Annotated in this window: 54 protein-coding genes (1 of these 54 cut by a window edge); 9 read left to right on the top strand and 45 right to left on the bottom strand. The window is 58.6% G+C overall.

Features of this window, described 5'->3' with window-relative positions; translation table 11 throughout:
- Positions 1 to 232: 232 nt before the first annotated feature.
- From DBR00_RS02315 to DBR00_RS02340, 6 genes are all read left to right on the top strand, one after another.
- Positions 233 to 1,576 carry a sodium:alanine symporter family protein gene (locus tag DBR00_RS02315; protein ID WP_108488983.1) on the top strand — a complete coding sequence of 448 codons (1,344 nt, stop codon included), beginning with the start codon at positions 233 to 235 and terminating at the stop codon, positions 1,574 to 1,576.
- Positions 1,577 to 1,717: 141 nt separating this feature from the next.
- Complete coding sequence (tpx, locus tag DBR00_RS02320; protein ID WP_108488982.1) at positions 1,718 to 2,218, top strand: thiol peroxidase; 501 nt, start codon at positions 1,718 to 1,720, stop codon at positions 2,216 to 2,218.
- Between the two features lie 234 nt (positions 2,219 to 2,452).
- Positions 2,453 to 3,682 carry an MdtA/MuxA family multidrug efflux RND transporter periplasmic adaptor subunit gene (locus tag DBR00_RS02325; RefSeq protein WP_108488981.1) on the top strand — a complete coding sequence of 410 codons (1,230 nt, stop codon included), beginning with the start codon at positions 2,453 to 2,455 and terminating at the stop codon, positions 3,680 to 3,682.
- Positions 3,679 to 6,777 carry an MdtB/MuxB family multidrug efflux RND transporter permease subunit gene (locus DBR00_RS02330; RefSeq protein WP_108488980.1) on the top strand — a complete coding sequence of 1,033 codons (3,099 nt, stop codon included), beginning with the start codon at positions 3,679 to 3,681 and terminating at the stop codon, positions 6,775 to 6,777. Before DBR00_RS02325 ends, DBR00_RS02330 begins: the two co-directional genes overlap by 4 nt.
- Positions 6,774 to 9,881: an efflux RND transporter permease subunit gene (locus tag DBR00_RS02335; RefSeq protein ID WP_108488979.1), complete on the top strand. Its 3,108-nt coding sequence runs from the start codon at positions 6,774 to 6,776 to the stop codon at positions 9,879 to 9,881. The genes DBR00_RS02330 and DBR00_RS02335 overlap by 4 nt, the downstream gene beginning before the upstream one ends.
- Entirely contained in the window at positions 9,878 to 11,320 is a 1,443-nt protein-coding gene (locus DBR00_RS02340; RefSeq protein ID WP_108488978.1) for an efflux transporter outer membrane subunit, read from the top strand. Before DBR00_RS02335 ends, DBR00_RS02340 begins: the two co-directional genes overlap by 4 nt.
- Before the next feature lie 51 nt (positions 11,321 to 11,371).
- Here DBR00_RS02340 and DBR00_RS02345 read toward each other — a convergent pair whose 3' ends face one another.
- The 3 genes from DBR00_RS02345 to DBR00_RS02355 all read right to left on the bottom strand — a co-directional run bounded on the left by DBR00_RS02345 (position 11,372) and on the right by DBR00_RS02355 (position 14,567).
- Positions 11,372 to 12,379, bottom strand: coding sequence for a DctP family TRAP transporter solute-binding subunit (locus DBR00_RS02345; RefSeq protein ID WP_108488977.1), 1,008 nt, complete (start codon positions 12,377 to 12,379; stop codon positions 11,372 to 11,374).
- Positions 12,380 to 12,746: 367 nt separating this feature from the next.
- The gene (locus DBR00_RS02350; protein ID WP_108488976.1) at positions 12,747 to 13,751 is read right to left on the bottom strand and encodes a TRAP transporter substrate-binding protein; all 1,005 of its coding nucleotides are present in this window, start codon (positions 13,749 to 13,751) and stop codon (positions 12,747 to 12,749) included.
- A 315-nt stretch (positions 13,752 to 14,066) separates the two neighbouring features.
- Complete coding sequence (locus DBR00_RS02355; protein ID WP_108488975.1) at positions 14,067 to 14,567, bottom strand: disulfide bond formation protein B; 501 nt, start codon at positions 14,565 to 14,567, stop codon at positions 14,067 to 14,069.
- A 246-nt stretch (positions 14,568 to 14,813) separates the two neighbouring features.
- On the opposite strand from DBR00_RS02355, the gene DBR00_RS02360 reads away from it, so the two are divergent.
- Positions 14,814 to 15,314 carry a DUF1203 domain-containing protein gene (locus DBR00_RS02360; protein ID WP_108488974.1) on the top strand — a complete coding sequence of 167 codons (501 nt, stop codon included), beginning with the start codon at positions 14,814 to 14,816 and terminating at the stop codon, positions 15,312 to 15,314.
- 151 nt (positions 15,315 to 15,465) lie between these two features.
- Here the strand turns inward: DBR00_RS02360 and DBR00_RS02365 are convergent, their stop codons facing one another.
- Positions 15,466 to 15,654, bottom strand: a complete 189-nt coding sequence (locus DBR00_RS02365; protein WP_177479876.1) for a hypothetical protein — start codon at positions 15,652 to 15,654, stop codon at positions 15,466 to 15,468.
- 167 nt (positions 15,655 to 15,821) lie between these two features.
- Between DBR00_RS02365 and DBR00_RS02370 the strand changes: the two genes are divergently transcribed.
- Complete coding sequence (locus tag DBR00_RS02370) at positions 15,822 to 16,367, top strand: ATP-dependent zinc protease (RefSeq protein ID WP_177479878.1); 546 nt, start codon at positions 15,822 to 15,824, stop codon at positions 16,365 to 16,367.
- Between the two features lie 80 nt (positions 16,368 to 16,447).
- Here the strand turns inward: DBR00_RS02370 and DBR00_RS02375 are convergent, their stop codons facing one another.
- The 6 genes from DBR00_RS02375 to DBR00_RS02400 form a co-directional block, all read right to left on the bottom strand.
- Positions 16,448 to 16,876 carry an NUDIX domain-containing protein gene (locus DBR00_RS02375; protein ID WP_108489004.1) on the bottom strand — a complete coding sequence of 143 codons (429 nt, stop codon included), beginning with the start codon at positions 16,874 to 16,876 and terminating at the stop codon, positions 16,448 to 16,450.
- 68 nt (positions 16,877 to 16,944) lie between these two features.
- On the bottom strand, positions 16,945 to 17,406 hold the full coding sequence (locus DBR00_RS02380; protein WP_108488972.1) for an NUDIX hydrolase: 462 nt from the start codon (positions 17,404 to 17,406) through the stop codon (positions 16,945 to 16,947).
- 187 nt (positions 17,407 to 17,593) lie between these two features.
- Entirely contained in the window at positions 17,594 to 18,997 is a 1,404-nt protein-coding gene (locus DBR00_RS02385; RefSeq protein WP_108488971.1) for an efflux transporter outer membrane subunit, read from the bottom strand.
- Positions 18,994 to 22,173 (bottom strand): efflux RND transporter permease subunit, encoded by a 3,180-nt coding sequence (locus DBR00_RS02390; protein WP_108488970.1) that lies wholly within the window; start codon positions 22,171 to 22,173, stop codon positions 18,994 to 18,996. Before DBR00_RS02390 ends, DBR00_RS02385 begins: the two co-directional genes overlap by 4 nt.
- Positions 22,174 to 22,273: 100 nt before the next feature.
- Positions 22,274 to 23,512 carry a multidrug efflux RND transporter periplasmic adaptor subunit MexE gene (mexE, locus tag DBR00_RS02395; RefSeq protein WP_108488969.1) on the bottom strand — a complete coding sequence of 413 codons (1,239 nt, stop codon included), beginning with the start codon at positions 23,510 to 23,512 and terminating at the stop codon, positions 22,274 to 22,276.
- A 174-nt stretch (positions 23,513 to 23,686) separates the two neighbouring features.
- Positions 23,687 to 24,604, bottom strand: coding sequence for a LysR family transcriptional regulator (locus DBR00_RS02400; protein ID WP_108488968.1), 918 nt, complete (start codon positions 24,602 to 24,604; stop codon positions 23,687 to 23,689).
- A 262-nt stretch (positions 24,605 to 24,866) separates the two neighbouring features.
- Between DBR00_RS02400 and DBR00_RS02405 the strand changes: the two genes are divergently transcribed.
- Positions 24,867 to 25,889, top strand: a complete 1,023-nt coding sequence (locus DBR00_RS02405; RefSeq protein WP_108488967.1) for a zinc-dependent alcohol dehydrogenase family protein — start codon at positions 24,867 to 24,869, stop codon at positions 25,887 to 25,889.
- A gap of 1,096 nt (positions 25,890 to 26,985) precedes the next feature.
- On the opposite strand, the gene terL is transcribed toward DBR00_RS02405, so the two are convergent.
- The 35 genes from terL to DBR00_RS02580 form a co-directional block, all read right to left on the bottom strand.
- Positions 26,986 to 28,713, bottom strand: a complete 1,728-nt coding sequence (gene terL, locus DBR00_RS02415) for a phage terminase large subunit (protein ID WP_108488965.1) — start codon at positions 28,711 to 28,713, stop codon at positions 26,986 to 26,988.
- Between the two features lie 63 nt (positions 28,714 to 28,776).
- On the bottom strand, positions 28,777 to 29,013 hold the full coding sequence (locus tag DBR00_RS02420) for a hypothetical protein (RefSeq protein ID WP_108488964.1): 237 nt from the start codon (positions 29,011 to 29,013) through the stop codon (positions 28,777 to 28,779).
- On the bottom strand, positions 28,998 to 29,198 hold the full coding sequence (locus DBR00_RS02425; RefSeq protein WP_108488963.1) for a type II holin: 201 nt from the start codon (positions 29,196 to 29,198) through the stop codon (positions 28,998 to 29,000). Before DBR00_RS02425 ends, DBR00_RS02420 begins: the two co-directional genes overlap by 16 nt.
- Positions 29,185 to 29,592 carry a hypothetical protein gene (locus tag DBR00_RS02430; protein WP_108488962.1) on the bottom strand — a complete coding sequence of 136 codons (408 nt, stop codon included), beginning with the start codon at positions 29,590 to 29,592 and terminating at the stop codon, positions 29,185 to 29,187. The genes DBR00_RS02425 and DBR00_RS02430 overlap by 14 nt, the downstream gene beginning before the upstream one ends.
- Positions 29,593 to 29,982 carry a hypothetical protein gene (locus DBR00_RS20505; protein WP_146180657.1) on the bottom strand — a complete coding sequence of 130 codons (390 nt, stop codon included), beginning with the start codon at positions 29,980 to 29,982 and terminating at the stop codon, positions 29,593 to 29,595.
- 233 nt (positions 29,983 to 30,215) lie between these two features.
- On the bottom strand, positions 30,216 to 31,223 hold the full coding sequence (locus tag DBR00_RS02435; RefSeq protein WP_108488961.1) for a phage tail fiber protein: 1,008 nt from the start codon (positions 31,221 to 31,223) through the stop codon (positions 30,216 to 30,218).
- A gap of 39 nt (positions 31,224 to 31,262) precedes the next feature.
- Complete coding sequence (locus DBR00_RS02440; protein ID WP_108488960.1) at positions 31,263 to 35,042, bottom strand: transglycosylase SLT domain-containing protein; 3,780 nt, start codon at positions 35,040 to 35,042, stop codon at positions 31,263 to 31,265.
- A 25-nt stretch (positions 35,043 to 35,067) separates the two neighbouring features.
- Positions 35,068 to 37,350: a hypothetical protein gene (locus tag DBR00_RS02445; protein WP_146180658.1), complete on the bottom strand. Its 2,283-nt coding sequence runs from the start codon at positions 37,348 to 37,350 to the stop codon at positions 35,068 to 35,070.
- Positions 37,347 to 38,000 carry a glycine zipper domain-containing protein gene (locus tag DBR00_RS02450; protein WP_108488958.1) on the bottom strand — a complete coding sequence of 218 codons (654 nt, stop codon included), beginning with the start codon at positions 37,998 to 38,000 and terminating at the stop codon, positions 37,347 to 37,349. The genes DBR00_RS02445 and DBR00_RS02450 overlap by 4 nt, the downstream gene beginning before the upstream one ends.
- A gap of 66 nt (positions 38,001 to 38,066) precedes the next feature.
- Positions 38,067 to 40,433 carry a hypothetical protein gene (locus DBR00_RS02455; protein WP_108488957.1) on the bottom strand — a complete coding sequence of 789 codons (2,367 nt, stop codon included), beginning with the start codon at positions 40,431 to 40,433 and terminating at the stop codon, positions 38,067 to 38,069.
- Positions 40,434 to 40,442: 9 nt separating this feature from the next.
- Positions 40,443 to 41,003: a phage tail protein gene (locus DBR00_RS02460; protein ID WP_108488956.1), complete on the bottom strand. Its 561-nt coding sequence runs from the start codon at positions 41,001 to 41,003 to the stop codon at positions 40,443 to 40,445.
- 331 nt (positions 41,004 to 41,334) lie between these two features.
- Entirely contained in the window at positions 41,335 to 42,345 is a 1,011-nt protein-coding gene (locus DBR00_RS02465; RefSeq protein WP_108488955.1) for a phage capsid protein, read from the bottom strand.
- A gap of 95 nt (positions 42,346 to 42,440) precedes the next feature.
- Positions 42,441 to 43,247, bottom strand: coding sequence for a hypothetical protein (locus DBR00_RS02470; protein ID WP_108488954.1), 807 nt, complete (start codon positions 43,245 to 43,247; stop codon positions 42,441 to 42,443).
- A gap of 15 nt (positions 43,248 to 43,262) precedes the next feature.
- Positions 43,263 to 44,792 carry a portal protein gene (locus DBR00_RS02475; RefSeq protein WP_108488953.1) on the bottom strand — a complete coding sequence of 510 codons (1,530 nt, stop codon included), beginning with the start codon at positions 44,790 to 44,792 and terminating at the stop codon, positions 43,263 to 43,265.
- 9 nt (positions 44,793 to 44,801) lie between these two features.
- Positions 44,802 to 45,107 carry a hypothetical protein gene (locus DBR00_RS02480; RefSeq protein WP_108488952.1) on the bottom strand — a complete coding sequence of 102 codons (306 nt, stop codon included), beginning with the start codon at positions 45,105 to 45,107 and terminating at the stop codon, positions 44,802 to 44,804.
- Position 45,108: 1 nt separating this feature from the next.
- Positions 45,109 to 45,642: a hypothetical protein gene (locus DBR00_RS02485; RefSeq protein ID WP_108488951.1), complete on the bottom strand. Its 534-nt coding sequence runs from the start codon at positions 45,640 to 45,642 to the stop codon at positions 45,109 to 45,111.
- On the bottom strand, positions 45,599 to 45,874 hold the full coding sequence (locus DBR00_RS02490; protein ID WP_108488950.1) for a hypothetical protein: 276 nt from the start codon (positions 45,872 to 45,874) through the stop codon (positions 45,599 to 45,601). Before DBR00_RS02490 ends, DBR00_RS02485 begins: the two co-directional genes overlap by 44 nt.
- Positions 45,874 to 46,119 carry a hypothetical protein gene (locus DBR00_RS02495; protein ID WP_108488949.1) on the bottom strand — a complete coding sequence of 82 codons (246 nt, stop codon included), beginning with the start codon at positions 46,117 to 46,119 and terminating at the stop codon, positions 45,874 to 45,876. Before DBR00_RS02495 ends, DBR00_RS02490 begins: the two co-directional genes overlap by 1 nt.
- Before the next feature lie 98 nt (positions 46,120 to 46,217).
- Positions 46,218 to 47,081, bottom strand: a complete 864-nt coding sequence (locus DBR00_RS02500) for an exonuclease (RefSeq protein WP_108488948.1) — start codon at positions 47,079 to 47,081, stop codon at positions 46,218 to 46,220.
- A complete protein-coding gene (locus tag DBR00_RS02505) occupies positions 47,062 to 47,400 on the bottom strand; it encodes a hypothetical protein (protein WP_108488947.1) in 339 nt (112 codons plus the stop codon). Before DBR00_RS02505 ends, DBR00_RS02500 begins: the two co-directional genes overlap by 20 nt.
- 9 nt (positions 47,401 to 47,409) lie before the next feature.
- A complete protein-coding gene (locus DBR00_RS02510) occupies positions 47,410 to 47,661 on the bottom strand; it encodes a hypothetical protein (protein ID WP_108488946.1) in 252 nt (83 codons plus the stop codon).
- Positions 47,661 to 47,867, bottom strand: coding sequence for a hypothetical protein (locus tag DBR00_RS02515; RefSeq protein WP_108488945.1), 207 nt, complete (start codon positions 47,865 to 47,867; stop codon positions 47,661 to 47,663). The genes DBR00_RS02510 and DBR00_RS02515 overlap by 1 nt, the downstream gene beginning before the upstream one ends.
- 7 nt (positions 47,868 to 47,874) lie before the next feature.
- Positions 47,875 to 48,348: a hypothetical protein gene (locus DBR00_RS02520; RefSeq protein WP_108488944.1), complete on the bottom strand. Its 474-nt coding sequence runs from the start codon at positions 48,346 to 48,348 to the stop codon at positions 47,875 to 47,877.
- Positions 48,345 to 48,650 carry a hypothetical protein gene (locus tag DBR00_RS02525; RefSeq protein ID WP_146180659.1) on the bottom strand — a complete coding sequence of 102 codons (306 nt, stop codon included), beginning with the start codon at positions 48,648 to 48,650 and terminating at the stop codon, positions 48,345 to 48,347. The genes DBR00_RS02520 and DBR00_RS02525 overlap by 4 nt, the downstream gene beginning before the upstream one ends.
- On the bottom strand, positions 48,632 to 48,922 hold the full coding sequence (locus DBR00_RS02530; RefSeq protein WP_146180660.1) for a hypothetical protein: 291 nt from the start codon (positions 48,920 to 48,922) through the stop codon (positions 48,632 to 48,634). The genes DBR00_RS02525 and DBR00_RS02530 overlap by 19 nt, the downstream gene beginning before the upstream one ends.
- A 14-nt stretch (positions 48,923 to 48,936) precedes the next feature.
- Positions 48,937 to 49,296 (bottom strand): hypothetical protein, encoded by a 360-nt coding sequence (locus DBR00_RS02535; RefSeq protein ID WP_108488941.1) that lies wholly within the window; start codon positions 49,294 to 49,296, stop codon positions 48,937 to 48,939.
- A 169-nt stretch (positions 49,297 to 49,465) separates the two neighbouring features.
- On the bottom strand, positions 49,466 to 50,422 hold the full coding sequence (locus DBR00_RS02540) for a hypothetical protein (RefSeq protein WP_108488940.1): 957 nt from the start codon (positions 50,420 to 50,422) through the stop codon (positions 49,466 to 49,468).
- Between the two features lie 117 nt (positions 50,423 to 50,539).
- Positions 50,540 to 51,157 carry a DNA polymerase gene (locus tag DBR00_RS02545; RefSeq protein WP_108488939.1) on the bottom strand — a complete coding sequence of 206 codons (618 nt, stop codon included), beginning with the start codon at positions 51,155 to 51,157 and terminating at the stop codon, positions 50,540 to 50,542.
- A 162-nt stretch (positions 51,158 to 51,319) separates the two neighbouring features.
- Positions 51,320 to 52,720 carry a DNA polymerase gene (locus DBR00_RS02550; protein WP_108488938.1) on the bottom strand — a complete coding sequence of 467 codons (1,401 nt, stop codon included), beginning with the start codon at positions 52,718 to 52,720 and terminating at the stop codon, positions 51,320 to 51,322.
- Between the two features lie 3 nt (positions 52,721 to 52,723).
- Positions 52,724 to 52,963 carry a hypothetical protein gene (locus DBR00_RS02555; protein WP_108488937.1) on the bottom strand — a complete coding sequence of 80 codons (240 nt, stop codon included), beginning with the start codon at positions 52,961 to 52,963 and terminating at the stop codon, positions 52,724 to 52,726.
- Positions 52,963 to 53,352 (bottom strand): DUF1353 domain-containing protein, encoded by a 390-nt coding sequence (locus DBR00_RS02560; RefSeq protein WP_108488936.1) that lies wholly within the window; start codon positions 53,350 to 53,352, stop codon positions 52,963 to 52,965. The genes DBR00_RS02555 and DBR00_RS02560 overlap by 1 nt, the downstream gene beginning before the upstream one ends.
- Positions 53,353 to 53,631: 279 nt before the next feature.
- Positions 53,632 to 54,207 carry a hypothetical protein gene (locus DBR00_RS02565; RefSeq protein ID WP_108488935.1) on the bottom strand — a complete coding sequence of 192 codons (576 nt, stop codon included), beginning with the start codon at positions 54,205 to 54,207 and terminating at the stop codon, positions 53,632 to 53,634.
- Between the two features lie 20 nt (positions 54,208 to 54,227).
- A complete protein-coding gene (locus DBR00_RS02570; RefSeq protein ID WP_108488934.1) occupies positions 54,228 to 55,874 on the bottom strand; it encodes a toprim domain-containing protein in 1,647 nt (548 codons plus the stop codon).
- A 9-nt stretch (positions 55,875 to 55,883) separates the two neighbouring features.
- Entirely contained in the window at positions 55,884 to 56,360 is a 477-nt protein-coding gene (locus DBR00_RS02575; RefSeq protein WP_108488933.1) for an N-acetylmuramoyl-L-alanine amidase, read from the bottom strand.
- Positions 56,357 to 56,576: the final stretch of an endodeoxyribonuclease gene (locus DBR00_RS02580; protein ID WP_256582907.1), read on the bottom strand. The gene runs 263 nt beyond the window's last position; only the last 220 of its 483 coding nucleotides appear in the window; its start codon lies beyond the right edge, outside the window; the stop codon is at positions 56,357 to 56,359. The genes DBR00_RS02575 and DBR00_RS02580 overlap by 4 nt, the downstream gene beginning before the upstream one ends.

Here is a 56,576-nt window from a genome sequence, read left to right on the forward strand (position 1 = left end):
CTTCGCTCAAAAAATCTGAGCGTTCAAATCTAAACAGTGAAAACCACTGTCCCGGCCTCCCTATACTGACCGCCGCTGATGCCCTGGCCGTCATTGGACTTGCAGGGACAGCCCGATGTGCTGTCTGCCGGCGCGCCAATCCGGTTTGCGCCCTTTAACAGCCCAGCCTACCCGGCAATCGGACAAGCGAGGCTACCCACTTCGCGTTCACTACAAGAATAAGGAAATGAACATGGAGTTTATCAATACCCTGGTCAATCAACTCAACGGCGTGGTCTGGGGACCGCCCATGCTGGTGATGATTCTTGGCACCGGCCTGTTCCTCATGTTGCGCCTGAAATTCATGCCGTTGAGCAAGATCGGTGCAGGCTTCAAGCTGATGTGGCAAGGCCGGCAGAAAGGCGATGCGGAAAGTGGCGAGATCAGCCCATTCCAGGCCTTGATGACTTGCCTGGCCGCCACGGTGGGGACGGGCAACATCGCTGGCGTGGCTACCGCCATTTTCCTCGGTGGCCCAGGTGCACTGTTCTGGATGTGGTGTACCGCACTGGTAGGCATGGCCACCAAATACAGTGAAGTGGTGCTGGCGGTGCACTACCGCGAGAAGGATGAGCGCGGCGAACACGTCGGTGGTCCGATGTATGCGATCAAGAATGGCCTGGGCAAGAAGTGGCTGTGGCTGGGCACAGCGTTTGCCATCTTCGGCGGCTTTGCCGGTTTCGGTATCGGCAACATGGTGCAGGTCAACAGCATGGCAGCCGCCTTGCACACCACCTTCAACATCCCGCTGTGGGTGACCGGTGTGGTGACCATGGTGATCACCGGGCTGGTGATTCTTGGCGGGATCAAGCGCATCGGTAAGGTTGCCGCGTCGCTGGTGCCCTTTATGTGTGTGGCCTACATCATGGCCTCGATTGTGGTGCTGGTGGTGCATGCCGACGCGATTCCGGGTGCATTCGAACTGATCTTCACCCATGCTTTCAGCCCTGTTGCGGCCACGGGCGGTTTTGCTGGTGCAGCGGTCATGGCGGCGATTCGCTTTGGTGTGGCACGCGGCATCTTCTCCAACGAAGCCGGTCTGGGTACTGCGGGTATCGCACAGGCGGCCGGTACCACCAACAGCCCGGTGCGCTCGGGGATGATCGGCATGATCGGCACCTTTATCGACACCATCATCATCTGCTCGATGACCGGTCTGGCAATCATCTGCTCCGGCGTGTGGACCAGCGGTGCCAGCGGGGCGGCCTTGTCGGCCGCGGCTTTTGAGTCGGCCATGCCTGGCGTCGGCGGTTATATCCTGACCATCGCACTGGTGATCTTTGCCTATACCACCATCCTGGGCTGGAGTTACTACGGTGAGCGTTGCTGGGAATACCTGGTAGGCACCAAGGCCATTCTGCCGTTCCGTATACTCTGGGTCCTGGCCGTGCCGTTCGGGGCGATTGCCCAGTTGGACTTTGCCTGGCTGGTGGCCGATACCCTCAATGGCCTGATGGCAATCCCTAACCTGCTGTCGCTGCTGCTGCTCAGCCCGATCGTGGTCAAACTGACCAAGGATCATTTCGCAAAAAATTGATGTGCCGCATGGGCGAGCAGGGTAGTCTGACTTTTTGGTCAGCTATGCTCGCCGTGTTGCAGGGGCGCCGGCTTGCCATTTGGCGGGTTCGCGCCCTTACTTGTTTTCCGCCCCTCAATTGCACAGATAAGGATCAATCCCATGGCACAAGTCACGCTCAAAGGTTCCCCGGTTGAAGTTGCCGGTCAGTTGCCGCAGGTAGGCCAACAGGCCCCGGCGTTCAGCCTGGTCGCCGGCGACCTGAGTGATGTCAGCCTGGCCAGCCTGGCCGGCAAGCGTAAAGTCCTGAACATTTTCCCAAGTGTTGATACCCCAACCTGCGCCACCTCGGTGCGCACCTTCAACACCCGTGCCAGCCAACTGGCCAACACCGTGGTGCTGTGCATTTCCACCGACCTGCCGTTCGCCCAGGCCCGTTTCTGCGGTGCCGAAGGCCTGCAGAACGTGATCAACCTGTCGACCATGCGCGGTGCCGAGTTCCTCAACAACTACGGTGTGGCCATCGCCAGCGGCCCGCTGGTGGGTGTTGCTGCCCGCGCGGTGGTGGTGCTGGATGAGCACGACAAAGTGCTGCACAGCGAATTGGTGAGCGAGATCGCTGACGAGCCGAACTACGACGCGGCCTTGGCTGTTCTCAAGTAACAGCAGGTTAGCGTTGTACCTACGGCCTGCTCTGCAGGCCGTTTTTTTGGGCTGGCCATCTAGGTTGGCCACCTTTGGCGCATTGTGGCGCGCCGGTAGGCAGCGCTCCGGACATTTTTATTTGCGGATCAGGGCTTTAGTTACGTAAGGAAAAGGTAAAAAGGCGGTAAAGAGGCTTTGCAGGCTGGCTGATAGTGAATATCGTTCACACTCCCAAAGGAAGTGATCGTTGCCATGCCTGATACACAGTTCACCCGCCGTCCCCGCAACCTGTCGCGCCAATGGCTGATCGGCCTTGTGCTGCTCGCCGCGCTGCTCCTCCTGCTCTGGTGGTTTTGGCCCAGCAAAGCGCAGCGTCCGCCCATGGGCCGCGGGCCTTTTGGTGACATGGGACCAGTCCCGGTAAGAGTGGCCGAGGCTACAGCAGGAAACTTTCAGGTTGAACTCAAGGCCCTCGGCACCGTCACGGCCTATAACACTGTTAATGTGCGTGGCCGGGTCGATGGTCAGCTGGTCAAACTGCTGTTCAAGGATGGCCAGCAGGTTAAAGCAGGCGATCTGCTCGCGGTGATCGACCCACGTCCCTATGAAATTGCCCTGCAGCAAGCCCAGGGCGCGCTGCAAGAAAGTCAGGCGCAGCTGCGCAATGCCGAACTGGACCTGGCGCGTTACCGTGGGCTGTATGCAGAAGAGTCGATCGCCAAGCAGACGCTTGATACGCAGGAAGCGCTGGTCAACCAGTACCGTGGCGGAATCAAGAGTCTGCAGGCGAATGTTGCAACTGCACGGCTCAACCTCGATTTCACTCAGGTACGTGCACCGATCAGCGGTCGTCTGGGCATTCGCCAGGCGGATGTCGGTAACCTGGTCGGCTCCGGCGATACCTTGCCGCTGGTGGTGATTACCCAGACCTTGCCCATCGCCGTAACCTTCACCTTGCCAGAAGCCGAGCTACCTGCCGTGGTACAGCAGCTGCGCGCGGGGGAAACCCTGGCCGTTGAGGCCTGGGACCGCAGCGAGAGACTCAAACTGGCCGAAGGCGAACTGGAGAGCGTCGATAACCTGATCGACACCGCGACCGGCACGGTCAAGCTCAAGGCGCGTTTTGCCAACGCCGAGGAAATGCTCTTCCCCAACCAGTTCGTCAATGTACGCCTGCGCGTAAAGACCCTGCAGGACGTCACGTTGATGCCGTCGGCGGCGCTGCAATTCGGTGCCAACGGGACGTTCGTCTACATAGTCGATGCAGAAGACAAGGTGCAGATGACTCCCGTGACCATAGGTGCCAGCAATGGTCAGCTGAATGTGGTCGAGCAAGGCCTCAAGCCCGGCCAACGTTTGGTGCTGGAAGGCACGGATCGACTGCGCTCGGGCAACAAGGTCGAGGTCATCGGCGATCTGCCGGTTGCAGCCCAGGCCCAACCGTCAAGCCCTGAGCGCAAGGGAGCGCCGCGCGCCCAATGAACGCCTCCCGCCTGTTTATCCTGCGCCCGGTCGCCACCACGTTGATCATGCTGGCGATCTTCTTGAGCGGTGTGATCGCTTATCGCCTGCTGCCGGTCTCGGCGCTGCCAGAAGTGGATTACCCGACCATCCGGGTGATGACCCTGTATCCAGGCGCCAGCCCGGACGTGATGACCAGTGCAGTCACCGCGCCGCTGGAACGCCAGTTTGGTCAGATGGCCGGGTTGAAACAGATGTCGTCGACCAGCTCGGGCGGTGCTTCGGTGATCACCCTGCGTTTCAATCTGGACGAGCCGCTGGATGTTGCCGAGCAGGAAGTACAGGCCGCGATCAACGGTGCGAGCAATCTGCTGCCCAATGATCTGCCCGCGCCGCCGGTGTACAACAAGGTCAACCCGGCCGATACCCCGGTGCTGACCCTGGCCATCCGCTCGAAAACCATGCCGCTGCCGCAGGTGTTCGATCTGGTCGATACCCGCCTGGCGCAGAAACTCGCACAAACCAGTGGCGTTGGTCTGGTGACCCTGGCGGGTGGCCAACGTCCTGCTGTGCGCCTGCGGGTCAATCCGGAGGCGCTGGCGTCCTATGGTTTGAACCTCAGCGATGTGCGCACGCTGATCACCGCCAGTAACGTTAACCAGCCCAAGGGCAACTTCGACGGCCCGACCCGCGTGTCGCAGCTGGATGCCAACGACCAGTTGAAGTCCGTCGACGAATACCGCGAACTGATCCTCGGCTACAAGGACGGCGCGGCACTGCGCCTCAAGGATGTCGCCGAGATCGTCGATGGCGCGGAAAACCAGCGCCTGGCGGCCTGGGCCAACCGCAGCGAAGCGGTGCTGGTCAATGTGCAGCGCCAACCCGGTGCCAACGTCATCGATGTGGTCGACAGCATCCAGACGCTGCTGCCCCATCTGACCCAGGGCCTGCCGGCCAGCGTGGAAGTTAGCGTACTGACCGACCGCACCGAAACCATCCGTGCCGCAGTCAAGGGTGTGCAGTATGAATTGTTGCTGGCCATTGCCTTGGTGGTGCTGGTGACCTTCCTGTTTTTGCGCAAGGTGTCGGCGACCATCATCCCCTCCATCGTCGTGCCGCTGTCGCTGATCGGCACCTTCGGCGTGATGTACCTGGCCGGTTTCACCATCAACAACCTGACGCTGATGGCCCTGACCATTGCCACCGGTTTTGTGGTGGACGATGCCATCGTCATGCTGGAGAACATTGCCCGCCATCTGGAGGAGGGCGAAACCCCGCTGAATGCCGCGCTCAAAGGTGCCAAACAGATCGGCTTTACCCTGGTGTCGCTGACCATTTCGCTGATCGCGGTGCTGATTCCGCTGCTCTTTATGGCCGACGTAGTGGGGCGGCTGTTCCGTGAATTCGCCATCACCCTGGCGGTGGCCATCCTGATTTCCCTGGTGGTGTCGCTGACCCTGACACCGATGATGTGCGCACGCCTGCTCAAGGCGGAAAAGCCCGAAGAAGAAGGGCGCTTCTACCGCGCTGCCGGGGCGGTGATCGACAGCATGATTGCGCGTTATGGCGTGTGGCTGACCTGGGTACTCAAGCATCAGCCGCTGACCCTGCTGGTGGCCATCGTCACTCTGGCGCTGACCGTAGTGCTTTACCTCGCCGTGCCCAAGGGCTTTTTCCCGGTGCAGGACACTGGGGTGATCCAGGGGATTTCCGAGGCGCCGCAGTCGATTTCCTTTCGCGCCATGAGCGAGCGCCAACAGCGCCTGGCCGAGGTGATTCTGCAGGACCCGGCCGTGGCCAGCCTGTCGTCCTATATCGGCGTGGACGGTGACAACCCGACGCTCAACAGCGGCCGCCTGCTGATCAACCTGACGCCACGGGCCGAGCGTGATGTCAGCGCCAGCCAGATCATCGAACGGCTGCGCCCGGAACTGGCGCGGATTCCCGGCATTGAGCTGTACCTGCAGCCGGTGCAGGACCTGTCCATCGAGGATCGGGTCAGCCGCACGCAGTTCCAGTTCAGCCTGGAGTCGCCGGATATCCGCCTGCTGGAAGAGTGGGTGCCCAAGCTGGTCAGCGCGCTGCGCGAGCAGCCGGAGCTGACGGACGTGGCCAGCGACCTGCAGAACCGTGGCCTGCAGGTGTTTCTGCAGATTGATCGCGACATGGCCGGGCGTCTCGGCGTCAGCATTGCCGATATCGACAACGCGCTGTACGACGCCTTCGGCCAGCGGCAGATTTCTACCATCTACACCCAGGCCAGCCAGTACCGCGTGGTACTGGAAAGCGAGAACGCCGGCAGCATCGGCCCGGCTGCGCTGCGGCAGATTCACGTCAAGGCCGCCGATGGTCAGCAGGTCGCGCTGTCGACCCTGGCCCAGGTCGAGGAACGCGCCGCCAGCCTGTTGATCAACCATATCGGTCAATTCCCGGCCGCCACGCTGTCATTCAACCTGGCCAGCGGTGTATCGCTGGGCGAGGCGGTGGCGGTGATCGAGCGGATTGAGCAAGAGATCGGTATTCCGCCAGCGGTGCAGACGCGCTTCCAGGGCGCAGCAGAAGCCTTCCGGGCTTCCTTGTCGAGCACCTTGCTGCTGATTCTGGCGGCCATCGTGACCATGTACATCGTGCTCGGCGTGCTCTATGAGAGCTATATCCACCCGATCACCATTCTCTCCACCTTGCCGTCGGCCGGCGTCGGCGCGCTGCTGGCGTTGCTGATCAGCGGCAGCGAGCTGGGGCTGATTGCGATCATCGGCATCATTTTGCTGATCGGCATCGTCAAGAAGAACGCGATCATGATGATCGACTTCGCTCTCGACGCCGAACGCAACCAGGGCATGCAGCCGGAAGCGGCGATCTACCAGGCGGCGCTGCTGCGTTTCCGGCCGATTCTGATGACCACCCTGGCGGCACTGTTTGGCGCCATCCCCTTGATGCTGGCCAGCGGCTCCGGCGCTGAACTGCGCCAGCCCTTGGGCCTGGTGATGGTCGGCGGGTTGCTGCTGAGTCAGATCCTCACGCTGTTCACCACGCCGGTGATCTACCTGTACTTCGATCGCCTGTCGCGGCGGGTCACTGGCCGTAGCGCGGCCGGGCTTGTGGTCAACCCATGAACCTCTCCGGCCCCTTTATCCGTCGTCCGGTGGCCACGCTGCTGCTGAGTCTGGCGATCATGTTGCTCGGCGGCGTCAGCTTTGGTCTGCTGCCAGTGGCGCCGCTACCGCAGATGGACTTTCCCACCATCACTGTGCAGGCCAGCCTGCCGGGAGCCAGCCCGCAGATCATGGCCTCCAGCGTGGCCACGCCCCTGGAGCGCTCGCTCGGGACCATTGCTGGCATCAGTCAGATGAACAGTCGCAGCAGCCAGGGCAGTACGCGGATCATGATCCAGTTCGACCTGGACCGTGATATCAACGCCGCCGCCCGTGAGGTGCAGGCAGCGATCAATGCCTCGCGCGAGTTGCTGCCCAGCGGCATGCGCAGCATGCCTACTTACGCCAAGATCAACCCGTCGCAGGCGCCGATCATGGTGCTGTCGCTGACCAGTGACGTACTGAACAAAGGCCAGCTGTACGACGTGGCCTCGACCATCCTGGCGCAGAAGCTCGCCCAGGTCACCGGCGTCGGTGAAGTGCAGATCGGCGGCAGCTCCTTGCCAGCGGTGCGCGTGGCCCTGGAGCCGCGCCTGCTCGATCACTACGGCATCGCCCTCGATGAAGTGCGCCAGAGCATCAGTGCAGCCAACGCCAAACGGCCCAAAGGCGCGGTGGAGGATGACCAGCGGCACTGGCAGGTGCAGGCCAGCGATCAGCTGGAAAAAGCCGCCGATTACCTGCCGCTGATCATTCGCTACCAGGACGGCGCGGCGGTGCGGCTGGGCGATGTGGCGACCGTCAGCGATGGTGTCGAGGATCGCTACAACAGCGGCTTCTTCAACGATGAGCAGGCGGTGTTGCTGGTGATCAACCGCCAGACCGGGGCCAATATCATCGAAACCATTGCCGGCATTCGCGAGCAGTTGCCGGCTCTGCGTGCGGTGATTCCCGCCAGTATCGACCTGCAAGTGGCCATGGATCGTTCGCCGGTGATCCGCGCCACCTTGCAGGAAGCCGAGCAGACCCTGCTGATTGCCGTGATGCTGGTGATTCTGGTGGTGTTTGCCTTCCTCGGCCGCTGGCGCGCGGCGCTGATCCCGGCGCTGGCGGTGCCGGTGTCGCTGGTCGGCACCTTTGCGGTGATGTACCTGCTGGATTTCTCCCTGAACAACTTGTCACTGATGGCGCTGATCATCGCCACCGGCCTGGTAGTGGATGATGCCATCGTCGTGCTGGAAAACATTTCTCGGCATATCGAAGCCGGCGAAACGCCCATGGCGGCGGCCTTCAAGGGCGCGCGGGAGGTGGGCTTCACCCTGCTGGCGATGAACCTGTCATTGGTCGCGGTGTTTATCTCGATTCTGTTTATGGGCGGTATTGTTGAGCGCCTGTTCCGCGAGTTCTCCCTCACCCTGGCCGTGGCCATCGTCATCTCTCTGCTGGTGTCGCTGACCCTGACGCCCATGCTTTGTGCGCGCTGGCTCAAGGCCGAAGCCATCAAGCATCAACCCACGGCCATACAACGCTGGGGCGGGGGCGTGCAGACGCGTGTATTGGCGTTTTACCAGCGCAGCCTGGACTGGGCGCTGCGGCATTCTCTGCTGATGTTGTTCAGCCTGCTGGCGACCATTGCGCTGAACATCTTCCTGTTTGTCAGCGTGCCAAAAACCTTTATGCCGCAGCAGGACACCGGCCAGTTGATCGGTTTTATCCGGGGCGATGACGGTCTGTCGTTCCAGGTCATGCAACCCAAGCTGGAAATCTACCGCCGCGCGGTGCTCGCCGATCCGGCGGTGGACAGCGTGGCCGGGTTTATCGGCGGCGGGGCCGGTATCAGTAACGCCTTTATGATCGTGCGTCTTAAACCGATCAGCGAGCGCAATGCCAGCTCCCAGGAGGTGATCAACCGCCTGCGTCAATCGGTGCCCAAGATTCCCGGCGGGCGCATGTTCCTGATGCCGGACCAGGATCTACAGATTGGCGGGCGGGAAGGGCGCAGCTCGGAAAACGAATACATGCTGCTGTCGGGCGATCTCGACGAGCTGCGCAAGTGGCTGCCGCCAGTGCGCGAAGCCCTGCGCGCCTTGCCGGAGCTGACCGATATTGACGCCAAGGAGGCTGACGGCACCCAGCAGATCCGCCTAGTGGTCGAGCGCGATCTGGCCAAGCGCCTCGGCGTGGACATGAACATGATCACCGCGGTGCTGAACAACGCCTTCAGCCAGCGCCAGGTGTCGACCATCTATGACAGCCTGAACCAGTACAGCGTGGTCATGGAGATCAATCCGCAGTTTGCCCAATACCCGGAAACTCTTGATCAGATACAGCTGATCACTGCCGATGGCGGGCGCGTGGCACTGTCCAGCTTTGCCCGCTGGGAGCGTAGCCTGGAAGAGGATCGGGTCAACCACCAAGGCCAGTTCGCCGTGGAAAACATCGGCTTTGCCCTGGCCGAAGGGGTCAGCCTCGATCAAGCCAGTCAGGCGATCAACACCGCCATTGCTCGAGTCGGCCTGCCGACTGAGGTACAGGGCGTGCTCGGTGGTACCGGCGGGGCCTTCCAGCAAACCCAGCAGAACCAGCCGTGGATGATCCTGATGGCGCTGGTGGTGGTGTACATCGTTCTTGGCGTGCTCTACGAGAGCTATGTGCACCCGCTGACCATCCTCTCCACCTTGCCCTCGGCCGGAGTGGGCGCATTGCTGGCGTTGCAGCTGATGAGCATCGAGTTCAGCCTGATCTCGCTGTTGGGACTGTTCTTACTGATTGGTATTGTCAAGAAGAACGCCATTCTGATGATCGACCTGGCGCTGCAGTTAGAACGCCAGCAGCACATGAGCCCAGAGGAATCGATCCGCCAGGCCTGCCTGCTGCGCTTCCGTCCAATCATGATGACCACTCTGGCGGCGATTCTCGGCGCGCTGCCGCTGATGCTCGGCAGCGCCGAAGGCTCGGAAATGCGCCAACCGCTGGGCATCACCATTGTTGGCGGGCTGGTGCTGAGCCAGCTGTTGACCTTGTACACCACACCGGTGATCTACCTGTACTTCGACCGCCTGCGCCACCGGGTCAACCGCTGGCGTGGGGTGCGCACTGACGCTGCATTGGAAACCCCATTATGAAAATCCTCGTTGCCTATCGTTTACCCACCTTGCTGGCGTTGAGTCTGGCCCTGAATGCCTGTGCCATCGGCCCGGATTATCAGCGCCCGCAGCTGCAAACCCCGGCGCAGTTCAAACAGATTGATGGCTGGACTCAGGCCCAACCCGGTGATGCGCTGGCGCGTGGCAACTGGTGGCAGTTGTATGGTGATGCCGAGCTGAATGCGTTGGTTGGACGGCTGAATGTCGCCAACCAGAACCTGGCCGCCAGCGAGGCGCAGTATCGCCAGGCCCGCGCCTTGGTCAGTGGTGCACGGGCCGCGTTTTACCCGAGCCTGTCGAGCAGTGCCGGCGTCACCCGCAGCAGCCAGGGCAGCAGCAACAGCGCCAGCAGCAGTATCCGCGGCGTCAGCAAGAACTATGACCTGAGCCTGAATGCCGCCTGGGAGCTGGATGTCTGGGGCAAACTGCGTCGCTCGCTGGAATCCAGCCGCGCCGGTTTCGAGGCCAGTGCCGCCGATCTGGCCGCACTCAAACTCAGCCTGCAGGCAGAACTGGTGCAGAACTATCTGCAACTGCGTGTGCTGGATGATCAGCAGCGCCTACTGGATGCCACCGTCGCCGCCTATGCCCGGTCGCTGAAACTCACGGAAAACCAGTACGACGCCGGCATCGTGCCGAAATCCGACGTCACTCAGGCGCTGACCCAGCTGAAAAGTACTCAAGCTCAGGCCATTGACCTGAAATGGCAACGCGCGCAGCTGGAACATGCGATTGCGGTACTGATCGGCGTACCGCCAACCGAACTGAGTATCGCCGTGCGTGAGCAACTGCCGACGTTGCCGGACATTCCCGTGGCTCTGCCGTCGCGCCTGTTGGAGCGTCGTCCGGATGTCGCCGCTGCCGAGCGTCGGGTGATAGCCGCCAACGCCGAAATCGGCGTAGCTGAAGCCGCCTGGTACCCGGATCTGAGCATTTCCGCCAGCGGTGGCTACCGTGGCAGCAGCTTTGCCGACTGGATCGATCTGCCCAATCGTTTCTGGTCCCTTGGCCCGCAATTGGCGTTGACCCTGTTCGACGGCGGCGCCCGCAGCGCCAAGCTGGAGCGCAGCGAGGCCGTCTACGACCAGACCGTGGCGCAATACCGCCAGTCGGTGCTCGACAGCTTCCGTGAGGTGGAGGACTACCTGGTGCAACTGCGCGTGCTGCAGGACGAGGCCGTTGTGCAGCAGGAGGCCCTGGCTGCCGCGCGCGAGTCCCTGAGTCTGATCGAAAACCAGTACCGTGCCGGCACGGTGGACTTCAACAGTGTGGTCAATGTTCAAGCCACGGCGCTGAGCAACGAGCGCACCACCCTCAGCCTGCTGGGCAATCGCCTGACCACCAGCGTGCAACTGATCGCCGCGCTGGGTGGTGGTTGGCAGGGTGAGTTAGAGGTGCCGGCGCAAGAAGCGCCCTGAGCGTCAGCCACAGGTAACCACCGCATTGACGCTTAAGACCTAGGGGGATGGTTATTGGCGGGATTTGCGGTTAACCGTCTGTGCAGCTTTGAGTATGTCTGCGCCGATATCGGCCTCAAACTGCTGCCAAACCGGTTGCATGGCGGCACGCCAGGCAGCACGTTGTCCGTCACTGAGGGTGATGATCTGGCTGCTGCCGGACGCCTCGATACGCTGACGGTCTGCACGGTTGGCTTCTTCAGACTGGCGATTCACTGCGAAGCTCACCTCATCGATGATCGCTTCCAGCTCGCTGCGAATCTGGTGAGGAATGGAAAACCAGAAACGCTGGTTACTGACCAGCATATAGTCGAGCGCGCCGTGGTTGGTCTCGGTGATAAACGCTTGCTGGGTGTGCAACTGCTGGGTGTAGATATTCGACCAGGCATTCTCGGTACCCTGTACCTTGCCGCTTTTCAGCGCATCGAAGACCTCGGCAAAGGGCATGGCCAGCGGTACCGCTCCGATTTGTTGGAACTGCGCTTCCAACACGCTGGAAGACTGAATGCGGAACTTCATACCCGCCGCATCACTGGGCGCCTGCAGCGCTTTAGTCGCCGAGAGCTGCTTCATACCGTTATGCCAATAGGCCAAACCGATAATGTTGTGCGCCTCCATGGAGCGCAGCAGTTGGCGGCCTTTGGCGCGCTTCTGGAAACGCGTGACCGCATCGAGGTCATCAAATAGAAACGGCAGGTCGAATACCTGGAGTTGTTTGGTGTATTTCTCGAATTTGGCGAGTGAGGGTGCCAGCAGTTGCACCTCGTTATTCGCCAGTGCGTCAAGTTCGTTGGCATCACCAAAAAGGCTGGAGGCTGGGTAAACCTCGACGCTGACCTTTCCTGCCAGGCGCTGATCGACCAGCTGCTTGAACAGTAAAGCGCCCTGGCCCTTGGGCGTGCGCTCATCAGCGACATGGGCAAACTTGATCAGAATGGGTTCCTGTTCTTGAGCGTTGCAGAGGTTGAATGCACTGAATAGCAGGGTGCCAACGGCTATAAGAGCAATCGACTTGAACATAGGGAGTCCTTGGTTGAGGCTGGCGAGTTGTTTTGAATCAGGCGCTATACACAGGTTAAAAGCGTGACGGCTTTTTGCCGGTGCCCCAGGTGATTAGCCTGGGGCGCGCAGAAGGGGCTGGTTAGAGCGGCACGCAGATTACTGCACCAGGCGAGACAGTGGAGTGCGATGGCGCACGTCTTAGACGCTGCCTACGATCTGTTTCGCGTTGGCGCTGCTGCGTTGAAAATAGGCTTGGCAAGCCGCTTGCGGCTAACGCGCTTTAGCGTGAAGTGCGGGGCGTAACGCTCATTTACACCAGTAAATTCCGCTTCCTCACCTGTTTCCGCCTTGTATGGCTCAGGCTTGCGAGATCGTGAACAGGTTCTTAACGCTTGTTGCGGTTAACCGTTTGCGCGGCCTTCATTATGTCGGCACCGATCACGCCTTCGAACTGTTGCCACACCGGCTGCATGGCTTTGCGCCAGGCGTTGCGTTGCTCCTCGTTAAGGGTGATGACCTGAGTGCCGGTGGCTGCGGCGATACGGTCGCGGTCGGCCTGGTTGGCAGCTTCGGCCTGGCGATTCACCTCGTAGGTCACCTCGTCGATGATGCCTTCCAACTGCATGCGGATCTGGTGCGGTATGGCATACCAGAAGCGTGGGTTGCTCACCAGCATGTAATCGAGCACGCCGTGATTGGTCTCGGTGATAAACGGCTGCACGCTATGGAGCTGCTTGCTGTAGATGTTCGACCAGGGGTTTTCTGCGCCCTGCACCTTGCCGTTTTTCAATGCCTCGAAAACCTCGGCAAATGGCATGGCCAAAGGCGTGGCACCGAGCTGGTTGAACTGCGCTTCAAGCACCGAAGAGGGTTGGATGCGGAATTTCAACCCGGCAGCGTCTCCAGGCACCTGCAGTGCCTTGGTTGCCGAAAGTTGTTTCATGCCGTTGTGCCAATAGGCCAGACCGACGATGTTGTGGTCTTCCATGGAGCGCAGCAGCTGGCGGCCCTTGGCGCGTTTCTGGAAGCGATTGACGGCGTCCAGGTCGTCGAAGAGAAAGGGCAGGTCGAACACCTGTAATTGTTTGGTGTATTTCTCAAATTTAGCGAGCGAAGGAGCCAGCAGCTGCACCTCGTTTTTAGCCAGTGCGTCGAGTTCGTTGGCATCACCGTACAGGGTGGAGTTGGGGTAGACCTCAACCTTTACCTTGTCGCCCAGGCGCTCCTCGGCCAGCTTCTTGAACAGGAGTGCGCCTTGGCCTTTGGGGGTGTTGTCTGCCACCACATGGGCGAACTTGATCACGATTAGCCCCTTGTCGGTTGCTGCGTGAACTGTGGTTGCTGCTAGCAGCAGGCTGCTGGCAACGAGGGTGCAGATCGACTTGAACATAGCGGTGTTCCTGATTGTTCTTATGTTGTTTTGTTGACAGCGCTCCAGGAAATTCAAGCAAACTGGCTGGTTTAGGCTGTCAGATTGGCACAGTCGCACGCTGATTACAGTGCGCAGTGCATCGCCTGTATCGCAATGCCTATGCCAGAGTGGCAACTCGCCTGCAGGGCTGTATTGGTGGCAAAACAGCCGTGATGTAGCGCACATCACTTGGCGAAAAATCGCCATTGGCGAATAAAAATCGGCAAATAACTGCTTATTTTGAGTGGCGGTGGCGTTTTATCGCCACCGCCAGGAGGCGGCTTAGCGGAGGGATCAGCGGCGCACGGCGCGCCAGGCAGCCAAGAGGCATAGGGCCAAGAGCACGGCGAGGCTGAGCAGGGTCCAGTGGGTGAATGACAGGCCGAGAATGTTGTAGTCGGTCTGCCCACAAACGCCGGCACTCATAAAGACGCTGGGCAGCCAGTCATGCAGGGGCAGATAAAAAGCGTAGAACGGGAAGGGGGAGCAACTGGAGCTTTCCAGCATACCGGTTTCGATCAACACCAGATGCGTGTTGTCGTACACCGCCATACCTGCCGTGGCCAATAGCAAAGGCCAAAGTGGCAAGGCCAGCCAACGCAGCCCCAGGGCTTCTACCGTCAGAATCAGCAGGCTGACAACGCCACCACACAGCAGCCATAAACGAATTTGAATGCACAGGGTGCAGGGCTCCCAACCGGCCAGATGCTGCAACAACAAGGCACCGCCGAGCATCGCAAAGCAGGCAAGGCTAATCAGGACGAGTAGGGGCTTGAGTGAGGTGAAACGGGGCATCTGAATCTCCGAAAGAGCCTGCGTAGTGGTAAAGGCGGATAGCGTGCCAGGGCATCAGATTGTCGGCACAGGATTAAGTTGCAGCGCAAGGATGATCGCCAGTGAATGGGTAGACAAGTGCAGATTCCAGTGCCGCATGATCATTGCGTGTGCCAGATCGACGCAGTTTGAAAGTCAGAACCGCATCGCGAAGGTCAACGCGTCTGGCTAATGTCTGCCACATCCCTCATGCACAGGTATTCGGCGATGACCTCAACCCATGCTTCAACTGATCTGGCACTCCGTGTTTGCGGCATCAGCAGCGATGCAGCTGAACGTATCTGGCAGGGCGGGCTGGACGCCCATGGTCAGCTACCGGTGCGCCAGGTGGCGCAGGGCATGGCCAATCCCTGCAGACACTGCTTGAATCTGATCACGCCCGGCACCCCCAAACTGATCTTGGCCTACCGTCCCTTTACCCAATTACAGCCCTATGCAGAGGTCGGGCCGATTTTCCTGCATGCCGAGCCCTGTCAACACTATGACCAGGCACAGTTGCCGGCTTGGTTTGCGTTTCTTGAGCCTGCACTGATTAGGGGCTACGACAGTGATGACTGGATTCGTTATGACACCGGCCAGGTGGTGCCAGGTTCCGCGCTGAGTAAGACCTGCCAGCAGATACTCAGTGACCTCAGCGTGGCTTACGTACACATTCGCTCCAAGTTCAACTGTTTCCAGTGCCGAGTTGAGCGCGCCCACGCAGATTAGCTTCGCTGGGGCGTTGTCCCGTGTCTGCAAAGCGATTGCTTGTCACCGCCCGGCAGACGGTATCAACCCGCATAGTCGACGATACAGGCGACTACGAGGGCGTGAACCTCTAGCAACACTCAGTCGTGTCTGCAGATGCTGAACCCAACACTCAACGCTTGAGCAGGGCTGAGTCCAACTGGTTAAAGCACTGCACGATGCGCTCATGGCTGACATCGACAAAGGTCTTCTGTGTCAGGCTGACCAGCACGTTTGGTTTGACACGGCCTGAATGCAATTGACGCTGCATGTAGGCCAATACTTCGGCGTCACTGGCGGGCAGGGGGCTGGTGTGATCCACGGTCTGCATGCTCGTAGGAACGGAATACGGTGGTAGGCAGAATAAGCAGGCAGACATGTCTCAGGCAATATTGATAGCTGCAGTGGCGCGCGAAGGCACGTATTCAGTTTCAATTCAGTCAGCACCGTTATCGTGGGGGGACTTTCTTCCTCGACTGGAACCACGGCATGCCCAACTTCACATTCAAACAAAAGATCGCTGCGGCTATAGCGCTATGCAGCCCACTGTTAACCTCCGGCGCAATGGCCAATCAGCCGCAGATCTTTGGCCTGCACGAACAGGTTTCCTTGCATGATCTGGCTCTGGAGCTGCCTGCCAAACTCGATACCGGGGCCGAAACAGCTTCACTCAGCGCCAAGAATATTCAGGTGTTCAAGCGCGATGGTGGTGAGTGGGTACGCTTTCAGCTGGGCATAAAAGACGCCGAACAGGCGCAGATCGTTGAAAAACCGCTGGCGCGCATGAGCTATATCAAACGCCGCGCCGATGACCGTAAACCTGGCGACAAGCAGCTCTACACCGCCCGTCCGGTGATTGAAATGGGTATCTGCGTAGGCGATGAACTGAAGAATATCGAAGTCAATCTGACCGACCGCAGCGCCTTCGAATACCCGCTATTAATCGGCTCGACAGCTCTGAAGGAATTCAACGCGGCAGTCAGCCCGGGTTTGCGTTACTCGGCCGGGCAGCCGAGTTGTGCTCAGGCCAGTTGAGTGGCGGAGAAGTGGATCGAGTGAAATGTTGCGCGGGGTAAGATCCGCATATGCCGCTGGCGATAGACAGGTAGCGCGCGTCAGCGTCGCTCATCTATCGGTGCGTTCAGCTTTGTGCGCAAAAATGCCAGTGCCCGCTGAAACACCGGGTGGCACTCGTCATGTGGGGGATTCTCGAGTGATGCCCAGTAGAATTCGAACAAATGACCATAGTCATCAACTGTCTGGTGGGACCATCGCTCGGGCAATGCTCTTTCTACCTGGCACAATTGGAACGACCAAACCTGGCCTAGATGCTCGGAATCCCAAACCCCAAGGTCGTTTTCAATCACAGCGTCACTGATGCCTGACTCTTCCGTCAATTCACGCAATGCAGCGACGCCAGGCGTTTCTCCCTTTTTTATGCTGCCCTTTACCAGTTGAACGCCTGCTAGAGGGTGGCGGAACAAAAGGATTTTGTAGGGCCGCGCAGATGAAAGTATCACTGGGCAAGCTTTGTCGGGGGACATGGCAATCCTGACGTCAGAAAATAAGAAAATCATACGCCGTGGCCCACAGCCAGCTGCTCATAGAGCGGTCAGGCAGGCAATGTGAATACCCCAGCATCCACAAGCAGTTGCACCAAATTCTCTGGCCACACCGTTTCTTGTGTGGCTATCAGTGCTTGGGCTGACCACCAGTGATGATCTGCCATGACCTTTCTCTCGTGCGTTGTCCAATGAGCACTGCAAAGAGCTATGGTTGGGGCATGCACAATAAAATACTGCTCCACGGCGATCACTGCTTCGCCGCTGGGCAGCATCAATGAAACCCTTCGGTCGGCCACAGGAGCCGCCACTGTGCTGACTTGAATGCCTGTCTCCTCGTACAGCTCACGTACTGCCGCTGCTTGGAATGTTTCTCCTTGCTCCAAACCACCACCGGGCGTGGCCCAATGGCTTGTACCGGCCAAAGCGTCGTCTGTATGGTGAAATCTGAAAAGAAGGACTTCCCTGGAAGGACTAATGACCAGTAATCGTGCTGCCTTGCGCTCACGCATGTGCCGTTCCCTTGAAAATGCGCGCAGATTAGTGGTGGTTGAGTTGAGCGACAAGCGGGGCGAGAGTCCTTCTACTCGCCTGGCCTGACGCAGCCCACCCAATAAAAAAGCCCCACAGCAAGGAGCAACTGCCGCGGGGCGGGAAAGGGTTGGCCAGGCCAACCTGGGGGGAGAGTCGTTGAGCGAGTCAGGCGTTAGGCTGCCACCCGCCGCCGAGGGCCTTGTAGATGGCGACGATGCCGCGATACAGCTCAACTTCCGCTTGGGCCTGGGCGTCTTCGGCGCTCAGGCGTTCACGTTCGGCGTCGAGCAGCACGAGGAAGTCCACTTCACCTTCGCGGTAGCGCACGCGGGCTTGCTCGGCAGCGGCGCGGCTGGCGTCGGATTGGCGCAGCAGGGCGAGCAGCCGTTGTTGGCGTTTGCCGTAGTCGCTAAAGGCGTTGGCGGATTCCTCCAGGGCCAGTAGCACCTGTTGTTCATAGTTGGCCAGCGCGCCATCGGCTTCGGCTTCAGCACCGCGCAGGCGTGCACGTACGCTGCCCAGATCAAACGCCGCCCAGCTGATAGTCGGTGCCAGGCCCCAGGCTTGCGCTGCTGATGAGCCCAGCTGCGAGCCTCGCCCGGCGGTAAAGCCGAGGAAGCCGGACAGGCTCACCCGAGGAAACAGGTCCGCCGTCGCCACACCGATATTGGCAGTGGCAGCGGCCAGTTGCCGTTCGGCCGCGCGGATATCCGGGCGGCGGCGCAACAACTCGCCGGGGTCGCCCACCGGTAGCGCCTTGGCGATGGCGGGCAGGTCCTGGGCTGAGAGGTCCACGCTTAATTGATCAGGACGTTGACCGAGCAGGGTGGCGATGCGGTGCTTGGCGCGCTGCTGTTCGGCCTGCAATTGCGGCAGGCTGGCTTCGGTGCCAGCCAGGCGCGCGTCGCTGCGCAGTACATCGAGCTGGCTACCGACGCCGGCTTCACGTAGCTGCTCGGTGATGGCGCGGGATTCCTGCTGGTTGCTCAGGTTGTCGCGGGCAATCCGTTCACGCAGTTGCGCGCCGCGCAGGCTGCCGTAAGCATCCACCAGCTCGGCGATCAGGCTGACCTGCAGCTGCTGATAATCCGCTTCGGCCACGTCCAGCTCGGCATCGCTGGCTTCCAGTTGACGCTGGATGCGGCCAAACAGGTCCAGTTCCCAGAGCATGTCCAGACCCAGGTCATAACGCTCGCCGCGCACGCGCTGCTCGGTGACGCCGGGTTGCTGGGCTTTGCCGAATTCACCGCTGGCGCGGCTGGTGACGGTCGGCAACTGATCGTTGCCGAGGTCATCACGAATGGCCTGGGCCGCCCGCAGGCGGGCAAAGGCCACGCGCAGCTGACGGTTTTCCTCGAGTGATTGTTGCACCAGTTGGTTGAGTGCCGGGTCGTCGAACTGCTGCCACCAGCTGGTTTCAAAGCGCGAGCGGTCGTAGCTACTGCTTTGCGCGCTTTTCAGCTTGGCATCTGCGGTTTGCGGGGCCTGGTAGTCCGGGCCGACGGCGCAGGCAGTCAGCGCCAGGGTCAACAGGCTGAGGGCCAGCGGCTTGGCATTAAGGGACTTCATGCCTGCACCTCCTGCAAACGCGCGGCTTTCTGTGCTTCGCGTTTCTCCACGAACCCGCGAATCAACACATAGAACACCGGGGTCAGCAGCAGGCCGAAGAAGGTCACGCCGAGCATGCCGCTGAATACTGCGACGCCCATGGCATGGCGCATTTCCGCGCCGGCGCCGGAAGACAGCACCAACGGCACCACACCCATGATGAAGGCGAAGCTGGTCATCAGAATCGGTCGCAGACGCAAGCGGCAGGCTTCCAGCACCGCGCTGACGCGGTCCATGCCTTCTTCCTGTTTTTCCTTGGCGAATTCGACGATCAGGATGGCGTTCTTACAGGCCAATCCCACCAGTACGATCAAGCCAATCTGGGTGAAAATGTTGTTGTCGCCACCGGCCAGGATCACCCCAGTGATAGCCGACAGCAGGGTCATCGGCACGATCAGGATCACCGCCAGCGGCAGGCTCCAGCTTTCGTACTGAGCGGCCAGCACCAGGAAGGCCAGCAGCACGCAGAGCGGGAAGACGAAGATCGCGCTGTTACCAGCCAGAATTTGCTGGTAGGTCAGGTCGGTCCATTCGAAGCTCATGCCGTTGGGCAGTCCTTCCTTGAGCAGCTTGGCCATCGCCGCTTCGGCCTGGCCGGAGCTGTAACCGGGGGCTGCCGCGCCGTTGATTTCGGCGGTGAGGAAGCCGTTGTAGTGCATCACCCGATCCGGACCCGAGCTGGCGCTGACTTTAAGGAATGCCGACAGCGGCACCATTTCGCCCCGGTTGTTGCGCACCTTGAGCTGGCCAATCTGCTCCGGCTCCAGGCGGAACTGTTGCTCGGCCTGCACGTTGACCTGGTAGGTCCGGCCAAAACGGTTGAAGTCGTTGGCGTACAACGAGCCCAGGTAGATCTGCATGGTGTCGAAGATGTCGCTGATCGCCACGCCGTGGGTCTTGGCTTTTTCGCGGTCGATGGCGGCATCGATCTGCGGCACATTCACCTGGTAGCTGGTGAACACCGACATCGGGTCCAGCTCCGGCAGCGCACGGGCCTTGGCGATAACGTTCTGGGTTTGCACGTACAGTTCGTCATAGCCCAGGTTGCCACGATCCTGCACCTGCAGGCGGAAGCCGCCGATAGTACCCAGGCCCTGCACCGGTGGTGGCGGGAAGATGGCGATATAGGCGTCCTGAATCTCGCTGAACTGGGCGTTCAGCTCGGCCGCAATCGCCGTGGCGCTCATCGACGGATCGCTGCGCTCATCAAAGGGCTTCAGCGGGGTGAAGACGATGCCGCTGTTCGGGCTGTTGGTGAAGCCGTTGATCGACAGGCCGGGGAAGGCCACGGTGTTTTCCACACCGGGGTGTTTACCGGCGATTTCCGACATTTTCTTGATCACATCTTCGGTGCGGTCCAGGGTCGCGGCATCCGGCAGTTGGGCGAAGGCCACCAGGTACTGTTTGTCCTGCGCCGGGACGAAACCGCTCGGTGTGGTGGCAAAGCCCAGGTAGGTCAGCCCCATCAAACCGGCGTAGACGAACAGGGCGATGCCGCTGCCGCGCAAGACGCGTTTCACCGTACCGACATAACCGTGGCTGGCGCGGTCAAACAGGCGGTTGAATGGGTTGAACAACCAGCCGCCAAACAGTTTGTCGAGCACCTTGGAGAAGCGGTCCTTCGGCGCGTCGTGGCTTTTCAGCAGCACGGCCGCCAGGGCAGGGGACAGGGTCAGTGAGTTGAAGGCCGAGATCACCGTGGAGATGGCGATGGTCAGCGCGAACTGCTGGTAGAACTGACCGGTAAGCCCGGAAATAAACGCCGTGGGGATAAACACCGCGCACAGCACCAAGGCCGTGGCCACGATCGGCCCTGTGACTTCCTTCATTGCCTGCTTGGTGGCCTCTACCGGGGTTTTGCCCAAGCCGATATTCCGTTCAACGTTTTCCACCACCACGATGGCGTCGTCCACCACGATACCGATGGCCAGCACCAGACCGAACAGCGACAACGCGTTGAGCGAGAAGCCGAACATGTGCATCACGGCGAAGGTGCCGATCAACGACACCGGCACGGCGGCCAGCGGGATGATCGACGCGCGCCAGGTTTGCAGGAACAGGATCACCACCAGCACCACCAGGATGATGGCCTCGAGCAGGGTATGCACCACCGCTTCAATGGAGCCACGCACGAAGATGGTCGGGTCATAGACGATTTCGTAGTCCACGCCCTGCGGGAAGTTCTGTTTCAACTCAGCCATGCGGGCGCGCACCGCATCGGAAATCTCGATGGCGTTGGAGCCGGGACGCTGGAACACCGGGATGGCAACCGCCGGCTTGTTGTTGAGCAAGGAGCGCAGGGCGTACTGGCTGGAACCCAGTTCAATGCGTGCGATGTCTTTCAAACGGGTGATTTCACCGTTTTCACCGGCGCGAATGATGATGTTCTCAAACTCTTCCTCGCTGACCAGACGGCCTTGGGTGTTGATCGACAGCTGGAAGCTGTTGCCAGCGTCAGAGGGCGGGGCACCGAGCGAGCCGGCCGCGACCTGGCGGTTCTGCTCACGAATGGCATTGACCACGTCACTGGCGGCCAGGCCCCGTGACGCGACCTTGTTCGGATCGAGCCACACGCGCAGCGAGTAGTTGCCCAGGCCGAACAGCTGCACATCACCCACGCCATCCAGGCGCGCCAGCTCGTCCTTGACGTTGAGCGCAGCATAGTTGGACAGATACAGCATGTCGTAGCGGTCGTCCGGCGAGGTCAGGTGCACGACCATGGTCAGGTCGGGCGAAGCCTTGTCGACGGTCACGCCAAGGCGCTGCACTTCGGTGGGCAGGGTCGGCATGGTCCGCGTCACGCGGTTCTGCACCTGCACCTGGGCTTTGTCCAGATCGGTGCCGAGGGCGAAGGTCAGGGTCAGGGTCATCTTGCCGTCGGCCGTGCCCTGGGACGACATATAGAGCATGCCTTCCACCCCGGTGATCGCCTGTTCCAGCGGTGAGGCAACGGTTTCACCAATCACCTTGGGGTTGGCACCGGGGAAGGTGGCGCGCACCACCACGGTGGGCGGCACCACTTCCGGGTATTCGCTGATCGGCAACTGGAACAGCGAGATGGCCCCGCCAATCAGGATCAACAGTGATAGCACAGCGGCGAAAATCGGCCGCTGAATAAAGAATTGCGAGAAGTTCATCAGAAAGTCCTCGGACGCCGGTGCGCCAGGCCCTAACGGCCACGCGCGCCCTACGAATCAGGTTGTCGGGTAGGGGGCGCAGTGCGCCCCAGGCGTCATGTCAGCCGCGAGGCTTGCCGTTGTGGGTGTCCTGTTTGGCGACCCGTGGCGCATCGCGCTCATCGACTGACTGACGCAAGCGCAGCAGTTGGACGAGGGTGGCCTCGTCGGCCATCGGCACGCTCTGCGGATCAACCGTGGAACCGGGGAAGGCACGTTGCAGGCCGTTGACCACGATTTTCTCGCCCTTGGCCAAGCCCTGACGCACGATACGCAGGCCTTCCAGTTTCGGTCCCAGTTCAATGGCGCGGTATTGCACGGCGTTGTCCTTGTCGAGCACCAAAACGAACTTCTTGCCCAGGTCAGTGCCGACCGCTTCATCCTTGATCAGCGCGGCCGCGTACTGACCGCTGCCAACCAGCTTCAGGCGTGCGTACAGGCCCGGCGTGAAGCGGCCATCACGGTTATCGAACACCGCACGGCCACGGATGGTGCCGGTCTGCGGGTTAACCTGGTTGTCGAGAAAATCCAGTTCACCCAGGTGCGGGTGGCCGTCTTCGCTGGACAGGCCCAGGTACACCGGGCTGGCATCACGCGCCTGACCGCCGACCAGACGCGCCAGTTCGACGTATTTGAGGAATACGCGCTCATCGGCATCAAAGTAGGCGTACACCTTGTCGGTGCTGACCAGCGTGGTCAGCAGGCTCTGACCGGCATTCACCAGGTTGCCTTCGGTGATTTCCGCGCGGCTGACGCGGCCATCAATTGGCGCGGTAACGCGGGTGAAGCTCAGGTTAAGACGGGCGTTATCCAGTTCCGCCTGGATGCCAGCCACCGCCGCTTTGGCTTCTGCCGCGGCGCTGGCGCGGGCATCAGCCAGTTCGGCAGAGATGGCGTTGCTCTGGCGCAGGCGCTCGCCGCGATTGGCTTCACTTTGCGTGCGCGCCTGGCTGGCACGGGCCTGTTGCAGCTGAGCTTCGAAACGCTTGACTTCGGCCTGGAACGGCCGCGGATCGATCTGGAACAGCAGGTCACCTTTCTTCACCAGGCTGCCTTCGGCAAAGGCAACGCGATCAACGAAACCGGATACACGTGGACGGATCTCGACCGATTCAGGCGCTTCCAGGCGCCCGGTGAATTCATCCCATTCGTTGATCGGTTGTTCGATGACTTCTGCCACGCTGACTTTTGCGGCCGGCATCTGCTGTGCGGTTTCCGGTGATTTTCCGCATGCACTCAAGACCAGCACTGCGGCAAGGGCCAAGGGGAAATGCCAGCGATTGTTATTGGACTGTTCCATGTGTGTATCCGCCCAAGGGTGTTGTGATGGGGCGGAGTCTGCTGCGCGCTCTGGCGTGGAACGAATCGAATGCCGCGAAGGTGACTATCATCGTGAATGATGATGAAGGGGCTTTTATCGATTTCAACTATGTGAACAAAGTGCCCTGAACGCACCGTTGCTCCGGTGCTAGGTTTACTCCAGGCTGTCCGGATCACCGCAGAACATCTGGATGCGCGAACGCAGCCAACGTTCCGCTGGGTCGTTGTCCTGGGCGCCACGCCAGGCCATGTGCAGCTCGAAAGTCTGCGTCGGCAGGGGCAGTTCTTCGGCGCGGACTCCGCCCGCAGAGGTCAGGGCGGTTGCGGTGTAATCCGGCACGGTGGCCAGAATATCGGTGCCGGCCAGCAGGGTACCCAGGCCGTTGAACTGGGGCAGGGCGAGTACCACGCGACGCTTACGCCCCTGTTTTTCCAGTTCGGTATCGATAAAACCACCCAGATCGCCGGCAAAGGACACCAGCGCGTGCGGCCTGGCACAGAAATCATCCAGGCTCAGTGCACCAGGCGCGGTATCGGCACGTAGCAGTTTCGGTTTACTACGGCGCAACACCTTGCGCTTGGCGTTGGCCGGTAACTCTTCGGTGTAGGCAACGCCCACGGAAATCTCCCCGGAGGCCAGCAAGGCCGGCATCAGCAGGTAGTTGGTGCGGCGAACCACCAGCACCACGCCCGGGGCTTCGGCGCGTAAGCGCTTGATCAGCGGCGGTAAGAGACCGAATTCGACGTCATCCGACAGGCCGATGCGAAAGACCGCAGTGCTGGTGGCTGGGTGAAAATCAGCCGCACGACTGACCGCCGTAGAAATCGAATCCAGCGCCGGCGAGAGCAGGGCGGCAATCTCCATGGCGCGGGCGGTAGGCTCCATGCTGCGACCGGTGCGCACGAACAGCGGGTCATCGAACAGGCTGCGCAAACGGGCGAGGGCCGCACTGATGGCCGGCTGGCCCAGAAACAGTTTTTCCGCCGCACGGGTCACGCTACGTTCATGCATCAGCGTTTCAAAGACGATCAGCAGATTGAGATCGACGCGGCGAAGATCGTTACGGTTCATCCGGTGTCCATTCTGGAGTGGCTGCGGTTTTGCGCGCGAATCAGGCTAATGCCGAATGCTGTTGCCAGGCAATATGCACGGCGAAATGATGTGTGCGTGACTCATCATCATCGACAAGCATGGTGAATATCAGCCCTGAGCGGTGGAATTGCTGGCAAAGCCCGGATAAAGTCCGTGGCCATAAAGAGGTCGCCATCGCTGTATCGCGCAGAGATGCTGAACAGTTGCCGCGACCTGAATGGGTCAACCGAAGAGGTTTGCGATGTCCCGCATAGTGCGTTTCCACGAGTTTGGTGAGGCCGATGTCCTCAAGATCGAAGAGCGTCAAGCCCCGGCGCCCGCCGCTGGTGAAGTGCTGGTCGGTGTTGAAGCTGTAGGTGTCAGCTGGTACGACGTGCTCTGGCGGCAGAATCTGGGCAATACCCCAACGCAATTGCCGGCAGGCCTGGGCCACGAACTGGCCGGCGTGGTGCTGGCCCTCGGCGATGGCGTGACTGATTTGACTGTGGGTGATCGAGTAGCGAGCTTCCCGGGGCACAGCGCCAACCGTTATCCCAGTTACGCCGAGCATGTGGTATTGCCACGCAGTTCCTTGGCGCGTTACCCGGAGAACCTGACCGCTCAACAGGCCGCCGTGCACTATCTACCATCGATGGTCGGCTGGTTCGGTTTCAGCGAACTGGCGCGTTTGCAGCCCGGTGAAACCGTGCTGGTAACGGCCGCAAGCCGCTGTTGGGGCCCGTACATCGTGCAGATGGGCAAAGCCTTGGGCGCAACTGTCATTGCGGCGACAGCCTTTGCCGAGGACCGTGACTTTCTCAAGCAGCTGGGCGCGGATCACATCATCCTCACTGAGGAACAGGATCTGGTTAGCCGCGTCAGCAAGCTGACCGATGGCCGTGGTGTGAATGTGGTGATGGATGCGCTTGGCGGCCCGCAGATGTGCCTGCTGGGCGACGCCATCGCGCCGCGCGGTCGGCTGATCTTGTTCGATCTGCAAGGCGGCAATGAAACGCCATTCCCAGCTTGTGCGGCGTTCCAGAAGAACATTCAATTCTTCGTGCATTGCATCGGTAATTTCACTGGCAAGGAAGAGCTGAATATTCCGCAGGATTCAGTTGCCGTTGCCAAGGCTGTGCAAGGCATCAATCAGCTGACAGCAGATGGTTTACTCAAACCGCTGATCGACAAGGTTTACAGTTTCGACGATGTAGTCGAAGCGCATCGTTACATGGAAACCTGCCCAAGCCGTGGCCGCGTGTTGCTGGATCTTGGCCTGCATTAAACATAATCCCTGTTATGCGAAGGGATGGCCCTTGGGCAAGCGGGAAAGGCACAGCAGGTAGGCCCCGGCAGGCAGGGCAGAGGAGGCCAGGCGGGAGGCCCCCAGGGGGGAAGTGCTGAAAGCGTACAACTTAAAGTACCCTCTTGCAAATTTCCGCCAAAATCAAGCCCCTTTGGGAACTCCGGTAGAAACACCAGAGGGTACAGGGCAGCTCCAGAGGAGTCCCTAGGGGAGGTAGATCAATGGTAATAGGCACTGTCAAGCTCTATAGAGAACCCTATTGAAGAGTTACCCATAGAGATTGACTGAGGGCCCTAACGAAGGGAGGCTGTAAAGCCTACTGAGTTAGGGCGGCTGCGCCGTTGCACACCGCTCCAGAGAGCTCAGGAGAAAGAGTGAAACCAGCAGCAGCCGCAACAGAGGCCACGAGAGCCCAGAAGCGTTTGTCTTTAAGGACGTTCGCCAGGGCTGCTTGGACTTGAGCAGCTCGGGTTGGATTGGTTGCTTGGTCATTGGTCGATGCTACAGACACGGGAGTCTCCTATAGGTGGGATAGTCCTGAGTGGATATAATCAATATTGATCAACCACCCAAGATGACTGATTAGGTCACTGGCTCAGGACAATGCTGAGACAGGACCCTCAGGACCCTCCTGAGGTAACCCTAATGGGGATGCCCAGTGACAACCCTATATGGGTATATCCTCGGGGGGATTCTAAAGTGTCATGTAACTCAATCCCTATAGTGTCATGTAACTCCACTGGTCTCAGTTGTGACTGGATTGGTCGAGTGAGTCACGGTTTCTAAGGACCTGTTATGCCCATCATTTTGAGGTACATCATCGCTGGCCTTACGGGCCTCGTGGCGGTGCCTTTCGTGCAACTCTGTATGTCAGCCATCGGAGCTGGTGGAACCCTCTCAGAGCCCCGCCTAGGGGACCCCATAGACCTCTTACTGGCCTCCCAACTGGGTGCCGGCTTGGGTAACCCGTGGACTCTCTTCATCACCTTTGGGTTCGTTATCGTCCCGGTGTACAGGGCCCTTGAGCCGACAAAAAAGGCACCACCCGCCAATTAAGGTAGGTAGTGCCAGGTTGTTAGTTATCCATCCAGTTGAGGCCCTCTAGGGAGCCTTCAACGCCTTCATTGGTGTTCATCTGTACCGTTAGGCCACAGACGTGGAGAACACTGGAGGTGATGTTCATAAGGCCCTCCAGGGCATCCTCAAAGAAGTCCTCACGGGCTGTCTTCACGCCTTCGTCCGGGGACACATCCATTACGTCACAGAGGTGGGCCACACCGATGGCCACGGCGTCTAGCCGGTCATCAGACTTGAGGGACCCACGGTCAGCCGTAAGGCGGGTGTACTGGTAGAAGAAGGAGTAGAAGGGCTCTGTGGAGGCCGCCGAGTCGTAGTCCTGTTGGACTGCATCCAGGTTCACCACAAACCTATGGTTGGTCACCAGGGGCTCTAGGGTGTCGATGATGCGGACTTCCTTCTGACCCTTGGACTTGACCTCGGTTATGGCGCACTTGTGGATGCCAGCGAGTACAGGCGTGAAGAGCTTGGTGTACATGCCGTCACCGAAGTTACCCTCAATGACTGCCTCGTTCACTTGCCACTTCTTGGCGATCTTAGCTAGCGCCTCCAGGGTCTCATCGGAGTAGCCCCCAAGGAGGCCCCCAACTTCCATCAGGAAGATGAAACCGTTCAGGAAGAACAGGACGGCGTAACCGGTCTCATCCTTGCCCCGGCCCGAGGGGTCCACCACGAGAATCTTATAGGTGTATCGCCCGACATCCTGCGTCATCGAGTGGGGGCCGTAGTAACGGTCACCCTTCAGACCCACCAGCGGGAGGTTCGGCAGGAGGCCCTGAGGTGAGGGCATCCAAGTGAACTTCAGTGGTGCCTCTTCCTTACCCAGGTGCGTGACAATGAGGTCCCGTAGTTTGAGCGGGTATTTGTCTGCGTCACTAAGGCTGGTGTCCAGCATGAATTGAAGCATGAAGCCGGCACGGCGATAGGAGAGCTCCCGCTCGCGGAGGTCGTCATCATCGAATCGCTTAGGGTCTGTAGGACTCCCCGCAATTTTCGGATTAGCGTCGAAGAGGCGTGCAATGTAGGGAGCGAGCCGGCTCCCATAACTAGCACGGTGCTTTTCGTCATAAGGGAATCTCGCTGGCCAGATGTAGGTGGTGTAGCCCCGTTCCTGGAGCTCGTTGTACAGGCTCATCTCGTTCTGAGGCGTGCCCAGATAGATGACCGAACCCTGCGGCTTCAGAATTGCATCGAACTCTTTAACGAGCTCAAACAGCTTGTCCCGCATGGCTTGGGTAAAGGAGTTACCAGGGACCTCTACGTCATCCGCAATGATGATGTCCGCTCGGGAGCCCGTGAGCTGGCCCGTGATACCAACAGACTTCACAGAGGGGGAGTGGTCAGGCTTCGCTGGCCCCACGTCGAAGATGTTCTGGGTGTCCCGTTGATCCCGTCCAGCCTTCAGGTGGGTCAGGAAAGGGAGCTCAGCGATGATCTTCTTAATGAATTGGGCGTTAGCGTCAGCCCGTTCCTTCGAGGCCGAGACGATCATTATCTTGAGGTTTGGGTTCCTCCAGAGCATCCACACCACATAGGCACAAGTGATGAAGGACTTAGCGACACCTCGGAAACCCTGAATGATGAAGCGCCGACTCGGAGGGGTCTGAAGCGTGTTGGCCATATCCGTTTGAATGGGTGTAGGCGGGGGGAGGCCGATGGACTTCCAAACTACCCAGACGAATAAGGCGAAGTTGGTAATGAGTTTCTTCTGTTCTTCTTGGGTCATTGCGACTCCAATAAAAAGGCCCCTCTGAATTGCTCAGAGAGGCCGTGGTGTAACCAGGTGGGATTAGTGCGGCTTAGAGAGCTGCTCTATTTCGTTAGCGTACTTATCCAGACCATCCAAGAGGGATTGAGTTGGCCGACCTGCTTTAGGTAGAGCATCAATGCCATTATCTTTGAGGAACTTAATGATCTGTGCATACAACTGAGGGGAGCGCTTTTCGGGGTTCTCTAAGTCCAGTAGGAGTTGGTTGGCAAGTTCGGAGTGCAACTCGCCGAGCAACTCAATCAGTCTTTCGGACACTGCTTGGACTCTCGTTTGTTACGCATTAGAAGAACAACGGTTTGGGCCACGGTGTAGATAATCACCGAGACATAAAACCATTCGTTAAGGGAAAGACCGAACACGATCCGGTATCCAACATCAACACCAGCGGCAGTCTGAGGGGCCCACTGAATGGTCCCCGAGGTGAAGTCAAGTTTGAACATCAATTGTCTCTGGCGGAATCCACAGTTTGGTCTGCTCGATCCCGGCAAGTTTCAACACTTCGCGGAACTCTTCGAGACCCACTTGTGCTGGAGTGTTATCTGAGAGGACCCAGAGGGCCGTAGCACCTTCACGCTCATTCTTGAGGACTTCAATAGGCTTGAGCATGCGGGTGGTAGACACCTCGTCACCGTCAAAGGTTCGGCCAAGGGAGCTTGTCACCTTGATGCGACTAACTAGCTCTTTACGCATTTCCCTGAAAGCAGTTATGGGATCAATACCCTGCCCATTTACTGCCTTAATATCTTCATCAGTAGCCAGCCGCCAGCCCTCCCCTGAAGGTACTGGCGCGGACTGGAGGAAGTTGAACCGAATGTTATAGTAAACTTTCTCCATCTAAATTTTCGCCTTTGAAGCACATATCTGGTTAATACCATAGCCCGCTGTGAAATTGACTGTAGTTAATTGTGATGGCGTGTTTAGAGTAACTGAAGTTGCGCCACTAACACCGAAATTCCAACTCCAAAGTCTTCCAGTAGAGAGCATCTCCTGAGTAATGATAATCGGGTTACTGTATGTCCAATTATTATCATTATGACGTAACCACACCATATCACCAGGCACCAATGGCCTCGTAAGAGCGATGCGCGCGCCTGCCATGCCTACCCCCCCACTCCATACAACCTCAGGTTTTTGAGGGATGCCATTTTCCAAAGTAGCTAACCGACTGGCGAGATTGGCGTAATCACTTGCTAACTGCGCCGCGTTTGCAGAGCCAACATTCACTACTGCGCCATATAACTTGACAACCCAACAGCCTGCCACATTCAGCGGGCGCGTTTCAGGACCGCCAGTGGCGTTAAGCCCGTAGTTGGCGTTGTCCAGGGGGGAGCCATCTAGGTGGAGGCCGCCGCGTAAGCGTCCAGTATATGTACCCCCGCTGCCTTGATCGGCACTTACGTTAACGGTATGGGAGTGGCTGCGGAATGCGTCCTGCTGGATAGTACCTGCTGCCGCGCTCATCGCCCCGTCGCCCCGTCGCCCCGTCTAAATACGGCACCCATAGAGCCTGGATATTTACCGTTGTAGTCCGCCAGGCGGAACTTACCAGGGGATGAGTTGAGAACGAACTTACCACGCTGCGTAGGGTCGCTCTGCCAGAGCGTTTCAGAAGTTGTTGGGAGGTTCCCCGCGCTAAGCGCCGCCACAAAATCAGGATACGTCGCATGTGGAAGTTCCTGACCGTCTAGAGCCGCGAAGCCCGCCCAAATGGCTCCCCGCATAGGGCACCAATCCGGCTTACCTACAGGTAGCATGCCGCCTGCCGGACCAGCGCTGAGCTCGTTCCTAATGGCCCGATATTCATTTAGGTTACTAGAAACCTCACCTGCTGCGGTATTGGCTGTCAGCGCCGCTTCAGTGGCTTCAGTGGCTTTCGTAACGGCTACTCCAGACGCTGCTGAAGCTTGAGCCGCTGCATTGACAGCCTGATCCTTAGCCCCGACCGCAACGCCAGCCGCTTGGACCGCCTCTTGAGCTTTCGCTGAAGCAGTCCCGAGGATACTTGCCCCCAGCGTGTTAGCGCTCCGGAGATTCATTGCGTCCTGAGGGCCTACAGGGTCCCCCACATTCACAATGCGCTTCAGGCGGGCATCATAGACCCCATCCTGATTGATACTGACCGCATCCAGGGCCGCATCCTGCGCCTCTTCTGCCATGTGCAGAGTTTGGAGAGCCGAAATATCCAGGTCACTGGCTGTCAATACTGAGGCGTCCTTAAAGGTCACCAGTCGGATGCTTGAGTCAGTACGGCGGCGAAGCTCCACCACAGCACCCACTGGCACGTTACCTGTGAGCATCTGGATACGGGTTGCGGTGATGAAGTCGAAGTCCACGAGGGGCTCTTGAGGAACCGCATCAATGAAGAGCTTCACGAACTGCTTGGAGAGGTAGTCGAAGGGGATGTCAAACTTGTCCGTAGGTGTCTCGACAATGATCACCTGAACGGTTCTAGCGTTATCCGCCATTGAGTGTGTTCCTGGAGGAGGCCGTCCGTGGCCTGTGGGTTAGTCCTGATCCTCACCCTCGACACTGTTCTCAATCAGCCAGGACAGCGCTGTTTGCGTAGCAGGATCGTTAGGGAGGATTCCCTTGAGGTTGAAGAGGAGGGCTCTTTTCTGACGCTCTACCTGTTCCTCATCGAGGTCCGGGCGGAACATATTGATAGGGGCAACGAGAGCGCCCCCGAGGTTTGTTGCGTACTTCACCGCTGGGAGGTTCCCCACGGCCTGGCCGAAGTCAGGTTTACCGAAGGGTTCCCCACGGGACTTCCCTTGTTCTTCTGCCGTTTCCACTGAGGTCCGCGCCAGTCCCGCATAAGGAGCCCCCAGAGGAGTCCCGATGGTGTCATAGGCCAGGCTTGGAGCCGCCAGGTAGGAGGAGCGCTTGAGAGCACCCACAGCTAACGTGGTGAAGTCCCACTCGCCTTCCTCGGTGTCATAGCCCAAGGCGTTCTTATAGAACTCCTCACGCTTGGTTTCATCCCGGATGGTTTGGCCCCGGACAACAGCGAAGGCGGTAACACCCAGACCAGATAGACCAAGGGATAAGGTCATTTGCATGGCCTCATCAACATCCCCGTTGCGGACCCGATTGACGCCCTTGAGGAGCTTCTTTTCGAGGGACCGCATAGAGAACGTCTGGAACTGAGTGAGAAACCGAATCAACGGGTTCTTCGAGTCAGCCCAGATGAAGGTATCCCCGATGGATGGCCGCTGGATCACGTCCGATGCTGCAAGGTCACCCATGCGGCGAATCTCGGCGATCACCTTACGGGCCTCCATTGGAGTCTGACCGGAGCCACTGAGGAACTTGGAAGAGTCCAGGGAGAACTTGTTGCCTTTACCCAGTTTGGAGGAGCTCTTAACGTGCTTGAGGATTGCCGTGAACGCCTCAGGGTCTACAGCCATATGCTTCAGCTTGGCGTCTGCGAAGACCTTTGAGGTGCGCCCGTGGGCATGCCGTACAAGCTCAGCTAGGAACTCTTCCTGTGCAGCCTTGACGATACGGTTAGTGGTGGCGTTCAGGAGCTTGGCCGAAGGGGCCACCTCTGTTAGCCGTTGGGTAATCGCATAGACAGCAGCGATGGGCGCAGGGGCATTCTCACGGGCCAGGCTGTAGGTGGATTGGAGATGGGAGGGATATACAACCTCGTGCATCTCTTCGCCCCACAGGCGGTTCTGGAGGAGCTCCAAGTCCTCAGCCGTGGCCTTGCCTTTGGAGACCCGTTGAACCAGCTTCCCGGCACCGGGGAGGGCCTTGAAGAAGAACCCCATCCCGTAGTTCGCCAGCCCTGTGGAGATTTCCGTGTAGTTCATCGGGCCCATGTAGGCCGACTTCGCCACAAAGGACAGGTTGGTGAGGCTACCGGCGATCATATCAGCGGCACCACGGCCATCCTGATTGAGGGACATCCCGTACAGCTTCTTGGCACCAATGCGCAGGGCGCTGAGGTCACCCTCAAGTTCCCGCTTCAGCTTGGGATTGTCCTCACGGGTGGCCTTAGCTATCTGCTGCTCGATACGCGCCAGGCGCTCAGCGAACCCAGTAAAGCCCTTGTCACCCAGCCCTACAGCCATGGCCAGGTCACCAGCCGTCCGCTTGTGGTAGGAGTGCATGATCGATCGTACATCACCGCTCCGTAGGTCCTTGTCCACGGAGAACTTGGAACCATCGGGGAGGGTGATTGCCGCATTGGTCTTGAAGATTCCCCGCTTCCTCATAAAGTCGGGAAGCTCGGAGGGGTCAGTGGTCTTGTACAGGTGAGCTTTGATGCGGCTCATATCCTGATCGACATAACCCATCGCCTGCTTCTCAGCCTGAATCTGGGCCCACTTGAGGAACTCCTGAGTGGCCTTACCGCTGGCTTCCAGTGCCTCAATCTTCTGGGCACCCTCAGCGAGCGACTTGTTCACCTCTTCCTCAAACTCCTTGACGGCCCTTTGGAGGACATCAGGGTCTCGCAGGGAGGCGAACAGGGCCCGACCACCAATCTTCACCAGGGCTTCATCACCACCCACACGCTGGGCAGCTCGGGCGATCTTGGCGGTATCCATGATGACCGGCGCGTAGTTACGCACCCCAGCCCAGTCCTTAGGGTTGTCCAGGATGTCCGCACCTTCGCCAAACTTCTGACCAGGGAACAGGACATCTTCAATCCGGGCGTCATAGAACTTACCCATCAGCTCAGCAGCCTGACGGACTGACTCCGGGGGATTCTGGAGGGAGCCCTCACGGGCCATGGTCACCATGTAGCCGAACTCTTCCTCAAGCTCAGCCTTGGACAGACCGGAGCCCCTACGGGAGCCGATAAACTCTTCCACATGGCGGGAGTAGGTGGAGTCCACGTCGAAGAACTCATTGTCTAAGTTCCGCTTCACTTCCTCACCAGTCATCCGGCCAAGGCCACTGGTCCCGTCTGCGTATCCCTTGTCATTCCTGAACATGCCCAAGGCAGCGGTTTGAATCTCAGGGTTCTGACTGGAGCGCATCCGTTCGGCAATGGTGGAGATACGGGCAACCGGGTTGTAGGTGTCTACCTTCAGGTGCTCCTTGGTGAGGGGGCCTGGCTCATAGGGAGTCTCCGGGATGATCCCAGCACGCTCCATGACCCCAGCCGTTTCCATATCCTCTACATAGGAGAAGCTGTTGCGGGTTCGGTCATTGAGTTTCCCCAAGCCAAACTCCACACCCTTAAAGGCTCCATGGATGGCTACGCCGCCCACAGCACCCGCAAGAATGGCCGACTGGTAGTCAGCATCAACACCTGTGGAGACTTCCCGTGTGGCCTCTGTGAGGGCCCCGTAGGCTGCGCCTTCAACGGCAATACCAGCAGAGGACCCGAGGACCCGAGCGGTTCCAGGGTTGAAGAGCTTCCCCAAGAGGGCCCCGCTGGGGGCAATCAGGGTTCCATAGGTGATGGGGTCACCCAGCATCTCCCCGACACCGCCTGCAAGCGAGGTCAGGACACCTTGGCGGCCATCTGCTGCTGCACTAGCGCGGTTCTCACGGGCAATCTCTATGAGCCCGTCGATGTCCTCTGAAGCAAACGAGTGCTCGAAAACAAACCGGGCTCCGGCTTCACCCACACCAGCAGCCGACACCCGCTCAACATCAGCAGGGGAAGGCGTCCAGTCAGGGCTGATGGCCTCTAAGGGGGTTGTTACATCCTGAGCACGGAGGGCTGAGCCAATGGTGGAGCGACTGAGGCCCTCGGTGAAGGCATCCCAGCGGGAGCGTTCGGAGTCAGTGCCCAGCTCATCCAGTGAAGTCCCGGCGATACGATCCACCGCGCTCTCTGGCTTGGGCCTTTTGGGAGTCCCGAAGTCAATCCCGCTCGGTTCGGGCGCTCCAGTTGGTCCCGAGCTTACGGCCTTTCCCAAGGCGAACTTCTGGAGGTAGCCACGGGTTTCCTCAGGAATCTGAGCGTTCTCCAGTACACCACCAGCTTTATCCAACCGGCGCTGGAGGGCTGTTGGGCCCATGTTGTAGGCCGCAAGGGCCAGCTCATCAGAGCCAAAGCGCTTCTTCAGGTCGCTCATGTAGCGCGCCTGAGCATCAATGGACTTAGCCGGGTCTTCGTAGTCTTCAGGGTTTACCAGGCCATAGGCAGGGCCAGTGCCCGGCATAAACTGAGCGATACCACGGGCCCCCGCATCGGAGACCGCTTTGGGGTTCCAGCTCGACTCATGGAAGCCTTGCTCTTCGAGTACCGAAGGACTCACGCCGTAGCGTTCACCCGCTGCCGCATACAAAGCACGGTAGGGGCTTTCTTGTGGGATAGCCACGAGGGCCTCCTAATGTGAGTGAGGGTTAACGGGGACGCCAGGACTCGCGCTCTTGGAGGTCAGTCTCTAACTGATCAAACTTGGTGCGGGTTTCAGTCCTGCGGGTTTTGACGGTAGAAGCAGCCGCTTCAGCCGCTTCAGCGTTGGCCTTCAGGGCTTCCTGCCGGCGTTTATCTGTAAGGGCTTCAGCACCTTCCTGGAGGAGGTCAGAGCGGATTGTTACTGGAGGCTTGCCAGGTGCCCGGAGGTAGACCGTCTGGGTTTGGCTATCGAACTCAGGGATAACGTCTTGCTCCCTAACGCCCTGACTGCTGGCGTAGTTCACAAGGGTTTCCCCGAGGAGGTCCAATCCGGTATTCACTTGGTCCTCAGCCTTGATAGCCGAGAAGAACCCCGTGGGGATTGGGAAGCCGTTCAGGCCCACATGACTCTGAGCGAACGCACTGTCAGCACGCTTGTAGGCTTCCTCATCTGGAATACCCACGGCCAGCAAGCCGTTCACCATGGTCTTCATGTAGGTCTGGGCGTAGGGGCTCCCAGCCAGGTTCTTCAGGTTGGCGGCCTTACCGAGGTGCTTAGGAGCTACAGCCTCATCCATCAAGGTCCGCTTGATCTTGTTGAGCTGGCCATCACGGGTTTTCTTATCCATCCCGACCATCCGGGACTCAGCCAAGACCATATCCTTGTAGCCCATACCCATCACCTTGAGGGTGTCCAGGGTGTCCATCTTGGCCAGAGCGTCTACGTCCCCACCGATCACCTTACGGAAAGCAAGTGGGTCAGCATCTTTGAGGAGCTGAACAGACTGGAGGGTCTCTGGTTCCTTGATGTCATCCGGTCGGAGGGTCCCTTGGGCAATCCGTGAGGCGTCAATCGCCATGGTTGCTGAGGTGTCCTTCCAGTAGTCCTTGATGGTGTTGGCGATGTAGCCATTCGGCATGTAATCAGCCAGCTTCAGGAGCTTGTCTGGTTTGCTCTGGTAGCGCTCCAGGAGGGCCCGTTCCATCACCAGGGCGTCTTCCTTGGTGTACTTACCTAGCTCCGGGTCAGCAGGCATAACCCCGTAGGACTGTGCTGCTCGATCCCCGCCGATAAACTTCATCGCTTCACCCGTGAGGACAGCCACTCGGGCTGACTGGGTGTAGAGCTTGGCGTTCTCCTTAGCCGTCCGCTCAGCTTCACGCGCCAGGGCGGCCTTCTTGGAGGTAATCTCCCGGACCAGTTGGGAGGCCCGAGGGGTATCCGTGCCACCTGACCGCTTCAGCTCTTCACTGTGCGACTGGTAAAGCCAGGTGAGGCCGTTAGGGTCATCCTGTGCCTCTTGGACTTTAACCTGCCAGTCCAGCTCAGCACCGGCCCGCTGGGTTGTCTCCGAGGTCAGCGCCTTTTGCCGGAAAGTCTCCAGCTCATCTTGGTCATAGAAGTCCCGGACAGTGTTCTCTGTACCAGGGACCTTGCTGTCCAGCAGCTTATCAATGACCTCCAGGCCGCCCGGTCGGGACCCAACGGTGGAGAGGGTATCCCCAACATCCTTCAGGGTGTCCCCGAGGTCCTTATAGACCCCAGTTTCATAACCGACTTGCCATGAATCCACAGCCTGAGCTACAGCAACGTCAGAGCCTTCCTGCATGGCCTGAGGGATCAGCGCGTTACGGGTTGCCCTGTGGAGAACCTGAGCCTGCATCCTGTTGCGTTTATCAGAAGCTCGGGTCTGGTAGGCCGTGATGGTGGACAGGGCCTTGTCGGAATCCCGGAACATGCCGTTGGAGAACGCCTCATCTTCAGGGTCAAACCCGAGGGTCCCTGTGAGCTCTTCGCGCATTCCCTTGAGCCGGGTGTGATAGTCCTCCACGGCAATCTGAGAGGCGCTCCGAATCACGTTACCCTTGGCGTCCATCTCATCGCGGTAAGCGCCCCCATCGACGTTCGCTGCTACCTGATTCTGTACTGCAATCGAGGAGTGGTAACCGTGCAGGTAGCGCAACCGGGCCATGGCCACGGGGTCTTCCTGGAAGGGGACTTGACCATCTTGGAGAGCCTTTCGGTACTCCTCAGGGGACTTGCCCTTCATCCAGTTCTCAGCGGCCCGTTCGGACATCTGGCCATCTACTGCCTTGTGCCGATTGAAGTCCTGAGCCGCATTACTGGCTACCTTCAGGAGACCCTCAAAGGCTTGGCTGGTTTGGTTGTCCTGCCGGATACCGGGGACACTTAGTCCCAGACCCTTGGACGTGAAGGGCGCAGGGGTTTTCTCTTGAGGCGCAAATTGCCGCCACATCTGGAATGCGGAGTTTAATTGTGAGCTCATTTAAGTCCCTGTGACGTTACCGGCTTGGCCAGTGTTCGCCCTGTTTGGTTAGCAGCAGCCTGAGCATCAACGTATCCGCCATATGCCTTCCCAGCGGCTGAGCCGAGCTGGAGAAGCTGTGACCATTGATTAGGCTTACCGGCCTCGATGTTGCGTTTAACCCCGTCCAAGTCGAATTGGGTTCGCATCTGGTTTGTCTGTTTGATCATCAGAGCGGAGGAGCGTAGACGCCCGTAGTTCTCCTTAATGCTGTCCTCGGCCCGTAGGTCTGACCCTTTGGTGATCCGCATGACACGATCAATGGAGTTCCCTTCGAGGCCCGATTCCATAGCCGCTAGGCGGATGGTCGCTTGGTTCTGAATGGAGTTAACTTGGGTGTTCTGGAGGGCCTGAACCGACTGATCGAAGCCTGACATCAGCTCAAGATCAACGCCTTGGTTGGCGTAGTTGTAGTTCTGAACCAGCGCCTTTACCTGGAGCTTGTAGTCTTCCTCAAGCTGCTTACGCTTCTCCTTGTCTGCCTGGCCACCCATGAAGAGGCCGATGACAGCGCCGATGACAGCGCCCCACGGGCCACCCACAGAAGCCCCCGTAGCGGCCCCAGAGATAGCACCATTGAGCGCACCACCTGACATCTCAGTGTCAGCCATAGTGAGTTCCTTTAAGTGAGTGTAAAAAGGGCCCCATGGGAAAATCCCATAGAGCCCGGAGGTGGGCTAAATGCCCCTGTTGCGTCTGTTGTAGAAGCCTTCCCACCCAGCGCCCACGAGAGCGATAGGGGAGACCCCTTCAGAGATGATGGAGACTGTGGCCCGGTTGGTTTCCGACTGAACGGGGAACCTCTTCTGGCCTGTCTCTAGGGGGAGAACCCCGAGGCGGTTACTGCTGCTCCCGAGGATTCGAGAGGTTTGGGAGTACACAAAGGGTTTCCGGGAGTCCAGTTGGACCTCCACGGTGAACGGCCCAGAGTCCTGGAAGTTGACCCAGGCGTAGCGAATCTGAAGGCGTCCTTCGTCCTCCGAGGTTTGTCCCTGCTCGGTTTGCTTCTTGATCAGGAACTTGGAGAACTTGTACTCGAACCGGAAACGCTTACCGATGATGAGGGTCTTCCCACGGACATCCTCAGGGATCGTAATGACTCCACTGGGGTACTCCGGGAACTCCCAGACACGGCCTTCGCTGTTCACTGCGTAGTACACGTCACCAGGTACGGGGGTTGCACCATAGAGCGCGCCGAGGTCCACCTGAGTGGTTACCAGGTAGGGATCAAACCCAGCGTTCACAGGGACTTCGAGGCGCACCTTACGGTCCATATAGAGCCGGTAGGGTTCCTCGTGGAAGTCCAGGGTGTTCTTGGTGAACGCCATACGTTCCAGAAAGGTCCCAGCGGCATTCGAGAGGACCAGGTAGAGCTCAGGCCCGAAGAACTCAGCGGAGAGTACACGGCAACCTTTGAAGCGCCAGTGGGACCAGGACTGCTGGACAAGCTGATCCTCCAGGAAGAGGAACTTGTAAACCCACAGCTTTTCCTCATCACCCGTGGAGAGAATCGTTAGGAAGTTCTCCGAGGTGGAGGCCCCCATACGGAACACACCGTTGGGGATGAAGCTAGGCACATGGGCCGTAACGTCAGCAGCGTCCTTAACATCGGAGACATCTTGAACGGCATAGAACCGCTTGATGCTCGTGAAGGTTGCCCGAGGAGTTGGGAAGAAGATCGACCGGCCAGCACCACAGGGGCGCACAGCGGGGAAGCTCTCAAACTCAGTGGTCAGGTCAGCCTTAGCTGTCTTCGAGGAGAGGACACCATCAGCCTTGAGAACAAACTGGGCCTGCTCAGCGAACAGAACCAGGTCCTCCTTGAAGGGCACTGCGTTATGCAGGTTGGCCACACTGCTGTAGCTGATGGCTGAGTCAATCGGGTCAGTATCTTCCATAACCACAACGGACGGTGGGAAGAACTTGAAGAACTCACCGGCAACCGAGAGGACGAAGTTTTCACCAGCGATAGTCCCTAAACGGTTCCTGAAGAAGTAGATGTCATTGATTGGCTGACCAACGAAGGACGGGAAGGGGTTGGAGTCATCATCACCAGCCCTGCGGTGGCCCCAGTCATTCGACCTGAAGGTGAACGTACCGTTAGCCTCCCGTACCAGGACGTGGGGCATAGTGGTTTTCTTCAGGGACCTGATGGAGCCTGGCTGGGCGCATTCACGCCACAGGCGCTCACCTTCGATGTACTGAAGGTAGTAGTCGTCTTCACCTTGACCGGGATCACCGGCCACCTTGACCACATAGTCCGGGTAGCATTGGGGAGGCAGTTGGTTGAACCGCTGGACGCTTCCCATGAAGCCCACCATGGAGTTGCCATTGAAGCCGTCTTGGATAGCGATTTTGCTGATCGTGAAGCCAGCCTTTGGGGTCAGGTAAACCCCACCGTTCTCTGTAGCAATCGCTGTCAGGCGCGGGCTGTTGGCCGCTGCCACTAGCTGATTACGGATAGCGCCAGAGTCCACTGAGAGGGCGTGGGCAGCTTGAGAACCGTCAGGTGTGGTGTAGGTGATGACTTGGCTAGCACCATCGGAGAAGCTGACGGTTACCGTGTAGGTCTTCCCGTACTGACCCTGCTTGACCCAGATGAATGCCTCATTGGGACGGGATGGCCACTTGTCCAGAGGGTCATCCGTAACGATCACCTTGCGGTTCACGATGAAGGTGTAATCCGCAATGGTCACACACCGGATGTCATCCCGTGGATTGGCCGAGCTCAGGTAACCGTAGCCCTCAGGGGCGGTGACCACCTTGGGGTTCCCGTGGAGGTCCCAGACCTTCAGGGCCCCTTGTTGAACAGCCACGAGGTAGCGTTCAGCAGCATCTCGGTTAATCGGGTGGATAAGGGGGTTGTCCGTAAAGGGTGCCCCAAGGCGGGCCCTGTGGACCGTTGGTGGACGCTTCTGGAGACCTTCCACCTCAGAGCTGAAACCATTCTCTTGATAGTCCCCTTGATCAGGGAAACGGAGGGTATCTGGCTGCTGACTGACACCCCCTTTGAGGGACTTGATGGACTGGCTAATGAGCGGCATAAGGGCTCCTTAGCGTGCCATGACATCGACCACATGCGGGTCAGAGTCGATCTGGTTGTACTGGCCGAAGTCGAGTTCAAACTCATTCAGGGCCGCCCATGCTTCGGTCTCATCACCAGCAGCCTCATAGGCAAGTTCCTGCGCTCCGAGATACCGGGCCTGGAACTTTCGTTTGGCTTTGTGGGTGACGTAGAGACGGGCTGCTTCGGGGAGGTCCTCAAAGCTGATCAAGCGGACAATCTCCACTTGCACCGGGGAGGTGAAGCGGTTGGTCTGGTTCACTAGGCTGTAGAGGTAGCCATCACGGCGTACCAGACTGGCCCCTAAGAGCTTCAGCCAGTCATCCCGGTAGGTGATCTTGCGGGAGATGCTGTCAGGGGTCAGGGAGGTGTTCTCAGTGTTCCAGGACCAACCTTTCTGTTGGACCTCTCGGGACACGCCCTGGAGGAGACGCTGAGCATTCAACGCATCTACGTTGGCTTCGTCCTCCAGGGAATTAAGCGGGGACTCACCGACAATGGAAATTATCTCGTTGATAGCTTCCAGTTCGGTGGAGGGGGTAATAACCATTTGTGGAATCCTTTGGGTGTAGCAGGCGGGACGTGCAGGACTCGGGAGGGAGGAGCCGCTGGAGCGCACATGGCGGGAGCCCAAGGGGAAAGTCCGAAGGACTCCCAGATGGTTACTCGATAGGTGAAGCGAGAAAGAACCCTCTCTGGAGGGTCCACCCGTATAGCTCCGAGTGGGAACTACCAGCGCGCATGGCTAGCAGTGGTCAGGAGCAAATACAGCGCTGTCTAGAATCGCTGGTGGAGTCTCTCGTCAGAGAAACCACTGGACTCTCCAGAGAGGGTTCTTTCGGGTACAACAAAGGAGCTCCCGAAGGAGCCCCTAGGGAGGCTTAGGCTACGGCACCGTTAGCGGTCATCTCTGCGTCATACAGAGAAGCCACAGCGGCCAACATATCCGGGCTTGGGGGAGTGGTGTTCAACAACAGGGCACCCTCAGGGCGCAAGCCGCCGTGACCCATGGCGTACTTACCAACCACCATGTCAGCCTGGAACTCGATACGACGAGCTTTCTCCATGGCCAGGTCCTTCAGCTTCACGGTGCCTACAGCCGAACGGTGCATGCACAGGCCAACCGCTGCTACGTCAGCGGCGTGCTTGTCTTCAGCACCACCTTCCAGGAAGTGGGGAGCTTCGATGATTTCAAAGCCAGCCCAACGGATGATCAGGCCCCCAGTCAGCTCAGCACTGCCGGCAACCACGAAGTTGGAGGCGAAAGGGCCAAAGGCCAACAGGATGGCGCTGATCACGTCCGGGTCTGCGTAGAAGGTACGCTCGCTTTTCGGAACACGCAGCTTGGCGAACTTGCCACGGGCAGCAATCAGAGCACCCAGGATCAGACGGCCATACTCGGCAGTCACAGCCGGGGCACCAACGCCAATCACGCCACCCGAACCCAGACCAGCCAGGTTCTCAGCAGCTTTGGCAATGGCCATGCCTTCAGCCAGGACAGCGCCGTCAGCAGCCAGGGCCAGGGCTTCACCCAGTTGGGTTGCATAAGGGGCGCGGACATCAAAGTGGTTCATTGCATCTTCGATGTCGGTAATCAACACGTCAGCAGTCAGCAGGCCATCAATGGTGATGGTCTTTTCAGTGTGCAGAATCTTTTGACGCTGATCATCCAGGTTGTTACCCGGAGCCAGATATTTGGCCTTACCGCGACCGACCACAGGGAAGCTGGCCGATTTGCCGCTGGGGATGGTGCGGACTTGGTGGCGATTCATGGTGACGGTAGCTTGCTCAAAAGCAGTCAGCACTTCACCGGCGAAGACTTTCATAAACAGGGCGTTGCGGTCGCCAGTACCGTTGATCTGACCAGGTGCAGCTACAGTGGTGGATGCCATTGTTTGATTTTCCTTGAGACGAATTGAGGCCGGGGCAAGCAGAGGAGGGCCCCTTGGGAGTTACTTCTGGAGTTTCTTGAGGAGGTGTAGCGGGCTTAGAAGCTGGCCGAAGCGACCTTCTGAATCACCGACTCGGTGTACGCAGCATCACGGCCATAGCGCTTGTCTTTCATAGCCGTGGTCATCTCTGCCTGAGTCTTGTAGCCCTGGACAGCAGCGGTAGTCGTCAAGGTGCCCGGAAGGGTCTTGTTCGCCGTGCCGTGTTTGGCCTGTTGCTTTGCCTTGATGGCAGTCAGGGAGAGGCCAATCAAGCCCAGGTCACCGGACTCCACAGCCTTATCGAAAGCGTCAGCTTCCTTCTGGCTCAGGTTACTCTTGGCAAAGGTCAACAGCTTGTTGAACTCAGCCTCACCGCCGACAATCGAGTGGACTTCGGAGATGAAACGGTTCTCCATTGCCACCTGGCCGGCGATGTACGAGTTAACAAAGTTCTCGCTGTAACCAGCAGCAGCCAGCTTCTCGCGGGACTCCTTGGAGAGGTCACCGTTTTCCTGGAACTCATTGGCCAGGTCATCAAAGGCAATGCCAGCGGTTTTCAGGCGCTCAGCGATTTCCTCGTCAGACTTCTGACGGGAGGCCAGTTGTTCTTCGAGGGTCCCCTCAGGGGTTTCTTGAGGGGTTTCCTCTTGATTACCTTCGGGGTTTTCCTCGGAGGTGCTCTCCAGGTTTCCCTGCTGGGACTGCTGCTCGGCTTCCTGAAGGGCCAGGGCGACCTCTTCAATGGAGCCAGTGCCGCCAGTTGTGAGCTGGAACGTCTCAGAGCCACCCGATTGGGTTAGCTGAGTCGTCGCCTCGGTGGTTTGTGCTGGGGCTACGGTTGAGCCATTCGGTTCTGTGGACATCTGAGTTTCTCACTCTTACTGGGGGATTTGGGGAGGTACAGCAGTTGCAGCGGATGTAGCGCCGGCCTGTACAACTTCTTGGGCTCGTAGCTCTTGTTGCTCAGTAGCAACCTCTTCGTCCGTCTTGATGAGCTCGGTGGTATCTACCCCCAAGGACATCCCGATACGGGCCATCAGGTTGTTAATCTTCAAACGTGCCCATGCCTGCTCACCGAGACCTTCTACGGTCTGGATGAATTGCACTAAGCGGTTCAGGTCGTAACCACGGCCAAGGGCATCAACCCCGGTAATCACCGTGGGTTCCACAAGACCATCCGGGAGGTCCGGGATAGCTTGCTGTGCCATGAGCTGGGTAGTGAGGCGGCGGATGAGGGGGAGCTGTAGCTCTTGGGTGAGGATTGAGTAGATTCCACCTAAAGTGTCCTCTAACTCCCGAGCCACATAGCGAATCTCTTCTGCTGTGACCCGTTCACCACCCCTCTGGACAGCAGAGTTGAGCATGAAGGCGTAGCTCAAACGGGCTTCAATCCCGTCAGCAGTCGTCTTCGCAACCTGCATATCTGAATACTTTTGGAGCTGGAGAGGCTTGATGTCCTCTTCACGGCCCGCCACATAGGAACCTGTGGTGGCTTTGTTCAGGCGGCGAACTTGGGTGATCCCGTTGGGGTTCACCAGCCAGAGGACCTTGGAGGCAATCATCGCCATCTGGACGATAGCCTTGGAGAGGTTCTCAAGGGACTGGAGGTCGCCCTTGTACTCTTCAACGAAGCCTCGGCCGTAGTGTTCCCCGTCGATCTTGGAGAGCCTCACTGGAATCCATGGGGATTTACCCGCTGGGTAGGAGTTCTCCGTACCCGCAACCTTTACTTCGTCAATCTCTTGGTAGCTTTGCCACTCGGTCCCATCCCAGTAAACGTGGGTGTAGACCACAACTGGCGTATTGGGATTGTCGTCACCACTTGCGGAGCTGGCCTTGCGGAGCTCCTCGGGGAGTGAGGCCCGAGATAGGGTGTCCATAGCTACGGTCTGGAGGACGTTACCCAGTCCATCACGTTCAACAACGTAACGGCTCAAACGGTACAGCTTTATCCCACCCTCGTTAGGGGGAAGGAAGAGGAGGCAGTTACCAGCCCCTACCAATTGCTTCAGGGCCTCGAAGAGCGTTACACGCATCCCCGAGCCTTCAAAGTATTTCAAGACCACCTTTTCCATGGCGGCCAGCTCTGCATCAATCTTGGTCTTTTCACCACCACCCGCTGAGAGCTTTTGGGCTTCTTCCAGACCCATTTGGAATCTGAAGAAAGCCTCATTCGGCGGGAACATCGCCAGCATCAACTTGGATGCCAGGTTGTTTAACCCACGAGCACCAACGGACTGGAACGGAGTTGGATAATCCGTACCGCCATCATCGGAGCTCTTAGGGAACAGGGAGGGGATTGTTAGGACTGCGCACTCTTCGGCGCGAGTGACGTAAGGCTGGCGATCATTTTCTAGGCGTCCGTAGGTGGACTTCGCTGACTCCTGAGGCTCGAATTTATCGGCCATTCAGGACTCCTAGACGTTAGCGCCTGTACCACCGCTAGAGACGTTACCGCCGCTACGATTGATCTTCAGAGCGCTCTTGCCTCGTTTGCTTTTGACAGTGGCTGAGGCTTGATCCTCTGTCTCTTTTGACTTGTCGGCGTCCACCGGGGCTTCAAGGATTTGAGCGGAAGCGTCAGCGGTGTTTTGCACCGTTGCGGCCTCATCAATCTCCTTTTCCTTCTCCTTGTGAACACCGACCTTCAGCAGTCGATCACCAATAGAAAATTTGGAACCGTGGTCCGTAATCTTCTTGATGATCTTGGAAGCGCCGCCCATATCAGGAGGTCTCCATAACGAAGGTTTTGTAGGGGACGAAGCCCGCCTTCTTGTAGGCGTTCTCCAGTTGTTGCTGATCAGCGGCCATTGCCCCAGCGGCCTCCACAACACTGACCCAACCGGAATCCACCAGGCCCTTGAGGACCCATGCAGCGGCCCTTGAGATACCCCGGCCAGTTCCCTTAGGAGTGGTCGTCAGGCAGAGCTCGTGGGCTGCGGTAAGTGATTGGTTGTACCAGGTGGGTCCGATGCCAAAGAGGAGACCCCCGAGGAGGTCCCCTGTGACAACATCGTGGAAGGCGATCAGGGCGAGCCCCTCTTCCCAGACCTTGGAGGCCCGGAGGTATGTCTCTAGGGTGTCCTCGAAGGACGCCTCACGGATTACCTTGAGGGAGCTACCGGCGTGGAACTTCCAGCCGTGGGCATGAATCAGCTTTGCCGTTTCCTCGTCTTGGACAAGGCGGTAGGCAATCCCGAGGCCCGTTAAGACCTCAGACGGGGTTTTTGCTAACAGAGCTTGCGGCTGTGCTGGCATAGTTCGCCCCTTGTTTGGAGGCCATTTGAGAGGCGGCAGTGTTGAGGCCAATTTTCAGGGAGGCTTTGCCACGGCGTTTAGCGCCCTTGGTCAAGGTCTGATCTTCGTCTTCAGCACTTCCCAGCTCGCGTTCCGTCACAGCTTCGGGAGCCTGAACGGCTGCTGTTGCTGGGAGTTGCACTGCTGGGGTCTTCGCCTTCTCTTGAAAGAGAGAGTCGGTAAGAAGGCCCATTAGGACTCCTTGGATTGTTGGTCGCGGTAGACAGAGGTGACGTGATCCATCACCTCGCGGATGCCCCTGAGGAACCCTAAGTGGGCTACGGGGCCCCCGCTCTTGGCTTCAGCTTCCTGAGAGAGGAGGCCGTTAGCGTTGAAACGGGACTCCAGATAGCGGACCTGCTGGCGAGTAAACGGGGGGATGTTCTCGATGTAATCCAACAGCTCAGCTTCAAGGGAGTCTTCAACAAATGCATGCATCGGAAGGCTCTCTGTGATCTGTTCTAAAGTGTCATGGAACTACCGGCACCAGATGGCGAGGAAGGCTCCAAGACAGAAGGCGAGTAGGCAGGAAGCTACTAGCTGGGCGTCCACGGGATCACCTTACGGTTCTTGAAGTCCCACTCACTGGAGCGGCAGATGCGCGCTACCTGAGCCTGGACAAGCGCATAGGCTGCATCCTTACCGGCTTTCGCAAAGCACGACACCACGGCATCCCAGAGGGTCTCCTCGGGTTCCATCGGGCGTTGCTTCCATTCGGTAACCAGTTGGCCCTTACGGGGGCCTGACTTCATCTCACGCTCTACCTGATGCCAAATCCAGGGTTCCTTGAGGAAGCTCTCGGCGCGGCCTTCACCCATGCCAGGACAACCACCATAGCCATCGGTGACATCGCCCATGAGGGTCTGGAGCATGTGGAAGTAGTCAGCCTGCTCCTCGGTGATCGTGAAGAACTTCTTGCGGAGGTAGTCCCAGAACTCACCAGGGATGGTCTTGAAGTCCTTATCACCGGACACAATGATCTTGCGGCCTTTGATGTGAGGGGAGGTGGCCCAGATACCCAGGACATCATCACCTTCAAGGGTGGGGACTTGGAGGGTCTCGTAGTTCTCCACCACACGGTCACGGACCAGGTAGTAGCAGAGAGGCTTGCGCTTCTCCTTACGGTTGCCCTTGTAGGTCTCCAGGATGTCCTTACGCCAGTTCACAGCATCAGTGAACGCAACGTAGACACGGGGTTCCTCTTCCAGCTTGAGCTTCTCGGAAACTTCCATGATCAGCTTCTGGATGTTGACCTTGAAGAGGCTATAGGCTTCCTCAGGGTCGCTGTGGAGAGTCCAGAACTCACCCCAGTTGATTTCCTGCTCGGCTGACGTGGTGGCCATGTACAGCGCCATATCACCGTCGATCAGGAGTGCAACGCTACTGTTCGCGTTCCGCATAGACCACTTCCTGTACCGGGACTTGTCGCTCAACAACCTTGCGGGTGAAGGTGACGGATTCCACGGTGTACAGCAGTTCGGCCTTCAGGTAGGTCCAGGTGACTTTGCACCAGGAGTCTGATTCGGGAGCGTCCGTGGAGCGTTCAATTGGAGGGCAGAAGACCACCTGAGGCGGGGTTACACCCTTGCGGGGAGCCTTGATGCGCTCAGCGTTCTTCAGGCTGAAGCCGTTCTCACCAAGCCACTTGCGGAGCTCAGCTTCAGTGATGTTCTCAGGGAAACCCGAGAGGGCCTCCGTTTGTTTCTTCTTGCGGGCCATGGGGTTTCCTTAGGGCGCGAGGTGATCTTCAGAGGCAACCTGGCGGACAACGGAACCAGTACCGGGCCACTTACCTTCCACCAGCTCAAGGCCAGCAGAGGTCACGAACCAACGGTCACGGGCCTTGTTGTCGATCACCGAGGAGATGTGCTTACGGCTGGCCGCTTCAGCGATCAGTGCAGCGTGTTTCCGGGAGAAGTCCGACTGGAAGCTCTGGGGGTTGAGGAGCATGTGACGCAGGATTCGGAGGTAGGCGTTCATCAGCTCTGAGGGCTCAGGAGCTTTTCGATGTTGGCCTTAACAGCGGCGGCCTTAGCTACCTCGGTCTCCAGGACCGTGCTGTTGTTATTTAGATGGCGTACCTGCTCATCGTTCTGCTTGATCACGCTCTTATTGCTGGTAATCAGCTTGTCCAGTTCCTGAGTGGTCTTGGTGAAGCCCTTCAGGATGTCGCTCAGTGATTTCATGGTGTGCCTATTGTTGTGATGCGTACTTGTCCAGGAGGGCCTGAATGGCGCAGAGGGACTCCTCTGGGAACTCTTGAGCAAGTAGCTGGTTGAAGCCCCAAAGCAGGGGCGAGAGGCGCTCCTTCAGGTCACCTTCAGGGAACTCCGACTGGATGTCCCACAGAGCCGCTGCCATGGTTTGCACAGGACCACTGAGGGTCACTGCCGCCAAACCTTCAGGCTGAGGGCGAATCTGGATGAGGTGAAACGGGAGGAGGTTGGTCAGGTGGGCCAGCTCGTGGATACTCCAGGAGAGCTTCACCGTGAGGGAGAGACCCCGAAAGAGGCCACTAGCGGGACACTCCATAATGGCCTGTACAAGCTGAGTACCTTTCTTGGCCGAGGCACTCTTCACGAGATACTCACGGGCCTTTTCGGATACGTTGGGGTCTCTGAGGAAACGGCCCCGAGAGGCCGCCTTGAGGAGGAAGGGGTTACTCACTTCCACACCACCCTAGTAATGGTTTCGGTGACTTTCTCGACCTCATGTAGCTCAAGGTCAGAACCGCCGTATTCCCAGTCGTAGGTCCAGTCGGTGTGGTAGGAGCCTGAGCGCCCAGCAGTAGCCGAATAGAACTTGCCTGTGGTGGTGTCCTTGAGGATGTTTGTACAGGACTGGTACTTGTGGTCCTGGACCCACTCACCTTCCTCTTCGATTACAAAGCGGTCAGTGTCACCCCAGAAGACATCGCGGGCTTCAGCGGCTGGGATGATGATGGGGCTCATTACTTCTTGTTCAGCCACTTGGCGTACTCCTTGCGGGCATAACGCTGGTCCCACACGGACAGTGCGGGCATGAGGATGGCCAGAACCGGGATCAGGACAAACAGGCCCAGCAGGCGGCGTAAGCCATCAAAGAGCTCCCGGAGGCTTACAGCCCAGTTGGTACGGGAGAAGAACGCACCACCCAGAAGGCGGTAATTACTACGCACCAGGGGCCAGTAGGCCATCTCTGCACGGTGCTTCAGGCAGAGTTCCCGGAGGGACATTGGGCGGGTGTTATAGGGTGTGCTCACGGTCTTTCTCCGGGTTAGTGATGGTCGCGTTCAACGATCCCAGCGGGGCTCTTGGCGAGCTCAGCTAGTGCGCAGATGTCAAAGTGAGGGCCGAATACCATCGCGCCCTTGTAGCGGAAGTTCTCCCGCATCTCGTGTTCCATGGCGACCTGAAGGGCCAACCAAGCGGTTTGCACGATTTCCCCTTCAGTCATGTGCGGCGACAGCAGCCAGTGGCGGCCTTTCCACACCAGAGGTTTCCCCGAGACGTTGCAGGTGCCTTCCTCACAGGAGACCCGAAGGGAGCCCTTAGCCTCATCAATGACAAAGCTGAAGCCTGCATAGGTGATGTCTGCCAGGATTTCCTGGATGTGATTCAGTTGTTCAGGGGTCATCAGAAGGTTCCCTCTAAGAGGTCGTCATTGCGCCGCTCAAGCTGGCCCTGTTCAAAGGCCGCACGTTCTGAAGCGCTGTAGTCAGGTAGTGTTTTGCGCGGGTTCTTGTAACCGTCTCGCCAAGCTGCAAGCCATTCATCTGTCACGTCCCGGTCTCGGAATGTGGCCATCAGCAATCAGCCTCAGTCTTGTCAAAACGGACACCCTTGTAGCGCGGCTCCCGGAGGAACCCGTCAGGGGTCATCTTCATGGCCTCAACCTCAATGATCTTCCCGACGATCTGCCACGGGCGCTGGAGCCAAGCTGTACGCTGGGCGAAGTCACCACCGGCTACGGGGATTTCATGGAGGGTGCCGTCAGGGGTTTTCCAACGGCAGAGGAGGGAGCCAGCCATGCCGGCCATCTTGCCCACACCTTCCTTGACCCCAACTACTTCGAGGTCTTTGGTGATGCGTTCTTTGATTCGCATGATGCGGTGATCACGCTTGCCGGCTTCCCAGAGAGCCTCAGGGTCCCGGAGGATTACCCCTTCACCTTTGCGGCTAAAGACTTCCTTAGCGGTCTCTACGGCATCATCTTTGGTCCCACGGCAGGAAGCTGGGAAACGAACCAGGCGGGTTACCTCATAGGGGTTCTTGACGTTAACGTGTATCCAAGCCAAGCGGCTGAGACGGTCGGTGAAGTGAACTGAGCTGTACCCCTCACGGAACTCCTTTTGAGTCAGGCAATCGTGAACAACTAGGTTCAGCCAACTGTTCTGCTCATGGCGGCGAACGGCTCCAGAGGTTTCCCCCACGGGGGCGTACTTCCAGACATAGCCATCTCGGTAAATCAGGAGGAGCTCCCCGATGATCACCAGGGACTTGTCCAGGTTGAGACCTTCGAGATGGTCCTCCAGGTGCTCACAGGAATGGATGCGCTCACCAGTTCGGGTGAATGCCTGCCAGAACCCTGCAAGGAACAGGAAGAACGCATAGACCCCATCGAGCTTCTCAGTGATGTGGTAGAGCTTCCCCTCAGGGAGATTCTTTGGGCTGACATCCGCCAGGTCTTTCACCTGCTGAGCCAGCTTGTCGGGTTTACGCCCGGTCAGTCGGGTCAGGGTGTTCTTGTCCACGGAAGTCATCGCGGTCTCTCCAGATGGGTTTGTCAAAAATGATTCGGATGGCCAACACGAGGAAGGCCGCTAGGAACAGAGCCATAGGGCCTCCTTGTGGGTTGTTCTAAAGTGTCCTGAAACTGGTTAGTGGCACTCGAACCAGGAGCTACCGACCTTCGCTTCAGTGTCCAAACGGACCTTGAACTGGAAGAACTCTTGGGTATCCCGCATGGCCTCTTGAGACTCCCGAGCAACAATCTCTGCTATCTCAGGCGTTCTGCAGGCCACTTGGATTTCATCGTGGACCCAGGCCATGTAGGCGAAGTCGCCATCCCAGCCGTGTTTCAGGCCCAGGGCTGTTAACCGGCGTTCGGTCTGTACCAGCCACTTCTTGCAGATGAGGGCACCTGCGGACTGGAGGAGGGTGTTTGGGGCTGAGTGAGGGGAGCGGATGTGGAGCTTGCGGCCATCAAGGCCAATCAGGTGGCGTCTCTTCCACTTGATCTTCTGTTCCTTACCAACCCACTCAGAGGACTCCACGAGGACCTTCTGAATGGCGTCCCGGAGTTTCTTGATACCAGGGGTCTTCTTCAGGAAGCTCTGCATCAGCTTCTTGCCGATTGCCTTCTGTTCCTCAGGGGCCCCTAGGGGTAGAACAATGGAGCCGATCTTTTGAGCACCGGCACCGTATAGGAATGCATCGCTATGTTCGGGAGAGGTCGCTATGTTCTCCCCGCCGTTAGGCAGCTCATAGTCACCTATGAGACCAGACTATCTCTTCACCCTGTTGCCAGGGGCTGCGCGCTTCGAGCTGCTTAGCTCTACTCCCTTGCGGGATAGTCGTTACACCTTCCCCTTACGGGGCTTGGCTCGGTATTGCCTCTGAGAGGGTTCCACCGAATTCACGCAGTTTTAATCGAGGGGTTACCCCCAAGTCATCCGAATCCAGATGAAGGTTTTTGCTTGTTCGCGGGTGTCCAGGCCAGCGGCTTTCATGTTGACCGTGTGGATGTCACCGTTGAGAACGATGTGGGCATATTCCCCATCATCGAAAGCCCACATGAAGTGAGCCAGGCAGCGGAGCTCCAGACCTGAGGCGTCGATACCGACTTGGACCCAGCCCTTAGGAGGCCCAAAGAGGGCCCGGAACTCGGCACCCCAGCCCCCGAGGAAGCCATAAAGGACCTCCCCGAGTTTGTTCTTCGAGACTGCGGGGACCTGCGCCATGTTGGGGAAGCTGTGAGTGGCGCGGCCTGTTACAGCCCCGTTTGTGTTGACGTAGCCGTGGAGGTTTCCGTCTTCAGCTACCAGCTTGAGCCAGGCGTTATCGCCTTCGGCCAACTGACCGATTCGCTTCTGAATGGTGAGGTACTCAACCACCAGCTTGGCCTCTGGGAATGCCAGGGCGTCTAGGGTCGATTCATCTACTTTGGGTTGGCCGGTCTCGGTGAACTCGGTTGGGACCCAGCCCATCAACTTCAGGCAGCGCGCAATGTGGGCCCGAGAGGAAGGGTTGAACGTGATGTGGACTACGGGTGTGAAGGCTGCGCCCTCGACATAGCCGAAGCGGGAGTTACCGCGCTTGGGAGTCTTCGGGGTTTTCCCTTCGTACCAGCTCCCGAAGGTCTCCACGAGGGACTCTTCAAGCTCTGCTCTTCGGGCCCCGAGCTGGGCGTAATACTCAACCGCTTTCTTCTGATCGAAGGGGAAGCCGTTACGCTCTTGCTGGGCAATGACCCAACACACGTCATGTTCGAGCTGGATAGCGGTTGGTGGGTAGTTCTTGCCCTTCAGCAGCTCATAGAGCTTGAGGGTCACCTGAACGTCCTGAGCGCAATAGTTCAGCATCTCCTCGGAGAACTGAGCCCAAGCGTCAGCGGTGTCAGCGGCGTAGGTGCCCTTGAGGACACCCAGTCGGTAACCCCAGGCTTTCAGGGAGTGGGACGCAAAGAGCTTCCCAGGAAGGACTCCTTGACGGAGTAACCGGGCGTCCTGCAACTCAAGGTTGGAGAAGACCAGGCGGGACACCACGAGGGTGTCATAGATGCGGGCGGGGTTCGGCTTGAACCAGGGGAACACTTTCTGGATTGCAGGCACGTCATACTTAATGACGTTGTGGCCGCCTATCTTGTAGGGGCCGTCTTGCTCTAACTCCTCTGGGGTTGGTTCTTCCCAGGAGGCGTCCATGAGCTTGCGTAAGCCTTTCTCCACGGTGTCCGGTCGGTAACGCCATGTGCGCCCCGAGATGGAGTCCGTGATGACCAGGCAGTGAAGCCGGGAGATGGTGTCAAGCAGCCCGTCCGATTCAACATCGAACAGGAGCATTGGTTATTCCTTGGGTTTGAAGAAATGCCCTTTGGTGCCACAGCGACCGGAGGAGGCATGAAGGCCAACACGCTGGTCTTTGCACTGGAAGATTTCGCCCGTTGGTTCCTTCTTGCCCGTGACTAGGGAGAGCGTTTCTACACGCGAGCGATAGCACTTATGACCGTCGCTGGTGTAGCTCTTGTGGTGGACGCAGTTGACGCAGAACAGCGGGTCAGGCTTCCCGCCTTGGATGAGTTCCATTACTTGATTCCATTGGTGATTGCGTAGGAACGCACAGCGGCGAACATCACCTCACGCTTCCACTGGGGGACCCCGAGGACCTCCATACATGCCCCGAAGATCAGGTCACACATGAGCCGGCTGATTTGCACCGACTGGCCGGCAATGGTCATTCGACGGTAGCGGCAGAGGTAGTCGTGGATTACTGCGGCCTTGGCGTACTCGCCCCACGGGGAAAGGATTGGCCAGAAGGCGCGCGGGATGCTTGCGCCATCGGTGACGAAGCCATAAGGGACGGTCACGTTGGTCTTGGCGTTTAGGGAGCCGAGGTAGAACGGGAGGGGCTCTCGGGTTTCCCAGAGGTTAGGCCCCACCCACTCAGCGATAAGGGGTTTCGTAAAGCCGCTCACTCAGCGTCTGTCCAGGGAGTGTCCTCAAAGCCCTTGTTGAGGTTCCGTTTGATCAGATACTGACGCCAGCTCTCGGACTCGGTGGGGTAGGACGGTTTACAAAAGGAGAAATTCCAAGAGGATTCCCGGAGGACCGTACCGGGCCAGAGCTCTTCGCCCTCGGAGACGTGCATGACCTTACCGCTGACGTAACGGGAAGCCTCCCATTTGGTGTAAGCCAGTACGGTTGCAGTGGCCTCGTGGTTACGGGTGTGGTGGACCACGGAGAAGGCGAGGAGCTTACCGGCCAGCAGCAGCCCCTTGGCGCAGAGACTCCCAATCGAACTCCAGGCGGTACTCAGGGAACTTCAGGAGCATCCGGTCGATTCGGTTCTGGAGGCGCTTGACGCTCTCGGTAACGCGAATGAGGGTGATGGTTTTCTTTGAGTGGTCCTGTACGAACTCCTCAGAGGTGAACCAGTTGTCACCGTCAAAGACCGCTTGGTTAATGCCGAAGTCGAAGCTGGCGATTAGGTCCGATGGATGCGCGCTTTGGACCCAGATGAGGTTGACCTCGTGGCCCGATGGGGTAACCCACCAGTCGATTGCTCGGATGCCACGGGCTGACAGCAGGCTATCGGTGTAATCCAGGACGCAGCCTTTGGCAGGACGCCAGCCTTGGTCCTCCAGGACATTCTTGAGGAGCACTCGATTGCTCGGGTGAAGGTCTACCCAGAAGTCCAGGTCTTTGGTGAGGGCCAGCTTGCCGGCGTAGAGGTCCCGAAGGGCACCCCCAGCGAGCATTACGGGATGGCCCAGGATGTTACGCAGGAGGGCCTGTAGGGCCATCCAGTGGGATGGTAATTCAGGGAACATGAGGTGTCCTTGTGGGCCTGCTAGAAGCCCACGGAAGATGCGGTTGCTCCGTCCCCTTGGTCATCATCACCATCAGGGTCATAGCCAACACGTTCAGAGAGGAGCCCGGTCTGGGCGTCATAGGAGAGGTAGATGACCTTGCCGGTTGCTTGCCCGGTAAAGCGATCTTTGAGGATGCGGAAGGTGGTGGTCTGAGCCCGTACTGGGTCAGGGTCCTGCTGGTTCCGCTCCAGGCCGAACATAAAGAAGGACCAGAAGCCAATGGCTCGGGACCCTTTGAAGTGACGAATCATCACCCGCCCGCCTTCCTCGTGGGGTTTCCCCTCGGGAGTGCTCAAGTGGCTGATCAGGTGGACGATGATTCCCAGACGCTTAGCGAGGGAGGCTACGGATTCCATGAGGATTTCCAGGGACTCTTTCTCGTTGGCTGGGTCTGCAAGGGCGGTGAGGTGATCGACATAGAACAGACGGATGCCTAAGGCTTGTGCCATGTAGGCGATCTTGGCTTCCACGGTTTCCCATTCAGTACCCCCAAAGGAGTCATAAAGGGTCACCGAGTCGCCCAGCGTATCCAGGTGCTGATCAAGCTCTTCCTCAGTCCAGCCATCATCAGGGACGTGGAACCGCTTACCAGCCATCTTGCCGGCGATGCGTTTCCCAGTCTCTACAACGTCCTGTTCCAGGTAGACCACACCTGCCTTTTCCTGGAGCTCGGTGACATCGAAGGCCATCTGTTGAGTGAACAGGTCGGTCTTGCCCACACCAGTGCCGGCCCCGAAGGTGTACACGTCCCCGAAACGGCGACCATAGGTCAGCTTCGTCAGCGTAGGGAGGAACCACGGGAGGCCGATTTCAGGCTTCTCTTTGATCCGGGAGCGAATCTCGGAGATGTTCACCAGACCATCCGGGCGGTAGGTCTTGGCGTTCCAGATGGCCGTAATAACGTCTGCGCCTTTACCCTTTAGGAGACACTCATTGGCGTCCTTCAGGGGCAGCTCAGCGATCTTGCAGCGGCCAGGTGGGAAGAGGGTTGCGCACTCTTGCATGGCGTCCCGACCGGGATCGTCCATATCGAACATCAGAATGATTTCATCGAACTTGAGGAGCCATTCGATGTTCTCAGCGATTGCCTTACGGGAACCGTCAGCGCCCGTGGGCACCGAGACTACAGGCCACTTATGGCCCTGCAACTGGGAGACCGTGAGGGCGTCAATCTCACCCTCGGTCACAACAACCTTCTTACCGCCGTCCTTCCACAGCCACATGCCGTAGAGGTACTTACCGATCTTGCCGGTAGTGAAGAAGTCTTTGTCCTGGAAGCGGACCTTCTGGGCCACGATGGAGCCTGTGGTGTCCCGGTAGTTGGCGATTTGCGCCCACTTACCCTGGATTTTACCAACGTGATAACCCCACTTCTGGCAGGTTTCAGCGTTCAGGTTTCGAGACCTCAGGGCTTCTACAGTGCCCTGATAGTCCTCCATCGGGATAACCCCTTTGGCGGCTGGCTTGGCTTCACGAGGGGAGCCGTTGGAGTCCCCTTGTTTCGTCACGCCACAGGAAAAACAGTGAGTGTGCCCATCGGAGTAGTGGGCGTTTGCATCTGAGGAGCCACAGTCGGGGCATTCAGACTTATAGAGGAACTCCGACTCTTCTTGCTCGTGAGCCATTGGGGATTCCTACAGGGGATTCTTTTTGAGCCAGGCGCTGATGTCGAAACTCGGACAAGCCTTGGTGAACTCGTTAGGAGTCACCTTGCCGTCCCGGTTCAGGTCTGGGGAAAGGTCTCGATGGCCCACAATGCGGGCACTGGAATAGCGCGCTTTGAGCTGCGAGAGGAGGACCCGGAGGGTGTCCCACTGGGCTTTCTGGAAGTTGTCAGCGGGTTTGCCCTTGGCATCCACACCACCGACCATGCAAATGCCGATGGAGTTATGGTTGTGGCCCACGGCATGAGCGCCCAGTTCAGACTCTCGGCGGCCTGTTTCCAGGGTGCCATCACGGCGGATGACGTAGTGGTAGCCGATGGTCACGAAGCCGCGCTTCAGGTGCCACTGGGTAATCTCACGCTTGCCGATGTCGGCGCTGCCTGTTGCTGAGCAATGGACCACCAGCAAATCAGTGGAGGTCCGATCCTTCAGGCGAGGGGAAGTCATTTGGAAGCGTCCTTATTCTTAGGACGAAGTGCAGGGTGAAGCGGTTTCTTGGGCTCTTGGAGCCACTCTTCAGGGACGCTCTTTTTGGCGTACTTGAAGCCGTTCTTTTCACACCACATTGCGTAGGTGGTTGGGGAACCCTTGTAGAGCTTCGATTGGGGGTTGCTGAAGACGAAGCGGACATCGAGGTCAGGGTATTGCGCCTTGATCAGGGCG

Source organism: Pseudomonas sp. HMWF032, assembly GCF_003060885.1.
GTDB lineage: Bacteria > Pseudomonadota > Gammaproteobacteria > Pseudomonadales > Pseudomonadaceae > Aquipseudomonas.

What these genes read in the sequence shown, in the direction of transcription:
- tpx (WP_108488982.1), top strand. Translation starts at nt 1,718, where the DNA reads ATGGCACAAGTCACGCTCAAAGGTTCCCCGGTTGAAGTTGCCGGTCAG.
- DBR00_RS02550 (WP_108488938.1), bottom strand. Translation starts at nt 52,720, where the DNA reads ATGCTCCTGTTCGATGTTGAATCGGACGGGCTGCTTGACACCATCTCC.
- DBR00_RS02330 (WP_108488980.1), top strand. Translation starts at nt 3,679, where the DNA reads ATGAACGCCTCCCGCCTGTTTATCCTGCGCCCGGTCGCCACCACGTTG.
- DBR00_RS02540 (WP_108488940.1), bottom strand. Translation starts at nt 50,422, where the DNA reads ATGACTTCCGTGGACAAGAACACCCTGACCCGACTGACCGGGCGTAAA.
- DBR00_RS02355 (WP_108488975.1), bottom strand. Translation starts at nt 14,567, where the DNA reads ATGCCCCGTTTCACCTCACTCAAGCCCCTACTCGTCCTGATTAGCCTT.
- DBR00_RS02500 (WP_108488948.1), bottom strand. Translation starts at nt 47,081, where the DNA reads ATGCGGAACGCGAACAGTAGCGTTGCACTCCTGATCGACGGTGATATG.
- DBR00_RS02385 (WP_108488971.1), bottom strand. Translation starts at nt 18,997, where the DNA reads ATGAAGTCCCTTAATGCCAAGCCGCTGGCCCTCAGCCTGTTGACCCTG.
- DBR00_RS02575 (WP_108488933.1), bottom strand. Translation starts at nt 56,360, where the DNA reads ATGACTTCCCCTCGCCTGAAGGATCGGACCTCCACTGATTTGCTGGTG.
- DBR00_RS02435 (WP_108488961.1), bottom strand. Translation starts at nt 31,223, where the DNA reads ATGGCGGATAACGCTAGAACCGTTCAGGTGATCATTGTCGAGACACCT.
- DBR00_RS02465 (WP_108488955.1), bottom strand. Translation starts at nt 42,345, where the DNA reads ATGGCATCCACCACTGTAGCTGCACCTGGTCAGATCAACGGTACTGGC.
- DBR00_RS02405 (WP_108488967.1), top strand. Translation starts at nt 24,867, where the DNA reads ATGTCCCGCATAGTGCGTTTCCACGAGTTTGGTGAGGCCGATGTCCTC.
- DBR00_RS02315 (WP_108488983.1), top strand. Translation starts at nt 233, where the DNA reads ATGGAGTTTATCAATACCCTGGTCAATCAACTCAACGGCGTGGTCTGG.
- DBR00_RS02360 (WP_108488974.1), top strand. Translation starts at nt 14,814, where the DNA reads ATGACCTCAACCCATGCTTCAACTGATCTGGCACTCCGTGTTTGCGGC.
- DBR00_RS02445 (WP_146180658.1), bottom strand. Translation starts at nt 37,350, where the DNA reads ATGAGCTCACAATTAAACTCCGCATTCCAGATGTGGCGGCAATTTGCG.
- DBR00_RS02340 (WP_108488978.1), top strand. Translation starts at nt 9,878, where the DNA reads ATGAAAATCCTCGTTGCCTATCGTTTACCCACCTTGCTGGCGTTGAGT.
- DBR00_RS02535 (WP_108488941.1), bottom strand. Translation starts at nt 49,296, where the DNA reads ATGACCCCTGAACAACTGAATCACATCCAGGAAATCCTGGCAGACATC.
- DBR00_RS02455 (WP_108488957.1), bottom strand. Translation starts at nt 40,433, where the DNA reads ATGCCGCTCATTAGCCAGTCCATCAAGTCCCTCAAAGGGGGTGTCAGT.
- DBR00_RS02570 (WP_108488934.1), bottom strand. Translation starts at nt 55,874, where the DNA reads ATGGCTCACGAGCAAGAAGAGTCGGAGTTCCTCTATAAGTCTGAATGC.
- DBR00_RS02515 (WP_108488945.1), bottom strand. Translation starts at nt 47,867, where the DNA reads ATGAAATCACTGAGCGACATCCTGAAGGGCTTCACCAAGACCACTCAG.
- DBR00_RS02510 (WP_108488946.1), bottom strand. Translation starts at nt 47,661, where the DNA reads ATGAACGCCTACCTCCGAATCCTGCGTCACATGCTCCTCAACCCCCAG.
- DBR00_RS02485 (WP_108488951.1), bottom strand. Translation starts at nt 45,642, where the DNA reads ATGCCAGCACAGCCGCAAGCTCTGTTAGCAAAAACCCCGTCTGAGGTC.
- DBR00_RS02555 (WP_108488937.1), bottom strand. Translation starts at nt 52,963, where the DNA reads ATGGAACTCATCCAAGGCGGGAAGCCTGACCCGCTGTTCTGCGTCAAC.
- DBR00_RS02460 (WP_108488956.1), bottom strand. Translation starts at nt 41,003, where the DNA reads ATGGTTATTACCCCCTCCACCGAACTGGAAGCTATCAACGAGATAATT.
- terL (WP_108488965.1), bottom strand. Translation starts at nt 28,713, where the DNA reads ATGACCCAAGAAGAACAGAAGAAACTCATTACCAACTTCGCCTTATTC.
- DBR00_RS02480 (WP_108488952.1), bottom strand. Translation starts at nt 45,107, where the DNA reads ATGGGCGGCGCTTCCAAGATCATCAAGAAGATTACGGACCACGGTTCC.
- DBR00_RS02345 (WP_108488977.1), bottom strand. Translation starts at nt 12,379, where the DNA reads ATGTTCAAGTCGATTGCTCTTATAGCCGTTGGCACCCTGCTATTCAGT.
- DBR00_RS02490 (WP_108488950.1), bottom strand. Translation starts at nt 45,874, where the DNA reads ATGGGCCTTCTTACCGACTCTCTCTTTCAAGAGAAGGCGAAGACCCCA.
- DBR00_RS02390 (WP_108488970.1), bottom strand. Translation starts at nt 22,173, where the DNA reads ATGAACTTCTCGCAATTCTTTATTCAGCGGCCGATTTTCGCCGCTGTG.
- DBR00_RS02505 (WP_108488947.1), bottom strand. Translation starts at nt 47,400, where the DNA reads ATGGCCCGCAAGAAGAAACAAACGGAGGCCCTCTCGGGTTTCCCTGAG.
- DBR00_RS02350 (WP_108488976.1), bottom strand. Translation starts at nt 13,751, where the DNA reads ATGTTCAAGTCGATCTGCACCCTCGTTGCCAGCAGCCTGCTGCTAGCA.
- DBR00_RS02335 (WP_108488979.1), top strand. Translation starts at nt 6,774, where the DNA reads ATGAACCTCTCCGGCCCCTTTATCCGTCGTCCGGTGGCCACGCTGCTG.
- DBR00_RS02425 (WP_108488963.1), bottom strand. Translation starts at nt 29,198, where the DNA reads ATGTTCAAACTTGACTTCACCTCGGGGACCATTCAGTGGGCCCCTCAG.
- DBR00_RS02400 (WP_108488968.1), bottom strand. Translation starts at nt 24,604, where the DNA reads ATGAACCGTAACGATCTTCGCCGCGTCGATCTCAATCTGCTGATCGTC.
- DBR00_RS02475 (WP_108488953.1), bottom strand. Translation starts at nt 44,792, where the DNA reads ATGGCCGATAAATTCGAGCCTCAGGAGTCAGCGAAGTCCACCTACGGA.
- mexE (WP_108488969.1), bottom strand. Translation starts at nt 23,512, where the DNA reads ATGGAACAGTCCAATAACAATCGCTGGCATTTCCCCTTGGCCCTTGCC.
- DBR00_RS02325 (WP_108488981.1), top strand. Translation starts at nt 2,453, where the DNA reads ATGCCTGATACACAGTTCACCCGCCGTCCCCGCAACCTGTCGCGCCAA.
- DBR00_RS02495 (WP_108488949.1), bottom strand. Translation starts at nt 46,119, where the DNA reads ATGCATGCATTTGTTGAAGACTCCCTTGAAGCTGAGCTGTTGGATTAC.
- DBR00_RS02565 (WP_108488935.1), bottom strand. Translation starts at nt 54,207, where the DNA reads ATGTTCCCTGAATTACCATCCCACTGGATGGCCCTACAGGCCCTCCTG.
- DBR00_RS02380 (WP_108488972.1), bottom strand. Translation starts at nt 17,406, where the DNA reads ATGCGTGAGCGCAAGGCAGCACGATTACTGGTCATTAGTCCTTCCAGG.
- DBR00_RS02430 (WP_108488962.1), bottom strand. Translation starts at nt 29,592, where the DNA reads ATGGAGAAAGTTTACTATAACATTCGGTTCAACTTCCTCCAGTCCGCG.
- DBR00_RS02370 (WP_177479878.1), top strand. Translation starts at nt 15,822, where the DNA reads ATGCCCAACTTCACATTCAAACAAAAGATCGCTGCGGCTATAGCGCTA.
- DBR00_RS02470 (WP_108488954.1), bottom strand. Translation starts at nt 43,247, where the DNA reads ATGTCCACAGAACCGAATGGCTCAACCGTAGCCCCAGCACAAACCACC.
- DBR00_RS02375 (WP_108489004.1), bottom strand. Translation starts at nt 16,876, where the DNA reads ATGTCCCCCGACAAAGCTTGCCCAGTGATACTTTCATCTGCGCGGCCC.
- DBR00_RS02450 (WP_108488958.1), bottom strand. Translation starts at nt 38,000, where the DNA reads ATGGCTGACACTGAGATGTCAGGTGGTGCGCTCAATGGTGCTATCTCT.